The following is a 46,516-nucleotide window of genomic DNA, read 5'->3' as shown; positions in this document are numbered from 1 at the left end:
TTTTATCGATGGGAGCCATGTACGAGCGCATCAACATTCAGCTGGTATTAAGAATCAAAGTATTTCCAAAAGTATTGGTGGTAATAGTTCAAAAATACATTTAGCAATCGATTCAAATGGTAATCCTATTGAATTTATTATTTCAGATGGAACTTCACATGATATTAAGGTTGCACCTGATCTTGTATCAAAATTAGATTTAACAGAGTCAGAAATGCTATGTGCAGATAAAGGCTATGATTCAGAAAGTTTCAGAAAGAAAATTAGAGAAAGTAATACGAAAGCAAACATTCCTCGAAGATCAAATGCCAAATCTAGCAATGATGATATGGACTGGTATATGTATAAAATCAGACATTTAGTTGAAAATGCATTTTGTAGATTAAAACAATTTAGAGGAATTGCCACAAGATACGATAAGCTAAAACGTAACTATCAAAGCGCTGTTGCTTTAGCTTGTATATTTATATGGTTGCCTCTTTAGCTCAATTTATCGGCTGTAAATGTCAACACACCCTAGTTGATGAGTCTATTGAATTTAAATTAAGGCTAGATTGTTTGAATGACACTTATACTAATGATTTTTTATCAGCAAAAATCAATGATTTGGATTTTAAATTTAAGATGAGATTTCAGAATATTTACGGATTAGAAACTGAAAATATTTATTCATATAGAATATTAAGACATGAAACAGGTGAGGTTCAAGTATTAAAGCCATCACTGAGAGATTCGTTAGTAGCAAGTAAAGTTGTATAAATTATGCTTCAAAGATACATATTTATTGAAAAAAAAGCTCACTGGCGTAAGCTTTTTTTCAAACTGATTTTTAAGAAATAATATCAACGCCCATTACGACCGCGGCCACGTGGAGCTTTGGTATTCGGACGAGTTGTACCATTGGTACGGCGTTTAGGTTTTTCGCTCTCATCCATTTGCCAGATACGTTTTGTACCAGACTTTTTCACTGAGCCATCTTTATTCTTACGAACCATTGGCTTACCACCTGTACCGCCTGGTTTTTTCACATAAGAGCGTGAACGGTAAGGTTCTTCAGCAGGTACATTTTGAAAGTCAGGGTAAAGTAAAGGTTCAATTTCTTTGGTTTCACCTGGCTCTAAAGCCAATTGAACTAAATCAATTGCACCAATACGTGTACGAATTAAACGTAAAGTTGGGAAACCCACTGCTGAAGTCATACGACGAACTTGGCGGTTACGGCCTTCACAAATTTGGATTTCAACCCAAGAGGTTGGAATGTTTGCACGGAAACGTACAGGAGGATCACGTTCCCATAACCATTCTGGTTGTTGTACTTTGAGGGCTTTGGCTGGCAAAGTCATACCATCTTTCAGCTCAACGCCTTTACGTAATTGCTCAAGTGCTTCTTCTGTGATGTCACCATCGACTTGCACTAAGTAGGTTTTGAACTTTTTATTTTCAGGGTTGGTAATGTACTGATTTAAACCACCATGATCAGTTAAAAATACCAAACCTTCAGAGTCCATATCTAAACGACCTGCAATACGTAGACTAGGATCGTCCACGAAGTCAGATATGGTCATATGCGCTTCGTCTTTACGGAATTGGGAGAGCACGTCATATGGCTTGTTTAAGATGACGATTTTCATAGGAAATAACTTCTATTAAATACAATAATTCAAATTGGTTAAGATTTATTCAACAGGGAAATGCAGCTATTTCCCATCTAAATCTCAAAAAAGGTAGATTTGCTTTAGAGTATTATGCGTGAAGCGCAATTAAAAGTCTTATCAAACAGCAATTATTTTTTCACTCGCTTCTCAGGGAGGATCATAAAAATGGGTTATCAGAAGATCGTCGTTCCAGTGGATGGGACAAAAATTACAGTAAATTCAGACTTATCATTCAATGTTCCCAATAATCCAATTATTCCGTTTATTGAAGGCGATGGTATAGGTGTTGATATCACGCCCGTGATGAAAACCGTGGTGAATGCCGCAGTACAAAAAGCTTATGGTGGAAAACGTGCCATAGAATGGATGGAAGTCTATTGTGGTGAAAAAGCCAATAAAATTTATGGCACCTATATGCCCGAAGAAACCTTTGAGGCTTTACGCGAATTTGTGGTTTCAATTAAAGGGCCGTTAACGACGCCTGTCGGTGGTGGCATTCGTTCGCTAAATGTTGCACTACGTCAAGAATTAGATCTCTACGTCTGTGTGCGCCCAGTACGTTGGTTTAAGGGCGTTCCTTCACCTGTTCAGCATCCTGAACGTACAGACATGGTGATCTTCCGAGAGAACTCAGAAGATATTTACGCAGGGATCGAATGGAAAGCAGATTCGCCTGAAGCCAAGAAAATGATCAAATTTCTTAAAGAGGAAATGGGCGTCACTAAGATTCGCTTTGAGGAAAATTGCGGTATCGGGATTAAGCCTGTATCTAAAGAAGGTTCTCAGCGTTTGGTACGTAAAGCTATTCAATTCGCCATTGATAATGATAAGCCGAATGTCACCTTGGTGCATAAAGGTAATATCATGAAATATACCGAAGGAGCGTTTAAAGAGTGGGGCTATGAAGTCGCACTTGAGCGCTTTGGTGGTGAATTGCTAGATGGTGGTCCTTGGGTCAAAATAAAAAATCCGAAAACTGGCAAAGAGATCGTGATTAAAGATGCGATTGCAGACGCTTTTTTACAGCAGATTCTCATGCGTCCGACCGATTATTCAGTTATTGCTACCCTGAATTTAAACGGTGACTATATTTCGGATGCTTTGGCGGCCGAAGTTGGCGGTATTGGTATTGCACCGGGTGCCAATATTGGTGGCGCTGTGCAAGTATATGAAGCGACACATGGCACAGCGCCTAAATATGCGGGTCAAGATAAAGTAAACCCTGGGTCTATTATTCTGTCTGCAGAAATGATGCTGCGAAATATGGGCTGGACAGAAGCGGCAGATCTAATTATTAAAGGTATTGCAGGGGCGATTGAAGCCAAAACAGTGACCTATGATTTTGAACGACTCATGCAAGGTGCAAAACTCTTGCGTTGTTCGGAGTTTGGACAAGCCATCATTGAGCATATGGACTAACTTTATTTGCTAATCTAGGTGTAAAAAAGCTAGATGCATAAAAGGCTAGGTAAAAAGGATTGAATCATTCAGTCCTTTTTTAGGACTAAACATTAAAAACACAGAATCATAGCTTCTCAATACCATTCAAAAAACAGCAATCAAAAGATGACTTCATGCAATCAATCAGATGGTCTGGCATGCTTGTCATGTTACTAAAAGTTTAAAACCGCACTATTCGAGTGAACTTAAGTAATGCAGAAAATAGAGGGGGATTGATTTCAAATTAATTATTCTCCAGAAATTTTACAATGACGTAATTCGAAACATTTATCGGCTTGGATCCTTGAAAATTAGCGGTACATTGGTTGTTGTCCTTTAGTAGAAGTACATCTAGTAGTACATTGCGACACTTGTGATGAAAAGGAGAAATGAAATGTCTCGTAAACAGCATCAACAAAACCAACAATCTGATCAACAACAGCAGCAAAATGATCAGCAACAGCAACAGCAACAGCAACAGCAACAGCAACAGCAACAAGACCAAAAGAAACAGAAACAACAGCCACATCAACGAAATCAGCGTCAACAACATCATTAATAGGCTAAAGACTTTGTGAGTCAAAGTTCATTTGGTCAAACAATTTACTCATTGAACTAAATTTAAGATTTATACGTAGACGAGAAGGAGATGAATTTGTCTAAGAAAACCAAATCACTTAAAAAGGAAATTAAAGCGAGGTTGAACAAAATTTCAAAGCATAATTCTGCTCTGAAAAAATTAAAGAAAAAGCTGAAAAAAGCTTAGCCCATTCACGATTTATCAAAATGAAAAGACCTATTTATATAGGTCTTTTCTTTGTATGCATGATTTTTGTATGCATGACTTTTGTATGTGTGATTGATGATGCAGTTGAATGTCATATGATTTGCCTAGACGGTATTTTTGCTCAATTTTGCTGTGCGAGTGAACCAAAAGAGTTGCATTGTTCCAATGCCGAGTACGCATGCGGCCAAAATAAATTGCTGTGAATAATCAATACCAATTCGCTGTAAAAAACTAAAGCTTAAACCACCGATCAATTGAATTGATGCAAAGCACAGGGTTGCAATACTCCAGAGCTTTTTATAGGCGCTACCATAGATTTGCAAAATGGTATAAGAGGTGAGAAAAACCACTGCCGGATTGAGCAAGCCTGTCGCAAAAGAAGACAAAAAAGTAAAAAGTGGATGGATATTAATAATCGCTATAAAAATCGCCAAGACATAGTTGCTATATAAAATTTTAAGAGCGCTAATATTTCCCAGTTTTTGTGCTAAGCAGTAAGCGGCAAAGGCCCCTAAAGCACTTCCCAGACCATATAAAATCCAATTGAAATTTATCCCGATCGGGCTCAGGTGTAGTGTATGAGTCAAATAGTCAATCCAAAATAAGGAATGGGGCACGTAAGCAAAAGCACTGGTGCTATACACAATTAAGAGACAATAGAAAATTCCATCGACTTTATGTTCTACTGTTGGAGTCGCGGTGAGTGTTGTGAGCTGTGATTTAAAATCCTTTAAAAGCACGCTGAGTAAAATACAAATCAGGGCTGAAAAAGAAAACAAAATCAACCAAGCCCACATTGTCGAAATTTGTTGGATGTAAGGCAAAAACAGCGTTGCCATTAACACCCCTAAGCCAATACCACTAAAGCCAATAAAGTTGATTTTAAAGCGGTCTTGAAGCTGTGAACATTGGGCCACGACACTTGGGGAGAGGATCATCAGTAAGCCGCCACTGATCCCTGAAATCACGCGCCAAGAGCTGTACCAAAGTTCTGAAAAACCTGAAAATGCACAACTGAGTAAACTGAGTGTCCCTGCAATAGCTGCAAGTTGGATGTAGCTCACCATACTTTTATTTTGGGGTAATTTCATGGCCCAAAATGCACCGATTAAGTAGCCGAGCAAATTGGCACTGCCTAAGATGCTGGCAAAACTTGGGCTCCAACCAAATGCTTCACGGGTTGAAGGGAGTAGTGCGGTATAGGAAAAACGTAAGATCCCGATGCCTAGGCACATGCTTAGACAGAGAAATAGGCTCAGTTTAATTTTGTTTGAGAACATCCTGTACTCATGTATTTTTATGATTGGTTAAAAAATAACATGAATATGCTGTAGAAAAATCAACAGATCTTAAAGTTTTGACTAAGGTCTAAGCTCAAAATAAATTATTAAAAACTTAACGATTCAAAAAGATAGCTGTGGTGTGAGTACAGTAAGAAATTAAATTTAAGGATACAGTAATAAAAAAACCGTACAGCACGTACGGTTTTTTTATTTTTAAATCAATTATGAATTAACGCATTTTCGCCAAGAAACGACCTAAACGAGTGAGTGCTTCACGTAGTTCATTTTCAGCAGGTAAGAACACCACACGGAAATGATCAGGTGTTGGCCAGTTAAAGCCCGTACCTTGAACCAAAAGTACTTTTTCAGCACGAAGGAAATCCAACATGAATTTCTCATCGTCTTGAATTGGGTAAATTTCAGGGTCCAGTTTAGGGAAGCAGTACATAGCACCCTCTGGTTTCACACAAGACACACCCGGAATATCATTCAACATTTCCCAAGCAATGTTACGTTGTTCATATAAACGACCGCCCGGACGGATGAGATCATTAATTGATTGATAACCGCCTAAAGCTGTTTGAATCGCATATTGCGCTTGGTGGTTGGCACACAGACGCATCGACGCCAACATATCTAAACCTTCAATGTAGTCTAGCGCACGTGATTTATCGCCTGTAATTGCCATCCAGCCTGAACGGTAACCGGCAATTCGATATGCTTTAGATAAGCCATTGAAAGAAATACACAGCTGATCACCTGCCAATGAAGCAACAGAAACATGTTCAATACCGTCATAAACGATCTTGTCGTAAATTTCATCAGCAAATAAAATTAAGTCGTATTTCTTCGCAAGAGCTACAATTTGCTCAAGCACATGACGTGGGTAAACCGCACCTGTTGGGTTGTTCGGGTTAATCACCACGATACCGCGGGTATTCGGGGTGATTTTACTTTCCATGTCGGAAATATCTGGATACCAGAAATTTTCTTCATCACATTTATAGTGAATAGCTGTACCGCCAGAAAGGTTAACTGCTGCTGTCCAAAGCGGATAATCTGGCATAGGCACTAGCATTTCGTCGCCATCGTCGAGCAAGCCTTGCATTGCCATCACGATCAGTTCAGATACGCCATTTCCGACATACACGTCATTGACGTGCATGTTTAAGATGCCTTTTTGTTGATAATACTGACAAATGGCTTTACGCGCAGGGAAGATGCCTTTTGAGTCGGTATAACCAATTGCATTTGGCAGGTTGAGTGCCACGTCGTTAATAATTTCTTGAGGCGCTTCAAAACCAAAAGGAGCAGGGTTACCAATATTTAATTTAATAATTTTATGGCCTGCCTCTTCCATCTCATTGGCCGCTCGTAACACTGGTCCGCGAATGTCGTAGCAAACATGCTCGAGCTTAGACGATTTCTTAATTTCGCGTGGGGTGTTAAACGTATTCGGCATTTTTATATTCTCGGAAAGAGTGGAGGTCACTTTTGCATAACGGTATAAATAGCTTTTAAATGTCTCGGTCGTTACTAAATCGAGATGATGTTCATCTCTGAGTAAAGCAACTATTTTTTCATGCGTAAACCCTGCCTGTTGATATTGTTTGATCACGGGCAGCAGATTTTTAAAAATTACGCTCTTTTTCTGCGACATTTTTTTATCCTGAGCAAGAGTAGGGCTAAGATTATCACTAAAGTTGCTCACAAAAAAGCATTTAATTTAGCATTTTGCTCACCATGATTTTATATTTGCTTACCTTTTGCTTTTTTGGTCATTATATAGATTTTGTAAATTGTTGAATAAAGACTAGAAATTTAAGAATGAATGACGTAAATATAGGATTATCCTATTTTAAATACCACGATATAAAGGGACGTCATCATGGGAAAACTCAATAAAACAGAAAGAGAATGGCAAAGAGAATTGTCACCAGAAGAGTTTCGCATAACGCGTCAGAAAGGCACGGAGCAAGCTTTCACTGGAAAATATTGGAATACGAAACAAGCTGGCACGTATGTATGTCGTTGTTGCGGGGAACCGCTTTTTTCTTCTGAAACAAAATACGATAGCGGTTGTGGTTGGCCGAGCTTTTATAAGCCAATTGAACCTGCTGCGGTGGAAGAAAATGTAGATACGACACACGGTATGGTCAGAACAGAAATTGTTTGTCATCATTGTGACGCTCACTTAGGGCATGTTTTTGCTGATGGCCCACAGCCGACTGGATTACGTTATTGTATTAATTCGGCATCCTTAGAATTAGAAACAAAAGAAAAAAATGATGAGGAAACTTATCCATGACCACCATTCACCAGTTTGAAGCAGAATTACTGGACGGAAGTAATAAATCCTTTGCAGATTATGAAGGCAAGGTTTTATTAATTGTAAATACAGCCAGCAAATGTGGGTTTACTCCGCAATTTGCAGGTTTGGAGAAAATTTACGAACAATATAAAGATCAAGGTTTGGAAGTTTTAGGCTTTCCATGCAACCAATTTGGCGGACAAGATCCGGGTTCGAATGATCAAATTGGCGCGTTTTGTCAAAAAAACTATGGCGTATCTTTCCCGATGTTTGCCAAAGTGAATGTAAAAGGCCCTGAAGCGCATGTGATTTTCCGTTACTTAACCAATAACTCGAAAGGTGTATTGGGAAATGGCATTAAGTGGAATTTTACGAAGTTTTTAATTGGGAAAAATGGTCAGGTCTTGAACCGCTATGCACCCACGACCAAGCCTGAAACCTTGAATGAAGATATTGAAAAAGCTTTGGCTCAGTCAAAATGATGTGAATCATTGGCTAAACTAAGGTTGATATAAAGGCGCGAAAGCGTCTTTATTTTTTTTGGATGTTTTATACTGACGGCTCTTTATTTGAAGGTCATCACATTGTTTAAGCAGATGGTTAAACGTCGAATTTGTGTTTTAACGGTTTTTTTACCCGTATGTGTGGGTACAGCTTGGGCAGATAGCAATTTGAATGCTTCTGAATCTGCAGAAACTTCTGTTGATGCTATCAATCTAGACCGCACGACAGATGCTCAGGTCAATGCATTATTGCAATTATTAAAAACACCTGTAGAAGAATACCAACCTACGCGTGTTGCCGATGTAATTGATCCACATGTCAAACCGAAAATGTATGAAGTCTCTTGGGTGAATGCACCACAATATGTGCTATCTGCGTCTGAAATGAAAACATATAAGCATCCCGTCAAACTACAGCTCACCGTGATTGCTGCAACAGGCTATATTGTTAGCTCAAAACTCATTGCAAGTTCGGGCTCTAAAAGCTTTGATCAAAAAGTACAAAAATCCCTATTGGTTGCGCGACTTGAACCCATTCCGATGGTCGATAAAAATCTCAGTTATACCGTTGAACATGAATTTGCTATTCATCCACCTCAATAAGCCTATAGCAGAAGGCATATGTTAATCATTGTCTTAAGCTCCGAGAATGATTTGTCATTGTTTGGGTTTTCATCTGATAGATGAAGCTTGAAAATTGGTTTCATGAGTGGAAATTAAATGACTTAATCCTTGTGTATTTGATGAATGAAATCGCTCTTCGGCAAGCAGGTGGGTGTAATTCATTAAGTTGGGCTTAATAAAAAATTACAATTAAAAAATAAAAAGTAATAAATAAAAAGCATCGTAAAAGATGAAATGAAAGAATAAATGCTAATAATTATCATTTATTATGTGGGCGTATTTTCTAGGATCATTCTCCCAATGTTAAAAATGAAGCAGCTCTGTGTGATGATGGCGTGTGCTACACAAGGGTTCACATATGTTTATGCGAATGAAATCGCTGAAAAGGAACATCCCGCTGCCAATATCGATACTACTGAAGTTCAAACGCTAGAAGCCATTAATGTGGTCGTCAGTGCGGATGCTTCTGCAAATGGTTTAATGAAGCCTTATGCAGGGGGGCAAGTCGCCACAGGTGGTAAAGTGGGTATTTTTGGTAATCAGAAAAATTTAGAAACACCATTTAATATCACCAGTTATACCCAGCAATATATTCAAGACCGCCAAGCGAAAAGCGTCGGGGATGTGCTACAAGCAGATGCGGGTGTGCGTACGGCCAAAGGTTATGGGAACTTTCAAGAAGCTTATTTTATTCGTGGTTTTACATTGGCATCTGATGATACTGCATATAACGGCCTGTATGGCATATTGCCACGCCAATATATTCCAACAGAACTGTTTGAGCGGGTAGAAGTCTTTAAAGGCGCTTCGGCATTTTTAAATGGTGCAATCCCAGGTGGAACAGGAATTGGTGGTTCAATTAACTTACTTCCGAAACGTGCCAGTAATGATCCATTAACACGTGTGACGGTGGGTACAAACTTCAATGGTGCCTATGTGGCGTCGGATGTATCACGTCGCTTTGGGACAGATGATCAATTTGGGGTGCGGGTCAATACCGCTTACCATGATGGCGGAACCGAGATTGATCAAGAAAAGAAAACACTTGGATTGGCTTTGATTGCTGCGGACTACAAAGGAGAGCGTCTCCGCCTATCTGGTGATTTGGGATATAACAATAACCGCCTTTCAGAAAATCGACCAAGTTTACGTTTAACCAATGCGGTTACACAGCTTCCGAGTGCTGCTCAGTATGCTAATTATCATGGTCAAGCATGGACTTATTCAAACGAAGAAGATTTATTCGGAAGTGTACGCGCTGAATATGACTTAACCGATGCAACGACAGCCTATGCAGCATATGGTTTTCGCAAATCAGAAGAAGCCGGTGTTTACTCAAGTCAACAATTAAGTGATACTGCAGCAGGAACGGCAAAACTTTCTGCATCGATGATTCCACGTAAAGATCGTAATCACTCAGTAGAACTGGGTGTGAAAACTCAATTTGAAACAGGTGCTTTAAAACATCAAGTGGTCGCTTCTGGTTCTTTATATCGTGCAGATAAACGCTATAGCTATGGTTATGCCACCAGTTTGAATGATAATTTTTATGATCCGATTTACACCGAAGATTCAAACATTGATAAATGGTTGGGGGTAGAAGGGACTTATCCGAAAGCGGGTGTCAGTACCTTGAAAAGTTTTGCCTTGGGCGACAATATTTCGATGTTAGATGATCGTTTGACCCTCATGCTTGGTGCGCGTTATCAGGAAGTTGATCAAGACGTATATTCTTACGGAACCTATAAATACAATATTAATAAAAATCAGCTTACTCCGGCATTGGGCGTGAGTTATAAATTAACGCCTGAATGGTCTATGTATGCCAATTACATCGAAGCTTTGGTTCAAGGCGAAGCGATTTTGGATAGTGAAGGTAATAACTTTATTGCCGATCCATTTGTCTCGAAACAAAAAGAACTGGGCGTGAAATATGAAAATGGCTTGATTGGCGGAACATTGAATTATTTCTATACAGATCGCCAAAAAGCCTCAGTGAATAGCTCAGGGACAGCACAAATCAGTCAAGCGACGAATATTCACCAAGGGCTTGAATTTAATGCCTATGGTCAATTAACAGATTCAATCAAAATATTGGGCGGCGTAACTTGGATTGATACCGAGCAAAAAGACACATACCAAGGTTTATTTGATGGACATCGTGTGATCGGTGTGCCGGAGTTCCAAGCCAATGTCGAAGCGGATTGGAAACTACCGATTGAACAAGATGTTAGTGTAAATGGGCGCGTTGTATATACGGGTTCAACTTATGCAAACAATGCCAACACATTGAAACTTAAAGATTGGACACGTGTAGATTTGGGTGCAAACTATAAAACGCAAATCAAGAATGTACCCACCAGTTTGAATTTTAGTGTGACTAATGTTTTAGATAAAGACTATTGGGCTTCAGCATCGGTGAACGACTATACATATTTGTCACTAAGCGAACCTCGAACATTTAAATTGAGTGCTACATTTGATTTCTAATATTTTTCAATGATTTCTTAATAATTGTTTCTAAGTGAATACCCTTAAATGATTTTCTCTGAATGATGGTTAAGAAATGACTCAAATAAAAATGCCCCAAATCTGGGGCATTTTTTGTTTTAAGCAAAACGCTTTAAATCAATTAAAGTACTGCTTTTAAGCGACGAATCACTTCTTCACATTGGGCAATATCGGCAACAAGGGCTAAACGCACATGATTTTCGCCCGGATTACCTTGTGCTGTATCACGCGATAAATAACGGCCTGGAAGCACTTTAACGTGTGCTTTTTCCATGAGCATTTTGGCAAAGCTTTCATCATTATCCACTTTTAACCAGTAGTAGAACCCTGCATCAGGTTTTTGTAATGGTAGTAGGTGACCCAGTTCGCGTTGGAATAATTCAAATTTTGCACGGTACTGGACGCGGTTTTCTTCGACGTGTGCTTCGTCATCCCAAGCTGCAATTGAAGCCAACTGGTGTTGAACAGGCATCGCAGCGCCATGATAAGTACGGTATTGTAAATAAGGTTTTAAAAGCGCTGCATCACCTGCAACAAAGCCAGAGCGCATACCCGGTAAGTTAGAGCGCTTAGACAATGAGTGGAATACCACGCAGTTTTTATAGTCATCACGACCCATTTCAGCACAGACTTCAAGCAGACCAATAGGTGCTTCATCAAACCAAAGTTCTGAGTAGCATTCATCAGATGCAATCACAAAATTATATTGGTCAGATAGTGCTATCAGTTTTTTAAACTGTTCTTTAGAGAGTACGGCACCTGTAGGATTACCCGGTGTGCAGACAAACAGTAAAGCGGTTTTTTCCCAAACTTCAGCTGGTACAGCGTCAAAGTCGCCAAGGTAGTTATTTTCTTCTGTACAGTTGATGAAGTAAGGCTCTGCACCCGCAAGTAAAGTTGCGCCTTCATAGATTTGGTAAAACGGATTTGGCATCACCACATAAGGGGCATCTTCACGTTTAACCAAAGCTTGTACAAACGAGAAGATCGCTTCACGTGTACCTGATACAGGCAGGACGTTGGTGTCTGCACTGATGCTATTGAGTTTAAAGCGACGGGTTAACCAATTTGCAATACTTGTGCGAAGCTCAGGTAAACCCTTGCTATTTGGGTAAGTTGATAAGTGTTGAAAATTATCAATAATAGCCTGTTTCACAAACTCCGGTGCAGGATGCTTTGGCTCACCAATCGATAGGGGAATCAAAGGCAACTCTGCGGGTTTCACATCCTGAAATAGCTTATTTAGCTTTTCAAATGGATAAGGGTGCAATAATGACAAACTGGAGTTCATGGAATGGATACCGATCAATTTAAGTTAATGATGACTACAAACCTGATTCGAAGCTTCATCAAGTGCTGACTTTAATTGTGCAGCAAACGTTTCTGCTTCTGAATCGCTCATAGGTGAGCCATCTTTTTTAGTGACATAGAAAATATCTTCAGCACGTTCACCGAGCGTCGCAATTTTCGCAGAGTGAATATCTAGGCCTTGCATCATAAATAAACCACCGACTTTAGCAAGTAAGCCCGGATGGTCAAGTGTCGCAATTTCAACCATATTTTGTTGAAGCGCTTCATTAAAAGAAATACTCACGGTATTTTCAATATCAAAATGACGCAGTTGACGTGGAATGCGACGTTGCATCAGGCCTGGGTACTTGTCAGATTGGCTCAAGGCTTTTTTGAGCGCTTCAATAACAGTTTGTTCACGTTCAGGATCTGTTAATAAGGTGCCAAAACGGTCAAGTACAACATAGGTGTCCAAACTAAATGCAGTGGATGCTGTGATAATCCGAGCATCTTGAACGTCTAGATTCATTCTGTCCATAATTGCCACTGTGGTTGCAAACAAGTTAGGCTGATCTTGAGTGTAAATAAAGATCTGTACCGCATCTTGTGCAAATTTACGATGTGCTCGCATCATCACCAATGGTTCTGCATTATTGCCATGTTTTAAAATGGCGCGTGTATGCCATGCGATTTCATCGGCAGATTCTTTTAGGAAATATTCATCACCGAGTTCTTGCCAAACAGTTTCTACATCGTAGAGCGCAAAATCATTGACTAACAGTTCGCTGGCCGCAAATTTAGTGTCTTCGATCAGCATTGGATAGTCTACAGGACGACCCAAACCTGAACGAATCACATCACGCGCTTGTGTATACAGTTGACGCATGAGTGATGCACGCCATGTATTCCAAAGTGTCGGATTGGTTGCGTTGATATCAGCAACTGTTAAGGTGTAGAGATAGTCGAGATGTTCCATATCACCCATTTTCTCAGCAAATTCTTTCACCACATCTGGATCGGAAATGTCTTTTTTCTGAGAAGTAACGGACATCAATAGATGGTTTTGAATCAACCATGCGACAAGGTTACATTCACGTTCAGTAAACCCATGGGTACGGCAGAAATCAATTGCATCCGCAGCACCAAGTTCACTATGGTCACCACCACGACCTTTGGCGATATCATGGAAAATTGCCGCTAAATATACGATGTCACGGCGCGCCAGTCGTTGGAATACAGAGCTAACGACAGGGAAGTCCTTGGCAAATTCAGGTTCTTTAAAACGGTTTAAATTACGCAGTAATAATAGGGTATGGGCATCGACAGTATAAATATGGAACAAGTCGTATTGCATGAGTCCCATGATTTGCCCAAAGGCAGGAATATAGTTGCCGAGCACACCATACCGTTTCATCGCCACCATGGTGTCATATAAACGGTAGGGTGAGCGAATGATTGCCATAAATAAGGCTTGATGTGCAGGATTGTCACGGAAGTTTTGATCAATACGTTTTGCCGCAAGAGACAATAGACGTAAAGTTCGGGCACGAATCCCTTCAATTTCTGGACGATTCGCCAAGAGGTAGAAAATTTCTAAAATAGCACTTGGATTTTCAGAAAAAATTTTATGATGCTGCACCGCCAATTTGCCATCGACTAATTTGAAATTGGTATTGATCTCTTCAATTTTACGTTCATAGTCAGGCAAGCGCGGTGTGATGACCGATTCATTGAAATAAGCCAAGAGCATTTCATTTAACGTCGTCACTTGCTGAGCGCTACGGTAGTAACGTTTCATGAACTGTTCGATTGGATAATTTGGTGATTTACCTTCTTCACGTTGATAGCCAAATTTAGCGGCAATGTCACGTTGATAATCAAACAATAATCGGTTTTCGTCGCGCTTGGTTAAGCGATGTAAATGATGACGGATTTCCCAAAGAAAGCTTTCTGTTTCTTCAAGAACGCCAAGTTCAAACTCTGAAATAAAACCTAGATGTACAAGGTCATAGATGCGATTGACACGGAAATGACGCTTTGCAATCCATCCGATTTGGTTGATATCACGGATACCACCGGGCGCATTTTTAATATCGGGTTCTAAGTTGCTTTCGGTATTGTTATGTTGAGCATAGCGTTTTGCTTGCTCTTGCATTTTTGCATCATAGAAGGTTTTATCCGTCCATGTCTGTGACACGATACGGCGTGGCCATTTGGCTAGGTGTTCATTGCCCACAATCAAACGTGCTTCGATCAGCGCTGTTGCCACGGTTAAATCATTGGTGGCTTGAGCAACACAATCGTTAATAGTACGTACACTGATGCCCGGTTTGAAATTACCAACATCCCAAAGTGTTGAAATAAAGCTGGAGATGAGTTTTTCTTGTTCTGGGCTGATTTCATCCTCAGACAAAATCATGATATCGACGTCGGAGTATGGCAGCATTTCACGGCGACCATAGCCACCTACAGCAAACAAACCGAGATCGGTTTGGTCGAGTTCAGCATGTGTCCATAAGAACTTTAAAGCTTCATCGATTAGATTCGATCGCGCCAAAATCACATCACGAATCGACTGTCCATTTTCAAAGCATTCCTGTAGCTGATTTTCAACATCTGAGCGCCATTGGTTAATCGCCTGAATGTCGTGGTTACTTTTAATGTAATTCAGCAGAGGAAGCGTATTGATCATGAACAGTGGTCCGTTAAGGTGTTACAAACTTAGTTTTGTTGAACACTGACTTGTTGTGCAGCATGTTGAGCAAGTTCACGCGCATGATCTGTGGTTTCAGCACGTGCTGTTGCTACGCCCATACGGCGACGTTTAAAGCCTTCTGGTTTACCAAAGAGGCGTAAATCGGTGTCTGGATTAGCCAAAGCAAGATTTAAGCCAGTAAATGATAAATTGGTATCATCCACGCCTGCATAGATGACTGCGCTCGCAGCAGTACTGTGTCGAGCAGTATTCACAGGCAGACCAAGAATGGCACGTGCATGCAGTTCGAATTCGCTTTGGAATTGCGATGCAAGAGTGACAAGGCCTGTATCGTGTGGACGAGGTGATACCTCACTAAACCATACTTTATCGCCTTTGACAAACAGTTCCACCCCAAAAATGCCACATCCACCTAATGCAATGGTTACTTTATTGGCAATACGCTTGGCTTCCTCTAATGCAAGAGCAGTCATAAGTTGTGGCTGCCAACTTTCAACATAGTCACCAGAGTCTTGGCGGTGGCCAATTGGGTCGCAAAATGATGTTTCAATTTCACCTGTTTCTGCATTTTTAGCTCGAACAGTCAGCAGGGTGATTTCAAAGTCAAAGTCAATTTGTGATTCCACAATCACTGTACCTTGATTTACACGTCCACCTGTTTGTGCATATTCCCAAGCAGCATCGACTTCATCAAAGCTTTTTACACGTGACTGTCCTTTACCCGAAGACGACATGACAGGTTTAACAAAGTTTGGATAGCCAATGTCATCGCATGCTGCACGGAACGCTTCAAGGGTATTGGAAAATCGGTAGGCTGAAGTCGGGAGTCCAAGCTCTTCGGCAGCTAGACGGCGAATCCCTTCACGATTCATCGTCAGGTTGACAGCTTTTGCAGAAGGAATGACAGTGGCAATCTTTTGTTCTTCAATCTCGACCAAAACTTGAGTCGCAATGGCTTCAATTTCAGGGACAATCAAATGAGGCTTAACTTGAGAAATTAAGGCTTTAAGTGCCTCGGGATCTGCCATATTTAAAGTATGAGAAAAATGTGCAACTTGCATGGCCGGAGCATGGTCATAACGATCGGCAGCATGAACTTCTACACCCAAACGTTGCAATGAAATCACAACTTCTTTACCGAGTTCACCAGAACCTAACAGTAAGACTTTATACGCTGAAGACTGAAGTGGAGTACCAATAGTGACGCTCATGTAATCATCCATGCTTGATTTTATGGGAATTTAAGCATAGCAGAACTTGTTCGAGAGATAAGCGAGTGTTCACATAAATAAATGATATTGTCCAACAATTTTTTTTATATCTTTATGGGTATGCGTTCGTGTAATTATTTACCTGTGAAAATCTTTAAAAAGTGGTAATTAGTTGTTTTTATTTAAATTCACTTTAAATATACCTGCATTTTTTACAGATGCAGGGAATGGCTCAATATCCAAATTTGCACATTGAAGCGCACAAAGCTGTATAGATGTTTGGCGGAAATTGGGCTAGTACAGCAATCCGAGCAGTGGTGCGACACATATGCATAAAATCAATATTAAGCCAATTAAAATGGCAGTGAAATAGAGTGCGTCTGCAACTACCGATAGAATGTGAAATGATGAATTGAGCCATGAACTGAGGCTAAAAATGCACAATAGAAAAATCAATAAAAACCCCGCCAGCTGCAGAAAATTGCTGAACAGGCGGGGCATCGATATGTGTGAAAACATCAGGCGGCGTGGATGTAAGTGCAGAATCTGCTGTGTGTAGTTATATAAGCCCACAATCGTCTTTTGCTGATTTTTCTCTATATAAATGGCGCGGATCTGATCTGCAGGTTGGTAATGTACAGCGCAGAAATTACCACTGAACAGCTGGCTTTGAATGAAGCATTGAAAATATGTACTTTCGATGGGTTTTTGCAGTCCCCAACTCAATTCAGATGGTTGTCTAGAATGAATATAAATTTTGCCTTGAATACAATGGTACTTTGCCATCTATGGGGTTTCGCTAGATTTTTATGTTATGCGTTGACTATCTCATAAATATTGCTAATTAAAAGGCACAGGCTGAAGAAACTTGTGCTTGAGGTTTTTATTTGGATTGTCGCTGACTCAGCTTTAGAGATGAAAAGGTATATAGGTATAGACTAAGCCGTAAGTCAGTGCCGCAGTCAGCGTAGCAGGGACAATTTTTTTAAACTTGAAATACAAGCCTGCAAGCACAGCAAATCCAACTAACATGGCAAAGCTTTTATTTGGAGTTTCAAGCAGCGGCGGTAAGGTTGCAACCACCAACATTGAACTAATTGCGGCAATACCAATCGAGCCCAAAGCGATTTTGAGCCATAAAGAACCACGCTGCTGTGAACCTTGCTGAAATTTCTGAATTACAAAGAATGGCCCAAACCGTGATGCAAAATTCGCAATCCCGACCAAGATCCCGACCAGGATAATTTCTAGATTCATGATGCTTCACCCATATGTTCAGGATCAGGTTTTTTTAAGACATAATGTTTGAATAAACCGGCAAAAATACCAGAAGAAATACCGATAAAAATCGCAGCAGACAAGTCGATAAAGTAGCAGGCAATCGCAGAAACAATAATTGTAACCGTGACCACAAATGTATGTTTTTTCTCAAATGCGGCAAGTAAAAAGCTTAAAAACAATGCAGGCAGCAGGAAGTCGAGTGCGGCTTGTAAAAATTGTGGAAGGTTGCTGACTTGATCGGCAAATAAACCGCCTAAAAATGAGCCTGTTGCCCATGACAGCCAACTAAATAAGCTGAGTCCTAACATCCAAGATTCTGACCATTCTTGACGACGTTGCGACAGTTTAATCATACCTGATGCAAAAACTTCGTCGGTTAAACCCCAAGCCCAAACTGCCGTTTTCTTTAAATTGAGTCGGTCTTGAATCAGGTTTTGTAAAGCAGGACCGTAGAGCAAATGGCGTATATCGAGAGCAATCACAGTGAGTGCAGTCATCCAAATGGATGTTCCACTTCCCAGTAACGCAACGACGAGAAACTGACTGGCACCGGCATACATAGAGCATGATAAAAATAAGGCTTCCCACGCAGTGAAACCAAATTGAGTCGCGGACACCCCAAATGCAAAAGAAACAGGAAGATAGGTAAAGATAATGGCTTGACTATCTTTAGCACCTTGCCAAAAACCCGCAGGCTGAACTGTAGGAAGTTTGTGCTCAGACACGACACACCTTTGAAAGAGTTGAACAACAGGTCAAATGATGATTGAGTATTGTACGCGAATTCACTAGCATATTGCCGAATATGTTTGCTGAAATGAGCCGGATATGCAGAGGTTAAAGATGCGTGGGATACTGATTGTTTCATTATTGAGCAGTACGGTGTTGTTGCAGGCCTGTGGTAATGATGGAGCTGAACAAGCTCAAGTCGAAATTAAAGCAGCACCTAAATTAACCAATGATGCAACGGAGTATGCTGCCAAAGCTTGGGCGTTTATCAATGAAGTCGATCCGATTGTTTATGCAAAACAAGTCGATCAGATGGAAGAGAAAGTTCGTATTCCAGCGCGTAAATTGAGTACGGAATGGCGTATCAATGTCAAAATGACCGATTCTGTTACGGAAGGCAAATACGCGCTGTGTCGTAAGGCTTTGACAAGTCTGGAAATTTGGGCACGTGAAAGTATTGATCAGAGTTCGACTGTTGCACAAAAGCAAGCAGATTATGAGCGTGATAAAAATCAATGCAAAGGTGCGATTGAAAACCCTGAACTCGGAAATACCGATCCGAAAAAAGTAGGCGTTTAAATTGATCAAAGCAGTGAAGTTTCACTGCTTTTTTTTGGGAAAATATCAAAAAACAAGAATAAATCTATAATAGATGATTGATAATTTCTCCTAAAAGTATCGCTATTTCATATAAAAAATAAATCAGACTGCTGTCTTTGCGTTGAGCTTAGTTTTAAATTTGCATGTTTATTTTTTGAATTTAAATAGATAAAGCATTGATAATGAATTGTAAAAATATCTTTTGAGAAGAATTTATTGTTAAAAACTCCCCATTTTAGAACGCCAGTCGTCTGTCCTTCTCTTTAATTAATATCTTTAAAATATTAATAATACGAAGTATAGATAATGTGATAAAAAATTAAAATTATCATTATTTGATAAATTGTGTAAAAATAACTGCGTAAAAGATGAGGTATGTAAATTAAATTAAAGACGTTTAATAGGTGATTAAGATGAAAAAAACATTAATGATGTTATCGGTTTTGGCTGTTTTGACTACAGTAGTCAATGTACAAGCAGCGACTGAAGATAAATCAGAAGCATCAACTCAAGAAGTTGCAGCATGTACAAATGGTTTTGACAGTGTAAATGTTTGCCAATTATTGTCTTGATCAAAACTCGATAAAGCGAAGTGCCACAAATAAAAGCAAAATAACTATAAAGAATCATTCTGGTGCAATTAAATGCACTTATTTAAATCACAAATGTCAGACATCATGCACAGGAAGTGCATGAGTAATCTGATGTAACTGCGCAAAATCTAAAATTTCAATTTGTTTAAACGCAACACGAAGCACCTGCATTTTTTCCAAGTGCTGAAGCTCCTGATTGACTGATTGTCGTGAGCAATTCATCAGTTGCGCAAGTTGTTCCTGCGAGATGTATATGGTGTGTTGCTCAATTTCCAAATGATTTCCATATCCATTTAAAATAAACAGCAGACGCTGTGCGAGACGTTGACTTAAACTTTGCGTTTGTAACGCTATGAGTTCCATAAAGGCATAGCGAAGCTTTTGACTGGTGAGCTGGGCAATATGAAACCAAAACTCAGGGTGTTGTTGTAATAATTGCTGAATTGCTTGAGCCGGTAAGTGTAATAAGGTGGACTTTTTGGTACAGATGGCATCGTGAGAACGTGGTAATTGGTCAACCAAGGATATTTCGCCAAACCACATAATCGGCTCAGCAATGGCGGCAATCGCTTCTTTGCCATGAATATCAATATAGCCTAAGCGAACTGCGCCTTCTAAGACCGCATACATACCATTAAAACGCTGTCCTGATAAAAAAACACGTGCGTCTTTTTCGAAAGCTAAGGTTAAGGCATGGCGGCAGATAAAGTCTTGGAAGGAAAGATTTAAGCCTGAATACCATACATTTTTATTGAGTTGATGCACATATTGAGCGTCCAGCACAGCATATCCTTATTTTTTGGTCCAACTTGTCTATTAGCTGACAACTTTATTGATGCATTTTTTATATAGTGAAATGAGTGAATGAACAAGGAGTAAGTTAATGAGCAAACTTGAAAGACTGTTAAGCCAATATGCAGCATATCATTTAGATCGAAAAAATGTGCTAACGCATTTTGTGGGTATTCCGCTTATTGTATTTTCGATTATGTGTCTAACCGCACGGGCAGGGCTGGTGATTTCAGGTGTTGAACTGACCCTTGCATTGTTGTTGATTATTGCTAGTGTAATTTATTACCTGAGTTTAGATAAAATTTTCGGTTTGATCATGCTATTGGTATTTGCCGTCACGTATCCTTTAGCCTTAATGATCGCAAAAATGAGCCTTATGTCATGGTTGATCTGGAGTGTGGGGATCTTTGTTGTGGGTTGGATCATCCAATTTATCGGTCATTATTATGAAAAGAAAAAGCCTGCGTTTATGGATGATGTTATTGGCTTGGCAATAGGGCCTTTATTTGTCCTAGCAGAGTTTGTGTTTCTACTCGGCTTTCGTAAAGAGCTTGAACAACGCATGCTGACAGAAGCAAGAAGACAGCGTGCAGAGATGGATGCAAAAGCATTACATACTGCTCACCCATAAATGATTTGAATAAAAAAGCCGGATAATTCCGGCTTTTTTTGCGCGATGTATTGATTCTCAACTGTTTAGGATTTCACAGCTGCTTTATGTTGTTCCGCTGCGACCTTTTGTGCAGCGATTTTTGCTTTTGCGTCAGTATTTGCTGCTTTGGCAGCATGGGCTGAAGTTTTAGCTTCTGATTTTGCTTGTGTTGCAAGATGCTCTGCTTGAGCTGCATCATGTTTTGCTAATTTTTGATTATGTTTCACTTTACTCTGAGCCAATTGGCTGGCTTGTTTTGCATCGTGTCGAGCGATTTTTGCATCATGCTGCGCAACTTGTGCTGCATGTGTAGCAGTACGTTCCTGATGTTTTGCATCTTTAGCAATGGAAACACAAGTACCACCTTTATGGTTTGCACCTGTACCACCTGTAAGTGTGGTGCCTTGTGGACATGCAAACGCAGTTGCACTAAGCATTGTAAAGATACCTGCTGTTAGAATTGTGCTGATTTTTTTCATTGCTATTGTTCTATGAAAATAGGCATTAGTGCCTATGAGTAAATTTATAGCAGAACGGTAGAGATTTAAGTCGTTGCACTGTGGTGACTCGGCAACCAAATCATGTATTCGTGTCGATATAATTTTGTTTTTAAGCAGGTTTTAAGTTTTTAAATATGCATATTTTTTTGGCTTCATCATTTGCCTAAAATTAAAAAAGCCAGCAAATTGCTGGCTTTTTATGGGTGCTATCTTATACGTTAAAACGGAAGTGTAAAACATCGCCATCTTGAACGATGTATGTTTTACCTTCTAAACGCCATTTACCTGCTTCTTTAGCGCCGGCTTCACCGTTGTATTGAACGAAGTCGTTGTAGGCAACACATTCAGCACGAATAAAGCCTTTTTCGAAGTCAGTGTGAATCACACCTGCAGCTTGAGGTGCAGTTGCACCAATTTTTACTGTCCAAGCACGAACTTCTTGTACACCAGCTGTGAAGTATGTTTGAAGACCAAGTAAGCCATAACCTGCACGAATAACTACGTTTAGACCAGGTTCTTCCATGCCTAAAGCTTCAAGGAATTCAGCACGATCTTCATCTTCAAGTAATGAAATTTCTGCTTCGATTTGGTTGCAAAGGGGAACCACAATTGCATTTTCTTCAGCAGCTAATTTTTGCACTGCTTCTAAGTGAGGGTTATTTTCGAAACCATCTTCTGCAACGTTGGCAATATACATGGTTGGTTTAAGGGTTAAGAAGCCATAACCACGCACCAATTTACGTTCATCTTCATCAAGGTCAGCTGCACGCGCAGGTTTACCTTCATCCAGTAAAGGTAAGATTTTGTCTAAAACAGCTTTGGTCGCAATCGCTTCTTTATCGCCACCTTTTGCAGATTTTGCTAGACGTGTAATTGCTTTAGAAACAGCTTCTAAGTCAGCAAGTGCAAGTTCAGTGTTGATTGTTGCGATATCGTCAAGTGGATCAATTTTGCCATTTACGTGAATGACATTCTCGTCTTCAAAACAACGTACAACATGTGCAATAGCATCCGTTTCACGAATGTTAGCTAAGAATTGGTTACCAAGCCCTTCACCTTTAGATGCACCAGCAACAAGACCTGCGATATCCACAAATTCCATCGTGGTTGGGACAACACGTTGTGGGTTTACAATTTCAGCAAGTTTATCCATACGTGGGTCAGGTACAGGTACGATCCCAGTATTTGGCTCAATTGTACAGAATGGGAAGTTTTCAGCAGCAATCGCAGCTTTGGTTAATGCGTTGAAAAGCGTTGATTTACCAACGTTCGGCAGGCCGACAATACCACAGTTAAAACCCATGAAATAACTCACAAAGTATTATAAAAAAATTGTGGATGATTTTACATGAAAGCCATAATAAAGTCAGGTGATATGGGCAGGAGAATGTATATCTTATTGAATCGCGCAGAGATAGAGATGAATTCACGTCTGAATAATGCTTGAGTTGCACTACAGATGCAGAATAGGTGTAAAAATGACATTGTGTTTCAATAACACAGTGACTAAAGTATCCCTATAAAATTACTGGGTTTTATAAACTACAGTTACAACAAAAACTTGGAGCATTTATGCGAACTCTCTACCAGTTTCCACTCTCACATTTTTGTGAAAAGGCGCGCTGGTTACTCGATCATAAAGAGTTGGATTATGTGGCTCATAATTTAATGCCGGGTGTACATCGTGCATTTGCACAGCTTAAAACAGGGCAAAACAAATTACCGATTTTACGTGATCAAGATCATTGGGTTGCAGATTCAACTCAAATCGCCTTTTACTTGGATGCGACCTACCCCGAACATAGTCTGATCCGTCCAGATGTCAAACTGCGTGAAGACGCTTTAGAAATTAATGAACTCTCCATTGAGTTAGGGCAACATGTGCGCCGTTGGGGGTTGGCACATGTATTAAATGAAAGTGAAGAATCACTTGATATTTTAATTGGTGAAAAAGGCTATTTACGTCAGTTTGAAAAATATTCAAAACCGATTATAAAGGCACTGGTTTCTAAGGGTTATCAATTAGATACAGATAAGGTTGCGGCTTCACGTGAGCGACTGGATGAAATTGTGGTTGATTTAAATCAACGTCTGATTGAACAAGGTGGGCGTTATTTTGTGGGCGACCGATTAGGTTTAGCCGATATTGCGGTGTGTTCAATGTTAGCGCCGTTATTAGAGGTTGTCGGAACGCCGTGGGAAAAAGAGCATGGCGAAACCTTGTCAGAAGAGTTCAAAGCTTATAAAGCCTATTTGAGCGATTTGCCTTTAGGTCAATATGTACAACGCATATACCAAACAGAACGGAATGCACGGGTAGATTGGCGTGGTGTATAAGCCCTTTATATGAAACTTTGCGTCATACTGCTTAAAAAAAGCGCGCCTAATGGCGCGCTTTTTTTAAGCCACTTAATACTTACTTGGTAATATAAAAAATCAAACCGTGATGAAAAAACATTCATTTAAACACGATATATATGAAAATTATTATGTTCATAATGCATATGAGCTTTATTATTTTTAATAAATCATGCTATACATGAGAAAACTTGCACATAAATGCTGATTTTAAAACTTAAAATAACATTGAAAATGACAACAGGTGTTTGATGAATTGGGATCATCAGCACTGTTTTCAAAAATGGCTGGAGTAGACTGATGGAACTAGACCGTTTTGATAAACAAATTTTAGAAATTTTGACCCATGAAGATGTCAATTTAAATGAACTGTCAGAGCGAGTGAATTTATCGGTCAGTTCAGTTCATCGGCGGATCAAACAATTGATTGATCACAATATTATCAGTGGTCTAAAACGTGAAATTAATTATCAAAAATTGGGCTTTAGTTTGCATGTGCTGCTACAGGTGTCCTTAAGCAAACATGATACAGATACTTTTGCTAAATTTTTAGAAGAACTTGAAAGTATTCCGGAAGTCATCAATGCATTTTTAGTGACAGGGCAGTCTGCCGATTTTATTGTGGAAGTCGTTGCACGAGATATGGAAAACTATAGTGAAATTTTACTCAAACGCATTGGTAAAATTGAACATGTGGTCGCATTACATTCGAGCTTTGTAATTAAACAATATAATGTTTTTAACTGTAATGGCTTATTAAATAAGGTTTAAATGCAGCCCTCATATATAAACTCAAACAGTTGAAAGCTAGGCAATAAAAAACGCACCGAAGGGTGCGTTTTATACTTCACTCGATTGAATTATAGAGCTTCTAATTCAGCCATCACTTCATCTGTAAATTCAACGTTGGTATACACGTTTTGAACGTCGTCTAGATCTTCAAACATATCAATCATTTTGATGATTTTTTTCGCTTGTTCGATATCTGAAATTAACGCTTTAGTTGAAGGGTTCATGACCACTTCGGCGTTATCAGATTTTAAACCTGCTGCTGCAAGTGCATCCTGAACCTCACCGAAAGTTTCAGGTGTGGTGATAACTAAAATTTCTTCTTCGTCCACTTCGATGTCTTCAGCACCCGCTTCTAAAGCGATGTCCATGATTTGATCTTCTAAAGAAACATCTTCAAAAGTAATCTCACCACGTTTGGTAAACATATAAGCCACTGAACCTGCAGTACCTAAATTACCATCAGTTTTAGAGAAACAGTGACGAACGTCAGGAACAGTACGGTTCAAGTTGTCAGTCATTGTTTCAATGATGACAGCAACACCACCAACGCCATAACCTTCGTAAGTGACTTCTTTTAGATCAGCATTTTCTTCACCGCCTACACCACGTTGGATTGCACGGTTAATGGTGTCACGTGTCATGTTTGCAACTAATGCTTTTTCAACAACAGCACGTAAACGTGGGTTAGACGCTACATCACCGCCGCCTAAACGTGCAGCTGTCACGATTTCACGGATAAATTTTGTGAATACTTTAGCGCGGCTCGCATCTTGTTTTGCTTTACGATGCTTAGTATTAGCCCACTTGGAATGACCCGCCATGCGAAATATGCTCCTTGTAGATTGGCCTTATGCCTATCAAATTGAGCAAATTCTACCATAATGGCTTTTTTGTGTGAAAGTACTGGATTTCAGGAATTGAGTAGTTGAAAAAAAAATATCCAAATTTGAGAAAATAATGCGAAATGTCTAAACGCCCGTACTGTAATTTTTCTTATGCTGAGAATCGGGCTAAAAGGGTGAGCTCTATCTTGATATAACAGGAAGATATAAATGTACAATGCATGGAGCACGTGACATTTATATCTTTAAATACGTAGTTCGTTAAAACGTGAATGGCGCTTAGTCTTTATTTTTAGGTTCTGGGATCACGATATCTAAACCTACTTTATCTTTATAGAGTTGCTTAATTAAAGCTAAATCGTGATCGAGCTCAGTCGGGTAAATCTTACCGAAAATACCACCTTGTTTGGTTTTTGAGTTGGCATACATTAATACAATCGGCACACCTGCTGCTTTAGCAATATACCAAAAGCCTGTACGAATTGGTTTTCGTGTTTCACCACGTACTGCACGGGTCGCTTCTGGAGCAATGACTAAATTAAATTTTTCGCTAGCTTCAAAATGCTCAACCATTTGAGTCACGATGTCTTTATTGGCTTTACGGTCTACAGGAATACCGCCAATCGCTTCAAGAACAGGTTTAAATGGACCTTTAAAGAGTTCTTTTTTAATCAGCGTGTGAATTTTAATGTCGTAAATTTGGCAAAGGGCCAGTGAAAGAACAGCATCCATCATTGAGGTGTGTTCAAAGCCGACGATCACTTGTTTATTTTCTAAAACATCAGGCTCTACGTGGTATTTCCAGCCTGCCAATTTAAATGCAGATTCGCCAATAAACTTTTTCAACATAGTCGGTGGTACGGTGATTTTAAAAAGGTGTAATTTCTGCTTGTTTGGATCATCAGTCAAGAGGATTTAAGTGAGCTTTGATCTGAATTATGCATATATTTCAAATCGGAATAAGAAGGGGGGATTGAAGAATTATACTTTTTAGCAATAAATCGGTTAAATTTTATATAGCAAAGCTATCATCATAGATAAAAATACTCTTAAAAATTTGCTAAATATGGCTAGGCACCGTCAGAAATTCTTATTAGACTTTTGTCGTAGGTTAAAATTTTTAACCTGTTGGTCTTAACTCGTTTTCTAACGGAGAACTCAAGCATGATTTATTTAACTGCTGTGTTATTCGCTGTTGCTATGTTTGCTTTGATTGTTATTTGGTCAATTGTTGAGTTTTATTTGGACTTAAGAAAGCCTGAACAGGTTGAGTCTTAATATTTGTGCTTTTAAAGTGTGAAATATATAGTATTTCTAAATGTCATGAATCAAAAAACATTTGCTTATAATGAATAAAATAATACCTTTTAAGTATAACAAATCGTGACTTTATTTAAGGGTAGCTAGAACTTAAGCTTTTAAATTTTTCTTGAATGTATTTCTTTATAACCTACTTCTCGTATTAACCAATCGTAGCTTACTCAAGTTGACTTGAAGTTTTGTACGTATCTATATGTTATCTGCCATATCTTTTAAAGGCTTAGACAAACTTTACTTAGCTTTTAACATTAAAAAACCCCTCACGATTAATGCACGTAAGGGGTTGTTTTATATGGTGGGCCCACACAGACTTGAACTGTGGACCAACGGATTATGAGTCCGCTGCTCTAACCAACTGAGCTATAGGCCCTATATTCTGAATGTGTTATTTATCAACAAGTTCAGACGCAAAGCATACTAGCGAAGATTTTTTTAAAAGACAAGCCTTTTTCTTCACGGCTGCACACTAACACAACAAATTGGCTGTAGTTGCAGCAGTTAAGCTTTGATTCGACCAAAATGCACAAAGTGTCAAATCCTATCGTGATGTAAATCACGACAAAAGTTATCAAACAGTCAAAATAACCTTATAATAATGCCCATTCTTGTCAGTACCGTGCCCAACAGCGCTTAGATTGGTACTGGCCTCACATTTTTAAGTCAATGTCCTACAGTTATTCGGCTTATGTTTTCATTTTTATGTGTTGCACTGACACATAAGAATATTTAGGTGCCCACATGGAAATTAAGGTTAATTATCTCGATAACCTTCGACAAGAAGCCAAATTTGATGACTTCACGGTAATTGCCGACCAACCTATTCGCTATAAAGGCGATGGCTCTGCTCCCGGACCATTCGACTACTTTTTAGCGTCATCAGCATTATGTGCAGCGTATTTTGTAAAAGTGTATTGTGCGGCGCGAGACATTCCGACAGATAATATTCGCTTATCACAAAATAATATTGTTGATCCTGAAAACCGCTATAAGCAAATTTTCAAAATTCAAGTTGAACTACCTGCGGATATTTCTGAAAAGGACCGTCAAGGCATTTTGCGTTCAATTGACCGCTGTACGGTTAAAAAAGTGATTCAGACTGGTCCTGAATTTGTCATAGAAGAAGTAGAAAGCATTGATGCAGATGCACAAGCTTTACTTATGCCAAATTTAGCGTCAGAAAGTACCACGTTTATTCCGGGTAAAGATCTGCCATTAGAAGAAACCATTGCCAATATGTCAGGTATTTTGGCAGGTTTAGGCATGAAGATCGAAATTGCATCATGGCGTAATATCGTACCGAATGTTTGGTCACTACATATTCGTGATGCACAATCGCCAATGTGTTTTACCAATGGTAAAGGCTCAACCAAAGAAAGTGCCTTAGCCTCGGCTTTGGGTGAATTTATTGAACGTCTCAATTGCAACTTCTTCTATAACGACCAGTTCTGGGGTGAAGAGATTGCCAATGCTGACTTTGTGCATTACCCAGATGAAAAATGGTTCCAACCCGGCCCAGAAGGCGAGTTACCTACTGAAATCTTAGATGACTATACGCGTGAAATTTATAACCCAGAAAATGAGTTATTAGGCACACATCTATATGACACCAATTCAGGAAATACAGCACGCGGTATTTGTTCTCTGCCATTTGTACGTCAGTCTGATGGTGAAACAGTGTATTTCCCATCAAACTTGATTGAAAATTTATACTTATCAAACGGCATGAGTGCAGGGAATACCTTGGCAGAAGCGCAGGTTCAATGCTTATCTGAAATCTTTGAGCGTGCAGTAAAACGTGAGATTTTAGAAGGTGAATTGGCTCTACCAGATGTACCAGAAGAGGTTTTAGCCAAATATCCAAGTATTGTTGCGGGTATTCAAGGCTTAGAAGAACAAGGTTTTCCTGTATTGGTAAAAGATGCTTCACTTGGTGGTCAGTACCCTGTGATGTGCGTAACCTTAATGAACCCACGTACTGGTGGGGTTTTTGCATCTTTTGGTGCGCACCCTAAACTCGAAGTAGCTTTAGAGCGTAGCTTAACCGAGCTTCTACAAGGCCGAAGCTTTGAAGGTCTAAACGATCTACCAAAACCAACGTTTAGCTCGAATGCAGTCACTGAGCCAAATAACTTTGTAGAACACTTTATTGACTCAAGTGGTTTGGTATCTTGGAAATTCTTTAGCGCACAATCAGACTATGATTTTGTAGAGTGGGATTTCACATCTGAAGGTGAAAATGCCAATGCGGAAGAAGCTGCAGCGATGTTTGCGATTCTAGAAGACATGGGCAAAGAAGTGTATATGGCGGTCTACCAGCATCTAGGTGCTACGGCATGTCGTATTTTGGTTCCGGGTTATTCTGAAGTGTATTTGGTTGAAGACTTGGTTTGGGATAACACCAACAAAGCTTTGGACTTCCGTGAAGATATTTTAAACATTCATCGCCTAGATGAAGACGAGTTAGTGTCACTGGTTGAGCGCTTAGAAGAGCTTGAGGTGGATGATTACACGGATATTGTGACGCTCATCGGGATTGAGTTTGATGACAATACCGTATGGGGCCAATTAACGGTTCTTGAGCTCAAACTACTGATCTATATTGCCTTACAAGAATTTGAAGAAGCAAAAGAGTTGGTCGAAACCTTCCTTCAGTACAACACTAATACAGTTGAACGTGGTTTGTTCTATCAATGCATGAATGTGGTTTTAGAAGTTGAATTGGACGATGACTTAGATCTCAATGACTATGAACATAATTTCCGTCGTATGTTTGGTGACGAACGTATGGATGCAGTGATTGGTTCAATGGATGGCAGTCTTCGCTTCTACGGTTTAACTGAAACCAATATGCAATTGGAAGGTTTGGATCGTCATTTACGTCTGATTGATAGCTATAAAAAATTGCATGCTGCACGTGCGAAGTTTGCCAGTCAGAACGTATAAATCTGGGGCTGGCTAATAACGTTACTCGTGTGATCATCTATTTGAAAAAACTCTCCTAAGGGGGAGTTTTTTTTGTGCGAAATTTGCTGAAAATTAATCTATATCTGTGATGCTGATATTAATAAAAATCCTTAGAACTCAGGTGAATATAAGGAAGGCTTAAAAATAACCGATTATCCGAAATTGTGTCATTTTAAAGTAAAGATATTTGACTCATTGGAAAAATATGATAATAAATTAGCTATGGCGTGTTTAGGCATGATCATAATATTTCAGGACGAAATATTCAGAAGCACATTAATAAATAAATGGGAGTTTTAACAACATGCTTCAATTATTCAGAAAACTATTTTGCATGCATATTTACGAATACGAGCAAATGGAAGAAATCGGTTCGCACAAGGAATGTCGTAAGTGCGGTGTGACAAAGTAATGCAGAGTCTAAGCCGAAAAAAAAGTGAGCGAAAGCTCACTTTTTTAATGCCGGTCAATATTGAAATCATTAAAATAGAAATACATTCACAGTTTTTATGCAGATATGAGTAAAGATTTTCAAGCCGAGCGTTATACCGTCGATGCCAATATGGCAGATACCATTGCATGGTTATTACAACATCAAGATTGCTTTGAATCTTTTCATTATGATGCGATTCAGCAGCAATTGGTGGTTCAACATGCTAATGGTCAAGACGTCATCCGTGAAGGGGATTATTTAAATGCAGGCTATGGCATTTTAATAACAGCACATAACTTCGCTAAGTAAACGATATATTTTCCCTACTCATGGTGATTTAGCCATTTCATTAATTCGCACCGTCTCTTGCATTGCACATTGAAACCTATCACTGATCATTCAATTGAACTAAGCCCCGAACTTCGGGGCTTATTTTAAGCCATTTGCATGGCATCAGTTGAAAGCTGTGCAGCATTTGGTTTGGGCTGTTCAGCCACTAAACCGAGTTTGCTAAATAAAAGCTGATCTTTGCCTTCGCCTGCATTTGGCGTGGTCAGTAGTTTTTCACCAGAAAAGAGTGAATTTGCACCTGCCATAAATGCCAAAGCTTGTTCTGAATCACTCAGGGATTCACGACCTGCAGAGAGTCGAATATAGCTTTTTGGCATAATGATCCGTGCGACTGCAATGGTGCGAATCCATTCGATCACATCAAGTTTCTCAACCTCTGCAAGTGGGGTACCTTGAATAGGGACAAGGAGATTAATCGGCACGGATTCAGGATGAATCGGCAGCGTTGCCAACTCCATCAAAAAGGCGATACGGTCATCACGGCTTTCACCTAAGCCCACAATTCCGCCGCTACAGATTTTCATTCCAGATTGGCGGACATAGTCCAGCGTCGTTAAACGGTCATCATAGCTACGTGTGCTAATGACATTGGGATAATACTCACGAGAGGTATCGAGGTTATGGTTGTAATAATCTAAGCCTGCCTCATGTAGGCGCTCTGCTTGAGACTGATTCAGCATGCCAAGGGTCATACAGGTTTCAAGTCCCAGCGCTTTGACTTCACGCACCATTTCTAGCACATAGGGCATGTCCCGTTCATGTGGATTGCGCCATGCAGCGCCCATACAAAAACGCGAAGAACCTGAGGCAAGCGCAGCTTTCGCTTCATTGATGACTTTTTCCACAGCCAGACGTTTTTCAGCTTCTAATCCAGAGTCATAATGTGCAGACTGAGAGCAATATTTACAGTCTTCAGGGCACTTACCGGTTTTAATCGAAAGTAAGGTGCTGACTTGAATATGATTGGCTTGGAAATATTCACGGTGAATGGTCTGTGCTTGGAATAATAAATCCATCAATGGTTGTTGATACAACTCTTGTATTTCTGGATGTGTCCAGTCATTTCGGTAGCTCATAAATGATCCATATTTTCTGCCTAATGCAGATCATCATACGTAAAATTTGCAGACTTCCAAGACTATTTTGTAACATTGAAAGTTGTCTAAAATGCATTGAAATGACTTTTTTAAAGAACTTTTGATATTTAAGATGCTTACAAAGTTGTGTTAAATGACAGCACAATCGCTGCAATGTTTATTTTAAGCTGAAAAATTAATTTCTTTGATTGCGTCACTAAGTTTTAGCTTAAATGAAAACTTTGTAAGAATCTGGAAAATATAGAATGAAAACCCTTAAAGCATTTTTGAGTTTTGTTCTGTAATTGCCCAATCAATATGAACTTGCACAATCGCGTCATGTTTTTCGCGAGAATTTTTTAATGATTGAACAATATTTGAACTGTATGGTGCATTGCCTAAGCCAATGGCGATATTTCGCATAAAGCTTTGATAGCCTGTTCGTCGGATAGGACTTCCTTCAGTACAGCTTAAAAAGGTGGCTTCATCCCATTGCCAAAGATCTAATAAACTCACTTGATCGAGACCATGACGTGGATAAAAGTCCTCAATTTGAGTTTTATGCGCAAAACTATTCCATGGACAGATGAGCTGACAGTCATCACAACCAAACACACGGTTACCGATGCCACGACGTAATTCTTCAGGAATGATGCCTTTGTATTCGATGGTTAAGTAGGCAATGCATTTACGTGCATCTAACATATAGGGCTCAACGATGGCCTGAGTTGGACAGATATCAATACAGGCTGTGCATGAACCACAATGTTTGGTTGCCGGCGAATCAAAAGGTAATTCGAGTGATGTAAACAGCTCACCTAATACAAAAAATGAGCCTGATTTTTTATGGATCAGTAAGGTGTGTTTGCCTGTCCAGCCCATGCCTGCATTTTCAGCTAAGGATTTTTCAAACACTGGTGCAGAGTCGGCAAAGGGTCTAGATTCAAAATCTCCGATTTTTTCACGGATGATATTCGACAAAGTTTTTAAACGACCACGCATGACTTTGTGGTAGTCACGACCACGTGCATAGCGTGCAATGATGGCTGCATTCGGCTCATCAGGCACATAACGTGGTTTTGGGGTTTCGACCAAATAATCCATGCGGACACAAATGATACTGCGGGTGCCGGGGACTAAAAGTGCAGGATTGGCACGTTTTTCAAGGTTTTCCTCTAGGAATTTCATATCGCCATGATAACCACGTTCTAAATATTCTTTAAAACGAGGGAGTTCCTCTTGAGCATCTGGCTTTGCGATGACACAATCAGAAAAACCTAAATTTAAGGCTTGTGCTTTAATCCATGCTTTTAGGGTTTCTGGATCATATTGATCGACAGGAATTTTTTGTGCAGGAGTTGAAGCGGCCATAATCATAACAAGGAAAAACAATGCGTCTGCAAGTTTACCATAGCCCTGTTTATCTTAGCCAAAGTATTCAAGCTTGGGAGCAGCGTTGGTTTGCTCAGCACAATAGCAGTTATGGCCTGATGCAGCAGGTTGCATGGTCGATTGCTCAGCAACTCATTCCAATGTTAAAGCAGCAAAATTTAAAAAATATTGCAGTGTGTTGTGGGCAGGGCAACAACGCAGGTGATGGCTATCTTACAGCGCAATACCTACAGCAAGCAGGCTTTCAAGTCGATATCTATGCCGCTGAAATTGGAGCATCGAAGGACTTACATTGTGCAGTACAGGAAGCATTAGATCACAAGCTCAAGATCTATACACATTTTGATTTTCAGCGTGATTATGACGTCTACATCGACGCATTATTTGGTATTGGACTCAATCGTGAACTTTCTAATGAATGGCAAGCCATTATTCAACGATTGAATGCATGCATGGGACTCAAAGTTGCGATTGATATTCCAAGCGGATTACATGCCAATACAGGGCAGCCTTTACCCATCGCATTTCAAGCCGATTATACATTTACGGCATTGGGTCTAAAAGCAGGGTTATTTACAGGCCAAGCGAAGGAATATGCAGGTGAAGTTGTGGTGATGGCATGTATACCGACTGATGCAGAACTAGAGCCACTTGCGTATTTGTCGCCGCAGAAAATAGCCTTACCTGCACGTCAAGCTTTTGGTCATAAAGGCAGTTATGGACATGTTTTAGTTGTTGGTGGACATGCTGAAATGGGTGGGGCGGTGATTATGGCTGCTGAGGCTGCATTCCATGCAGGTGCAGGTAAGGTCACGGTTGTTTGTGATGCACGACATCACACCGCTATTTTGGCGCGCGCACCGAATATTATGCTACGCGATATCAATGCTTTAAATACAGAAGCGATTCAGCAACTGATCGATCATGTCGATGCGATTAGCTTTGGCATGGGGCTTGGTCGTGACGATTGGGCACAACAGCAGTTTCAGTCATGGTTTCCATTGATTCAGCAGTCAACCTTGGAAATTGTTTTGGATGCCGATGCCTTGTGGTTTCTAGCAGAAACACCTGAAAAATTGAATGCACGCACCTATGCAACGCCACATCCGGGTGAAGCTGCAAAATTATTGGGTCTATCTATTGCTGAAGTTGAAGCAGATCGTGTACAAGCAATTCAACAATTGAAAGAAAAATTTCAAGGTCAATGGGTGCTTAAAGGGGCAGGCAGCTTAATACTTGAAGATCAGCTTTGGATTTGCACCGCAGGTAATGCGGGAATGGGTACAGGCGGTATGGGAGATGTGCTTGCGGGGATGATTGCAAGTTTAAAAGCACAATTTCAGCAGCAAATTCATCTGCACGAAATCGTAAGCCTGCATGCTTTAGCAGGTGATGTATTGGCGAAGTCGGGGATGCGTGGTTTGCAAGCACAGGATATGGCCCAAGCGGTTTATCATGTGGTCAATCATTCAGGTGTTGAAGACTAAAATGCATGCAGTTAAATTGAGAATTCAAGGTAAAGTGCAGGGTGTTGGCTACCGTCGTTGGTTTGAGCAGCAAGCGCTTGCACTCGGTTTAAATGGCTATGTGAAAAATCTAGCGACGGGCGAAGTTGAAGCGCTGATTATAGGAACTGAAGACGCCATTCATAAAATACTGAAACACAGTCTGGTAGGGCCGTTACGAGCAGACGTGACTAAAATCGATCAGCAAGAAATTCCAATGCATGAATTAGACTATAGCGGTTTTAAAATGATTCGCTAAATTTGATCACTAGATTGAGTGGGCTTTTGAAAACAGAATGAATTACTGCGCTATATGATTTGATGATTATTTATCGACGTCGAGTGCTTACACGGCTTCGGCCACGAGCCATACCACCTAAGGCATTCAGTACAGCCATTTTACTCATACTACCAGACGCATGCGCATGACAAATTGCGGCAGCCAAAGCATCGGCTGCATCCTGCTGAGGTTTGATACTTAGGTTCAGAATGCGCATAACCATCATTTGGACTTGTTCTTTATCAGCAGCACCATAGCCGACTACTGATTGTTTAATTTGACGTGCAGTATATTCAGCGACTTGTAAATCTAAATTGGTTAAAGCGGCAATGGCAGCACCACGTGCTTGACCTAATTTTAAGGCCGAGTCAGGGTTTTGAGCCATAAAGACTTGTTCAACCGCAGCTTCAGTAGGCCCGTGAAACTTTACGATACGATCAATACCAGCAAAGATACGTTTTAAGCGTTCAGGCATTTCTGTCGTTTCGGTACGAATGGTGCCAGCATCGACAAAACGTAGTTTAGAACCATCCTTCTCGATGATGCCGTAACCAGTTAAGCGCGACCCAGGGTCAATACCGATAATTAATGACATGTTTGCCCTATTTGCCCTTTAAAAATAAAAATATGCCCATATTGTTACATAAGCGTGTCAAAAAAGCTTGATAGTGATTGAGCAGTTGAACGCAACACCTTAAATTAATTTACTGAGATTTGTTTAATTTTCATGAAATTATTTCTTCTGATTTTAGCAGGCTTGATCCTGGAAGTGTTTGTCTGGATCGGTGTGGGCGACCTCGTCGGCAGCATGTGGTATGTCTTTTTCTGGTTCGTGGCGGCCTTCTTTATAGGGATGAATATTATCCGTAAATATTCATCAGGTCTGATGCCTCAAATGCAGCAAATGCAAGCAGGTCAAATGAGTAATGATCCAGCTTTAACTGGAAATTTACCAAAAATTTTGGCTGGTTTCTTATTGCTGTTACCCGGTCTAATCTCAGATATTATGGCATTACTTATTTTGATTCCACCTGTACAAAATGCCATGAAAGCAGTCATGATGAAAACAATGATGAAGCGTCAGCAAGCCATGATGGAAAAAATGATGGGTGGCATGATGGGCGATATGGGAGGCATGGGCGGTGCTCAAGGTCAGAACCCATTTGCAGATATGATGCGTCAAATGCAAGATATGCAAAATCAGCAATCAGGTCGTGATTCATCCGTTATTGATGGTGAAGCTCGTGAAGTGACGCCAGATGCGAAACAAATTGAACTGAAAGATGTCAATAAAAAATAATTAACTCAGTATGAAAGGCCGAATGTGTATTCGGCTTTTTTTTTGCGTAAATTTTGATACGGCCTAAAAATAAACCTTGTGTTGCCAACAAAAAAATTGAACAGGCGATATAATCTTCACGTTTTAATTCAAATGAATCAGCTTGCATGTCACTGTTATTCACCATCTGTGCGCTTCATTTTGTTGCGCAGTTGAGTCCCGGTCCAGATGTATTATTAATTGCTAAAAGTGCAGCATCAACAACGCGTGCAAATACCTTAAAAATTATTGCGGGGATCTCTGTCGGGATTGTGGTGTGGGTCGTTTTAACCTTATTGGGCTTTACGGTTCTGGTTGAGCAATTTCCATGGATACAACAAGTTTTAATGGCTGTTGGTGGATTTTTCTTAGCGAAAATGGGTTGGGCAATGTTTAGTGGCGGGCTTAAAAGTTTAAATCAAACAGCCAATTTAGAAGATGGGCAGGCCTTAAGTCAGCAGAAAACTGAAAATTATTTCTTATTAGGTTTATTTACAAATTTAGCCAATCCGAAAACATTGATTTATTTTAGTAGTGTGTTCTCACTGGCGTTGAGTTCATCAGCCAGTAGTAACCTAAAAGCACAGCTTGCTGTCATCATTCCGATTCAAACCTTTATTGTGTTTAGTTTGTTTATGATGATTATGTCTTTGCCTAAAATTAAAGCACTCTACCAACGTTCGGGTAGTTATATTGATGTGGTTTCAGGGGCGTTATTTTTAATTTTTGCGATTTGGCTGTGGTTCGACGCAATTAGAATGTTCAATCTTCAATAGCTGCAAACATATTGCTGTCAGCAAAGCGAAAGCCAAGTATTAAAACTTGGCTTTTTTTATGTCCAAGTTCTATTGCTCTGGATTGGTTTGATCTTGGTCTTTAGACGGTGCTGTATTTGATGGATCTTGTGCAGTATCGGTGGTTTCAGCATGATCACGATAACGGTTTGGCTTGAGGGTAGTTTCGGTATTTTCAGAGCCTTTGTATGATCGGCTACGATTGGCGCGTTCACGTAAACCGCCTTTTTTGATTAACTGCACCATCATCTAGAACCTCATTGCTATCGCCATAGTTTAAAGAATTTTCCTCGTGAAGATAAGTAAGCAGGGCGATGCAAGCGCATAAAAAAGCCTGAAATCATTCAGGCTTTCATCATTTTAATTTCTCGCTTTGAATGACTTTAAAGCAACTGGATAATAGCGCTTAAATACGGATTGTATGATATTTAGGCATTGCCAGCCTGTTCATAGGGCTATATTTGGCTGTTGTAAAAAAGCTTAATTTTTACCATCCTGCTTGAGTACTTCAAAGATGTTGAGTTGGGTTGTCGCTTCAGTATCGTGCTGTTGCAAATACACTTGAACACTCTTAAATAGAATGGCAACAGCCAAACAACTGAGTATGCAAAATATCCAAAAGCCATATGGGCTACGGATATTATGCGAGCCACATTCGGAACATTCTTTATCGCTTGAAGCCAATACTTTATTGCAACAAGCACAGTGATATTGATAGTGCATTGCGTTTCTCCATTTAGTCGAATTTGACCAACATTCTTGTTGTTATTGTCAACCATCAATCCGTGATGATTGTTTTATCTTAATGTGCAAATAAGCTGCTGTACAAGTTTTAAACGGTTTGTTTTGCTCATTATTGTGTAAGTGAAAAGCGTCAGAGAGTTAAATATTTGTTTTATTAATAATTTATAAATGAAACAAGACATGAATTTTCAGTCATAAAAAAAGCCAGTTCGAAAACTGGCTTTTGCTGTTCTGTTTAAACTGAATTATTGACCCGAACGGATGATGTAATCAAAAGCAGACAATGAAGCTTTCGCGCCTTCACCTGTTGCAATGATGATTTGTTTGTACGGTACTGTTGTACAGTCACCTGCAGCAAATACACCTTTCACATTGGTTTCGTTACGCTCGTTAATTACGATCTCACCACGGTTTGAAAGTTCAACCGCTGTTTCTTTTAAGAAATCAGTATTTGGTAACAAACCGATTTGTACAAAGATACCTGCCAATTCAATCGTTTTGATTTCATCTGTTGCACGGTCTTTGTAGTTCAGTGCAGTCACTTGTGAACCATCACCGACCACTTCTGTAGACAATGCATTCATGATCACAGTCGTATTCGGCAAGCTGTTTAACTTGTCTTGAAGCACTTGGTCAGCACGAAGCTTGGTATCAAACTCAACAAGCGTTACATGTTCAACAATACCTGCAAGGTCGATCGCTGCTTCAACGCCAGAGTTACCACCACCGATCACTGCAACACGTTTGCCTTTGAACAATGGACCGTCACAGTGTGGGCAGTATGCAACACCACGAGTACGGTATTCTTGTTCGCCCGGAACGTTCATTTCTCTCCAACGTGCACCTGTTGAAAGAATCACTGTTTTAGATTCAAGTTTTGCACCATTCTCTAAAGTCACTTCAACCAAGCCATTGGCTGTTTGGTCAGCACCTTTGATGTCAGATACACGTTGCAAGTTCATGATGTCCACACCGTATTCACGTACATGTGCTTCCATTTCAGCAGCAAACTTAGGACCTTGAGTCTTTTGAATCGACGTGAAGTTTTCAATGTCCATGGTATCCATCACCTGACCGCCCATGCGTTCAGCCACGATACCGGTTTTAATACCCTTACGTGCAGCATAGATTGCAGAAGTATTCCCTGCAGGACCACCACCAATCACAAGAACATCAAAGGCATCTTTGGCATTTAACTTTTCAGCATCTTTCGCTGCAGAGTTAGTATCCAATTTGGCAATGATTTCTTCCAAGGTCATACGACCTTGACCGATGTGGTTGCCGTCTTGGAATACCATTGGTACAGCCATGATTTTGCGTTCTTCCACTTCGTCTTGGAAGAATGCACCATCAATCATGGTTGCAGTTGTACCCGGGTTGTAAATTGCGATCAAGTTAAGTGCTTGAACCACGTCAGGACAGTTATGGCAGCTTAAAGATACAAACACATCAAAGTCAGTTTTAAGACCTAGACCTTTGATGGTATTCAGTACTTCGTCAGATACTTTTGGTGCATAACCAGAGGTTTGTAACAATGCCAAGATCAAAGAAGTGAATTCGTGGCCCATCGGCAAACCTGCGAAGAATACGCGTGGAGTTTCACCTGCTTTTGCAATACCAAAGCTTGGCGCGCGGCTGTTGTTACCGTCAAAACGTGCAGTCACTAAATCAGATAAAGCAGCAACTTCAGTTACCAATTCTTTAATTTTGTCTGATTTGTCCGTGCCGTTTAAAGTCGCGACGATTTCAATCGGGCCTTCAAGGCGTTCAAGTAAGGTTTTTAATTGAGCAGAAGTATTTTGATCTAACATTGCTAACGTCTCCAGAGGAGTAAATTTATTTGATGAGAGAATGATAGAACAAACCATTAAATAGGTGAAACGGTTTGTTTTTATAAAATTAATCGGTTTTACAAATCAAATGATTAAATTTCTTTCTAAATCATAAGAATATACCGATGTGAATGCAGTCAATATTGGGCCACTATCGAGAAATACAAGTTAAATAGTGGAAAAATAAACGAATTCATCGCGCTTTAAGCAAGACAATGCTAGAGTCAACGCTATTGTATTGAGAACTTTTTAGGGAAATGGCATGCAGGTTAAACAGGGAATTTATCAGCATTATAAAGGTCAGTTGTATCAAATCTTTCATGTTGCAACACATAGTGAAACGCGTGAAAAAGTTGTGGTCTATCAGTGCTTGTATGACGACTATTCAATGTGGGTCAGACCCTTAGAGATGTTTATGGAAACCGTTGAAATTGATGGTGAAGTAATTCCACGTTTTAAACTGATCCAAGAAACCCACTGAGCAGACATTTAGTACTTTAATCTTTAAATATGAAAGAAATAACAAAAGGACAGAATCATGAGCATGGATGCAAATTTTAAAAACTATATGCAACAACTCTATGCAGACTTTAGTGCTCACGATGCTGCGCAAAATCACCGACTTGCGCGTTACCGAAATATTGAGCCTGAGTCTGCACTATTTTTAGCTATGCAAATTCGCTTAAAACAAGCCAAACAGATCTTGGAAATTGGAACATCTACAGGCTATTCCACGCTGTGGTTAGCAGATGCTGCGCAGTCTACACAAGGGCGGGTCGAAACCATTGAAATTGATGCAGCGCGCATTGAGAAAGCTAAACAGCATGCGGAAAATTTAGCTTTATCCGAATACATCGAATTTCATCATGGCGATGCACTGCATTTTTTACAGCATTCAAATCGTCGTTATGACTTCATTTTATTAGATGCAGAACGTGATTCGTATATCGCGTATTGGCCATATTTAGCTGAATTAATACAAGCTCAAAGTGGCGTGTTAATCGTGGACAATGTGCTGTCACATGCCAGTGAGGTCGCTGAATTTATCCAATGTGTTGAAGCGGATGATCGTTTTATCAGTACAACATTAAATGTGGGTGCAGGGCTTTTTATGGTGACTTGGCGCAACTAAAAATCAGGGCATTCAGCCCTGATTTCATCGAAAATATTTTTTAATTAATAAAAATACTGTTGCTATAGCGCTGAGCTTGTAGCGGTTTAACCCTGTAAGCTTACGCGTGAAAAATGTAGATCATATTCTAAATATTTGTGGACAAATGCCGTTTTATCACTACATCGAAGTAAATTATCATAAATAAAAGGTGAAACTGGATAAAAGAGATCCCCAGAGCCATTCGCATAAAATATTTTTAAGTAACGTGAAGAAGAACTGTATTTCCAAGAAGTTACCACAGTTGTTGTCATAAGCCACCCCCTTATTGCGTTGTTATAGTCATACTGCAGTTAAAGGTTTATCTCTTTTGAAATTAAGACAAATTCAGGGCATGGAGTATTGCAGAATTGTTAAAAAATAATGTTTTATCTCACATTTTTTTCATTTCTTTATCAACTAATTTGATAAAAATAATGCCAGTTCAGAGAAATGCCATAAGCGTCATTCTCACTTGTTGGTGTCGGGGGAGTTAAAAACTACGGCATTGTTCAGATTTATTGCCTTTGACTTGGTTGTTACTGCCATTAATTGAAAAAGCATTTTCAAGACAAATCAAATTACCTGCGATTTCATTATTATTTAGCAAAATATTGCCGTTATTTTTCTTTAATTTCAGGTCGCCTGAAATTTGGTTATTGAGGAGTTGGATGTTTTTCCCAGTCGTAAAATCGACATTGCCATTGATATTGTTATGATTGGCAATGATCTTGGTAAAATTTTTATTCGATTCAATATTGCCTTTGATGTGGTTGTCATGCAGTTCAACACTGGCGCCATTTTCTAAAATCACATTGCCATGAAGAATTAAACCTTTAAGCTGACAATTTTTTTTGACTTTAATATCCTCACGAATACTTTGGTTTTTAATTTCACCTTCGCAGTTCACGGCAGCAAAAGTCGTAAACGAACATAAAATTAAACTGATCGAGACGAAATATTTTTTCATGGGCTTACATCTTCCTGAAATAAGCAATTGACCTAAAATTCATGTTAAAAATACTGAAATACCGGCAAAGATGTAAGCCTAGACAATCAAGTTTGCGGCGCATTTTTATTATATTTGTGTAAGTTCTAACTTGATGAATATCTACAGATATGTGGATAGTGCTAGTACGTTAAAGTTGTATGAATAAAGTGTGAACTGCGTAGGGTATATAGAGGTACATACTCTCCAATAATAGGCACAAAAAAACCACGCTAAAAGCGTGGTTTTTGAATCAGTTCAATCTAATACAGATTAGATTTTACCAACTAGGTCGATTGAAGGAGCAAGAGTTGCATCGCCTTCTTTCCATTTAGCTGGGCAAACTTCGCCTGGGTGAGCGTGTACGTATTGAGCTGCTTTAACTTTACGAAGAAGTTCTTGAGCATCACGACCGATACCACCAGCGTTGATTTCAACGATTTGGATTTTACCTTCTGGATCGATAACGAAAGTACCACGATCAGCAAGACCGTCAGCTTCGATTAATACGTCAAAGTTTTTAGCAAGAGTCCAGTTCGCATCACCAACCATTACGTATTGGATTTTTTTGATTTCTTCTGAAGAATCGTGCCAAGCTTTGTGAGTGAAATGAGTGTCAGTAGAAACTGAGTAGATTTCAACACCTAGTTTTTGGAATTCTGCATAGTTGTCAGCAAGGTCACCAAGTTCAGTTGGGCAAACGAAAGTGAAGTCAGCTGGGTAGAAGAATACAACAGACCATTTACCTTTAAGATCAGCTTCAGTTACTTCGATGAATTGACCATTTTGGAATGCTTGTGCTTTAAACGGTTTAACTTCAGTATTAATTAAGCTCATCATTGTCTCCATGATTGAGGTTTGTTTTTGATTTCCAATAGGGTACAGAAATTTTTCTTATTGCTGAAATAGTATTTTTACATAACTAATATCGGAAAATCCGAATTAGTACACTCCAGAACTATTTCAGCAATAACGATTATTTATCATTATTTCATTCGATATAAGTCATATCAATGCCATATAAAGTTGAAAGTAAAATGACAAAATCATCTTTTCAAAGTCTGTAACCAACATGATGCTTGTGGCATAAGATTTCAAGGGTGATCTCTAAAAAAGTTATAAAAAATATTTCAAATTATAGAATTTGTTCATATAAGATGGCATGAACATAAAATGACTCCAGATTTGATCAGGTGCTTAGTCAATTTTTTCGTATCATTGCCATTCTCAGTCTTGCACTTGCATCACTATGTATTCTTAAAGTTGAAGACACAGGTACAAATTTATGTATCTATAAATACTTGCAACCTCAAAAAGCGACCTATTTTAATGAACTATTAGGAACTTCATCAGATGATCCTACGCTATTGAGTACCATGGGAATCGTTGGAATCTTCTTTTTTTCCCACTGTTGCTATCATTTAGACGTGCTTGGTATGTGGTTATATTATGGCTATATGCGATTTTTCAATTCATCATCATTTTAATGATAGAAACTGCTTCAATTTCAAAAATTATCTATGACAGTATTGTTTATTGTCATAATGGTTGGATGTTCGCATGGGTGATCGGGCAGAGCATATTTATTGTTTTTAGTTTCGTTTACATTTTCTATGGCACTGAAACTAATGTATAAAGCTTTCAAATGGATTGGCTTGAGTTGCCTATTCTAGTCAGCATGTGGCTTTATTATTCTGTACTAGATGAATCAAGAATGTGCTTTCATTTCAAGGTGCTAGCCCGAATCAAATTAATTATTATGCTGAAATGAATGGTTCTTCATCGGATGAACCTCTTTTATTTATTTTTATTGCGTTGATTTGCATTTTATTTTCAATTTTTTTGTGCTTAGCAAAATCTGTTCATCATTTCTTGATCATCACTTTCACTTTATTGATGTTTTTAATTGTGCCATTGAGTATGTTTTATACAGTGTCATTTTATCAGCCATTACATGGCAGTATTGAAGCATGTGGCAATTATTGGTTATTGGCCGCAATTTTAGTTTTTTATCATTTTATTCTGTTCGGCTTTACCTATTGGTTTCAGGCACGCAAAAAATAGATTCATCTTTCACTATTTTTACATACAGCGTAAAATATTCGGTTCTATTTTTAATTATTAGGATAATGCATCTGTGCCAAGTCAGTTAAATGTCGATCAATTGGTCATGGTTCGTGATCGCCATCGCTTAAGTCGGCTGAAAAAAGGCAAAGAAGCCAATCCTGAAAAATTTCAAGATTTGTTTGAAAAGTCGAATGCGAAAGTGCGCGAACGGATTGCCCGCATTCCCAATATTAAATTAAATCAAGACTTACCTGTTACGCAGTATGCGGACAAACTAATTGACGCGATTCAAAAGCATCAAGTGATTATTGTGGCAGGTGAAACCGGTTCGGGTAAAACCACGCAGTTACCGCAAATTGCCATGCTTGCAGGTCGTGGTTTAACGGGTTTGATTGGTCATACTCAACCCCGTCGACTAGCAGCGCGTAGTGTTTCGCAACGTATTGCAGAAGAAGTGGGCGAAAAGCTGGGGGAGTCGATCTCCTTTAAAGTTCGTTTCAATGAACAAGGTTCACAAGATTCCATCGTTCGGTTAATGACCGATGGTATTTTATTGGCTGAACTGGCTAATGACCGATTCTTAAATAAATATGACACGATTATTATCGATGAAGCGCATGAACGTTCGCTGAATATCGACTTCATCATGGGCTATCTCAAACAGCTCTTGCCTCGTCGTAAAGATCTCAAAGTCATTATTACTTCAGCAACTTTAGACGTAAATCGATTCTCGAATTACTTTAATGGGGCACCTATTTTTGAAGTCGAAGGTCGAAGCTTTCCGGTAGAACTCCGTTATCGTCCGATTTCAGAGCTGAGTATTGTTGGCAGTGATGACGATGAGTTTGATGATTTTGAAGAAAATCTACCGCGTGCCGTTGTTTCGGCAGTAGAAGAATGTTTTCAAGATGCACAGGAAAAAGGTCATCCTGAACATGCCGACATTTTGATTTTTGCCAGCACTGAACAGGAAATTCGTGAGTTACAGGAAACACTGCAAAAGTTTGGGCCACGACATACCGAAGTTTTGCCTCTCTATGCTCGATTAGCTTTGTCAGAACAGCAAAAGATCTTTAATCCATCAGGCGGTGGGCGACGGATTATTATTGCCACCAACGTGGCAGAAACTGCCTTAACTGTGCCAAATATTCGCTATGTAATTGATAGTGGCTTTGCACGGATATCCCGTTATAACTATCGCTCACGTGTACAGCGTCTACCAATTGAGGCTGTATCACAGGCGGCAGCAAATCAGCGTAAAGGTCGTTGTGGTCGTATTGCACCGGGTGTGTGTATTCGACTGTATTCAGAAGAAGACTTTATGAGTCGTCCTGAATTTACCGAACCGGAGATTAAACGAACCAACTTGGCCTCGGTTATTTTGCAAATGCAAAGTTTGGGCTTTGGTGAATTAGAAGATTTCGATTTTATTGAGCCGCCAGATCATCGTTTGGTGAATGATGGTCGTAAGCTTTTGATTGAGCTTGGGGCGATGGTTGAGAAAGGGAAAGCCCCTCTTTCGCAAAGAGGGGTTGGGGGAGATTCTATTGAAAGTAATCCCCCTAAATCCCCCTTTACAAAAGGGGGACTTCCTCCGGCGAAGGGTGGTGGTTTAACCAAAATTGGTCAGCAAATGGCGAAAATGCCGATCGACCCACGTCTTGCACGGATGATTTTGGGTGGAGCGCATTTTGGCGTATTAAATGAAGTCTTGATTATTGTCGCTGCTTTAGCGGTACAAGATCCACGTGAACGTCCTGCGGATAAACAAATGCAGGCCGATCAGAAACATGCTTTGTTCCGTGAAGCTGACTCGGATTTCTTGTTCTATATCAAATTATGGGAAGCTTTGGTTGCTAACCGTGACATGAGTGAAAATAAGCGTCGAACCTTTGCGCGCAATCATTTCCTCAGTTGGTTACGTCTTCGTGAGTGGAAAAAAACCCATGAGCAATTGGTGGATTTAGCTCAGGGCTTGAAACTCTCTTTTAATGAAAAGAAGGCCAATTACGAAAATTTGCACCGTGCGCTTTTAACAGGGTTGCTTTCATTTATTGCCAACAAAACCGATGAACGTAATGTGTTCATGGCAGTGCGTCAGCAAAAGGCACGTATTTTCCCTGCATCAACCTTGCATAAAACTAATACACCTTGGGTCATGGCTTTTGAGATGGTGGAAACCTCTCAGGTATATCTTCGTACATTGGCGAAAATTGAACCTGAATGGATTTTATTGGCTGCAGGCGATTTATTGAAGCATCATTATTTTGAGCCGCATTGGTCGAAAAAAGCTGGTGTGGTGAATGCTTATGATCAAATTTCTTTATTTGGTTTGATTATTGAGCCACGTCGTCAGATTAATTATGAAAAAGTGGATCATCCGGCGGCGCATGAAATTTTCCTACGCGATGCGTTGACGACGGGACATTTGGGTATTACGCCGCCGTTCTTAAAACACAATTTATTAAAACTCGAAGAAGTTGAGCGTGTTGAAGATAAACTGCGTCGTCGTGATTTGGTGGTGGATGAAGAAACCATCTACCAATTTTATGCTGCAAAAGTGCCTGAAGAGGTGGCAAGTCGTCGTAGTTTTGAAGACTGGCGTGCAACTGTAGAACCGAAAAATCCACGGCATTTATTTATCGATGATGATGCGCTTTGGATGAATGACCGTCCAACGACCCAGCAATTTCCAGACTACCTACGAAATGGTGAACTGCGTTTGGCTGCAAGTTATCGTTTTGACCCAAGTCATGATGAAGATGGTGCAACGGTCAAAATTCCAGTTCAAGCTTTGCCGCAAGTGGATGAAAATATTTGGTCATGGGGCAT

44 protein-coding genes and 1 tRNA gene (1 of these 45 running past the window's edge) are annotated in these 46,516 nt (G+C 39.7%); 22 read left to right on the top strand and 23 right to left on the bottom strand.

Annotated features, from left to right (window positions below; genetic code table 11):
- Together FTU37_RS05855 and FTU37_RS05850 are read left to right on the top strand one after the other, a co-directional pair.
- Positions 1 to 484 (top strand): IS5 family transposase (locus tag FTU37_RS05855; RefSeq protein ID WP_180123973.1); only part of this gene is annotated, 484 nt, incomplete at its 5' end.
- Positions 469 to 759: a hypothetical protein gene (locus FTU37_RS05850; protein ID WP_180123972.1), complete on the top strand. Its 291-nt coding sequence runs from the start codon at positions 469 to 471 to the stop codon at positions 757 to 759. The genes FTU37_RS05855 and FTU37_RS05850, both read left to right, overlap by 16 nt.
- 83 nt (positions 760 to 842) lie before the next feature.
- On the opposite strand, the gene FTU37_RS05845 is transcribed toward FTU37_RS05850, so the two are convergent.
- On the bottom strand, positions 843 to 1,631 hold the full coding sequence (locus tag FTU37_RS05845; RefSeq protein WP_180123971.1) for an rRNA large subunit pseudouridine synthase E: 789 nt from the start codon (positions 1,629 to 1,631) through the stop codon (positions 843 to 845).
- A 189-nt stretch (positions 1,632 to 1,820) separates the two neighbouring features.
- On the opposite strand from FTU37_RS05845, the gene icd reads away from it, so the two are divergent.
- Together icd and FTU37_RS05835 are read left to right on the top strand one after the other, a co-directional pair.
- Positions 1,821 to 3,074 carry an NADP-dependent isocitrate dehydrogenase gene (gene icd, locus FTU37_RS05840; protein ID WP_180004095.1) on the top strand — a complete coding sequence of 418 codons (1,254 nt, stop codon included), beginning with the start codon at positions 1,821 to 1,823 and terminating at the stop codon, positions 3,072 to 3,074.
- Positions 3,075 to 3,489: 415 nt separating this feature from the next.
- The gene (locus FTU37_RS05835; RefSeq protein WP_180116576.1) at positions 3,490 to 3,654 is read left to right on the top strand and encodes a hypothetical protein; all 165 of its coding nucleotides are present in this window, start codon (positions 3,490 to 3,492) and stop codon (positions 3,652 to 3,654) included.
- Positions 3,655 to 3,986: 332 nt separating this feature from the next.
- Here the strand turns inward: FTU37_RS05835 and FTU37_RS05830 are convergent, their stop codons facing one another.
- Both FTU37_RS05830 and FTU37_RS05825 read right to left on the bottom strand, forming a co-directional pair.
- The gene (locus tag FTU37_RS05830) at positions 3,987 to 5,162 is read right to left on the bottom strand and encodes a YbfB/YjiJ family MFS transporter (RefSeq protein WP_180123970.1); all 1,176 of its coding nucleotides are present in this window, start codon (positions 5,160 to 5,162) and stop codon (positions 3,987 to 3,989) included.
- A gap of 232 nt (positions 5,163 to 5,394) precedes the next feature.
- On the bottom strand, positions 5,395 to 6,825 hold the full coding sequence (locus FTU37_RS05825; protein WP_180123969.1) for a pyridoxal phosphate-dependent aminotransferase: 1,431 nt from the start codon (positions 6,823 to 6,825) through the stop codon (positions 5,395 to 5,397).
- A gap of 228 nt (positions 6,826 to 7,053) precedes the next feature.
- Here FTU37_RS05825 and msrB point away from each other — a divergent pair, with 228 nt between their 5' ends.
- From msrB to FTU37_RS05805, 4 genes are all read left to right on the top strand, one after another.
- A complete protein-coding gene (gene msrB / locus FTU37_RS05820) occupies positions 7,054 to 7,473 on the top strand; it encodes a peptide-methionine (R)-S-oxide reductase MsrB (protein WP_078189058.1) in 420 nt (139 codons plus the stop codon).
- Positions 7,470 to 7,958 carry a glutathione peroxidase gene (locus tag FTU37_RS05815; RefSeq protein ID WP_078189057.1) on the top strand — a complete coding sequence of 163 codons (489 nt, stop codon included), beginning with the start codon at positions 7,470 to 7,472 and terminating at the stop codon, positions 7,956 to 7,958. The genes msrB and FTU37_RS05815 overlap by 4 nt, the downstream gene beginning before the upstream one ends.
- Before the next feature lie 102 nt (positions 7,959 to 8,060).
- Positions 8,061 to 8,582 (top strand): TonB C-terminal domain-containing protein, encoded by a 522-nt coding sequence (locus FTU37_RS05810; protein WP_180123968.1) that lies wholly within the window; start codon positions 8,061 to 8,063, stop codon positions 8,580 to 8,582.
- Between the two features lie 321 nt (positions 8,583 to 8,903).
- The gene (locus FTU37_RS05805) at positions 8,904 to 11,093 is read left to right on the top strand and encodes a TonB-dependent siderophore receptor (RefSeq protein ID WP_180123967.1); all 2,190 of its coding nucleotides are present in this window, start codon (positions 8,904 to 8,906) and stop codon (positions 11,091 to 11,093) included.
- Positions 11,094 to 11,235: 142 nt separating this feature from the next.
- Here the strand turns inward: FTU37_RS05805 and dapC are convergent, their stop codons facing one another.
- The 5 genes from dapC to FTU37_RS05780 all read right to left on the bottom strand — a co-directional run bounded on the left by dapC (position 11,236) and on the right by FTU37_RS05780 (position 18,337).
- The gene (dapC, locus tag FTU37_RS05800) at positions 11,236 to 12,405 is read right to left on the bottom strand and encodes a succinyldiaminopimelate transaminase (RefSeq protein WP_180123966.1); all 1,170 of its coding nucleotides are present in this window, start codon (positions 12,403 to 12,405) and stop codon (positions 11,236 to 11,238) included.
- A 24-nt stretch (positions 12,406 to 12,429) separates the two neighbouring features.
- Positions 12,430 to 15,096 (bottom strand): [protein-PII] uridylyltransferase, encoded by a 2,667-nt coding sequence (glnD, locus tag FTU37_RS05795; RefSeq protein ID WP_180123965.1) that lies wholly within the window; start codon positions 15,094 to 15,096, stop codon positions 12,430 to 12,432.
- Positions 15,097 to 15,125: 29 nt separating this feature from the next.
- Positions 15,126 to 16,331 carry a formate-dependent phosphoribosylglycinamide formyltransferase gene (gene purT / locus FTU37_RS05790; protein ID WP_180123964.1) on the bottom strand — a complete coding sequence of 402 codons (1,206 nt, stop codon included), beginning with the start codon at positions 16,329 to 16,331 and terminating at the stop codon, positions 15,126 to 15,128.
- 909 nt (positions 16,332 to 17,240) lie between these two features.
- Positions 17,241 to 17,588: an L-valine transporter subunit YgaH gene (gene ygaH, locus FTU37_RS05785; RefSeq protein WP_078189050.1), complete on the bottom strand. Its 348-nt coding sequence runs from the start codon at positions 17,586 to 17,588 to the stop codon at positions 17,241 to 17,243.
- A complete protein-coding gene (locus FTU37_RS05780) occupies positions 17,585 to 18,337 on the bottom strand; it encodes an AzlC family ABC transporter permease (protein WP_078194362.1) in 753 nt (250 codons plus the stop codon). Before FTU37_RS05780 ends, ygaH begins: the two co-directional genes overlap by 4 nt.
- Positions 18,338 to 18,440: 103 nt before the next feature.
- Here FTU37_RS05780 and FTU37_RS05775 point away from each other — a divergent pair, with 103 nt between their 5' ends.
- Complete coding sequence (locus FTU37_RS05775; protein ID WP_180004110.1) at positions 18,441 to 18,920, top strand: hypothetical protein; 480 nt, start codon at positions 18,441 to 18,443, stop codon at positions 18,918 to 18,920.
- Positions 18,921 to 19,354: 434 nt separating this feature from the next.
- Positions 19,355 to 19,513 (top strand): hypothetical protein, encoded by a 159-nt coding sequence (locus tag FTU37_RS05770; protein ID WP_180123963.1) that lies wholly within the window; start codon positions 19,355 to 19,357, stop codon positions 19,511 to 19,513.
- Positions 19,514 to 19,609: 96 nt separating this feature from the next.
- On the opposite strand, the gene FTU37_RS05765 is transcribed toward FTU37_RS05770, so the two are convergent.
- Positions 19,610 to 20,317, bottom strand: a complete 708-nt coding sequence (locus tag FTU37_RS05765) for a Crp/Fnr family transcriptional regulator (RefSeq protein ID WP_180123962.1) — start codon at positions 20,315 to 20,317, stop codon at positions 19,610 to 19,612.
- A 100-nt stretch (positions 20,318 to 20,417) separates the two neighbouring features.
- Here FTU37_RS05765 and FTU37_RS05760 point away from each other — a divergent pair, with 100 nt between their 5' ends.
- Positions 20,418 to 20,957, top strand: a complete 540-nt coding sequence (locus tag FTU37_RS05760) for a DUF962 domain-containing protein (RefSeq protein WP_180123961.1) — start codon at positions 20,418 to 20,420, stop codon at positions 20,955 to 20,957.
- A gap of 65 nt (positions 20,958 to 21,022) precedes the next feature.
- Here the strand turns inward: FTU37_RS05760 and FTU37_RS05755 are convergent, their stop codons facing one another.
- Complete coding sequence (locus FTU37_RS05755; protein ID WP_257225229.1) at positions 21,023 to 21,415, bottom strand: hypothetical protein; 393 nt, start codon at positions 21,413 to 21,415, stop codon at positions 21,023 to 21,025.
- 274 nt (positions 21,416 to 21,689) lie between these two features.
- Positions 21,690 to 22,781 (bottom strand): redox-regulated ATPase YchF, encoded by a 1,092-nt coding sequence (ychF, locus tag FTU37_RS05750; protein ID WP_078189045.1) that lies wholly within the window; start codon positions 22,779 to 22,781, stop codon positions 21,690 to 21,692.
- 269 nt (positions 22,782 to 23,050) lie between these two features.
- Here ychF and FTU37_RS05745 point away from each other — a divergent pair, with 269 nt between their 5' ends.
- Both FTU37_RS05745 and FTU37_RS05740 read left to right on the top strand, forming a co-directional pair.
- Complete coding sequence (locus FTU37_RS05745; protein ID WP_168379640.1) at positions 23,051 to 23,815, top strand: glutathione S-transferase family protein; 765 nt, start codon at positions 23,051 to 23,053, stop codon at positions 23,813 to 23,815.
- Between the two features lie 321 nt (positions 23,816 to 24,136).
- Entirely contained in the window at positions 24,137 to 24,607 is a 471-nt protein-coding gene (locus FTU37_RS05740; RefSeq protein WP_067763303.1) for an Lrp/AsnC family transcriptional regulator, read from the top strand.
- Positions 24,608 to 24,696: 89 nt separating this feature from the next.
- Here FTU37_RS05740 and FTU37_RS05735 read toward each other — a convergent pair whose 3' ends face one another.
- From FTU37_RS05735 to FTU37_RS05725, 3 genes are all read right to left on the bottom strand, one after another.
- On the bottom strand, positions 24,697 to 25,449 hold the full coding sequence (locus tag FTU37_RS05735) for a YebC/PmpR family DNA-binding transcriptional regulator (protein ID WP_078189042.1): 753 nt from the start codon (positions 25,447 to 25,449) through the stop codon (positions 24,697 to 24,699).
- Between the two features lie 300 nt (positions 25,450 to 25,749).
- Positions 25,750 to 26,319, bottom strand: coding sequence for a 1-acyl-sn-glycerol-3-phosphate acyltransferase (locus tag FTU37_RS05730; RefSeq protein WP_078194352.1), 570 nt, complete (start codon positions 26,317 to 26,319; stop codon positions 25,750 to 25,752).
- A gap of 764 nt (positions 26,320 to 27,083) precedes the next feature.
- Positions 27,084 to 27,160 (bottom strand) — tRNA-Ile (locus FTU37_RS05725).
- 368 nt (positions 27,161 to 27,528) lie between these two features.
- On the opposite strand from FTU37_RS05725, the gene FTU37_RS05720 reads away from it, so the two are divergent.
- The gene (locus FTU37_RS05720; RefSeq protein ID WP_168379637.1) at positions 27,529 to 29,733 is read left to right on the top strand and encodes an OsmC domain/YcaO domain-containing protein; all 2,205 of its coding nucleotides are present in this window, start codon (positions 27,529 to 27,531) and stop codon (positions 29,731 to 29,733) included.
- A gap of 538 nt (positions 29,734 to 30,271) precedes the next feature.
- Complete coding sequence (locus tag FTU37_RS05715; RefSeq protein WP_168379636.1) at positions 30,272 to 30,496, top strand: hypothetical protein; 225 nt, start codon at positions 30,272 to 30,274, stop codon at positions 30,494 to 30,496.
- Positions 30,497 to 30,621: 125 nt separating this feature from the next.
- Here FTU37_RS05715 and bioB read toward each other — a convergent pair whose 3' ends face one another.
- Positions 30,622 to 31,614 (bottom strand): biotin synthase BioB, encoded by a 993-nt coding sequence (gene bioB, locus FTU37_RS05710; RefSeq protein WP_168379635.1) that lies wholly within the window; start codon positions 31,612 to 31,614, stop codon positions 30,622 to 30,624.
- 276 nt (positions 31,615 to 31,890) lie between these two features.
- Positions 31,891 to 32,985 carry a tRNA epoxyqueuosine(34) reductase QueG gene (queG, locus tag FTU37_RS05705; RefSeq protein ID WP_180123960.1) on the bottom strand — a complete coding sequence of 365 codons (1,095 nt, stop codon included), beginning with the start codon at positions 32,983 to 32,985 and terminating at the stop codon, positions 31,891 to 31,893.
- 20 nt (positions 32,986 to 33,005) lie between these two features.
- Here queG and FTU37_RS05700 point away from each other — a divergent pair, with 20 nt between their 5' ends.
- Both FTU37_RS05700 and FTU37_RS05695 read left to right on the top strand, forming a co-directional pair.
- Positions 33,006 to 34,493, top strand: a complete 1,488-nt coding sequence (locus FTU37_RS05700) for an NAD(P)H-hydrate dehydratase (protein WP_180123959.1) — start codon at positions 33,006 to 33,008, stop codon at positions 34,491 to 34,493.
- A gap of 1 nt (position 34,494) precedes the next feature.
- Positions 34,495 to 34,770, top strand: a complete 276-nt coding sequence (locus FTU37_RS05695; RefSeq protein WP_168379658.1) for an acylphosphatase — start codon at positions 34,495 to 34,497, stop codon at positions 34,768 to 34,770.
- A 70-nt stretch (positions 34,771 to 34,840) separates the two neighbouring features.
- Here the strand turns inward: FTU37_RS05695 and ruvC are convergent, their stop codons facing one another.
- Positions 34,841 to 35,386, bottom strand: coding sequence for a crossover junction endodeoxyribonuclease RuvC (ruvC, locus tag FTU37_RS05690; protein ID WP_078189034.1), 546 nt, complete (start codon positions 35,384 to 35,386; stop codon positions 34,841 to 34,843).
- A gap of 132 nt (positions 35,387 to 35,518) precedes the next feature.
- On the opposite strand from ruvC, the gene FTU37_RS05685 reads away from it, so the two are divergent.
- Together FTU37_RS05685 and FTU37_RS05680 are read left to right on the top strand one after the other, a co-directional pair.
- Positions 35,519 to 36,091 carry an FxsA family protein gene (locus FTU37_RS05685; RefSeq protein ID WP_078192890.1) on the top strand — a complete coding sequence of 191 codons (573 nt, stop codon included), beginning with the start codon at positions 35,519 to 35,521 and terminating at the stop codon, positions 36,089 to 36,091.
- Positions 36,092 to 36,237: 146 nt separating this feature from the next.
- On the top strand, positions 36,238 to 36,885 hold the full coding sequence (locus FTU37_RS05680) for a LysE family transporter (RefSeq protein ID WP_180007363.1): 648 nt from the start codon (positions 36,238 to 36,240) through the stop codon (positions 36,883 to 36,885).
- 69 nt (positions 36,886 to 36,954) lie between these two features.
- Here FTU37_RS05680 and FTU37_RS05675 read toward each other — a convergent pair whose 3' ends face one another.
- The 3 genes from FTU37_RS05675 to ahpF form a co-directional block, all read right to left on the bottom strand.
- Entirely contained in the window at positions 36,955 to 37,149 is a 195-nt protein-coding gene (locus FTU37_RS05675) for a hypothetical protein (protein WP_180123975.1), read from the bottom strand.
- Between the two features lie 234 nt (positions 37,150 to 37,383).
- Complete coding sequence (locus FTU37_RS05670) at positions 37,384 to 37,626, bottom strand: hypothetical protein (RefSeq protein ID WP_078192893.1); 243 nt, start codon at positions 37,624 to 37,626, stop codon at positions 37,384 to 37,386.
- 266 nt (positions 37,627 to 37,892) lie between these two features.
- On the bottom strand, positions 37,893 to 39,458 hold the full coding sequence (gene ahpF, locus FTU37_RS05665) for an alkyl hydroperoxide reductase subunit F (RefSeq protein WP_180123958.1): 1,566 nt from the start codon (positions 39,456 to 39,458) through the stop codon (positions 37,893 to 37,895).
- Between the two features lie 283 nt (positions 39,459 to 39,741).
- Here ahpF and FTU37_RS05660 point away from each other — a divergent pair, with 283 nt between their 5' ends.
- Entirely contained in the window at positions 39,742 to 39,960 is a 219-nt protein-coding gene (locus FTU37_RS05660) for a DUF1653 domain-containing protein (RefSeq protein ID WP_180007360.1), read from the top strand.
- A 57-nt stretch (positions 39,961 to 40,017) separates the two neighbouring features.
- Positions 40,018 to 40,611, top strand: a complete 594-nt coding sequence (locus tag FTU37_RS05655) for an O-methyltransferase (RefSeq protein WP_180123957.1) — start codon at positions 40,018 to 40,020, stop codon at positions 40,609 to 40,611.
- A gap of 86 nt (positions 40,612 to 40,697) precedes the next feature.
- On the opposite strand, the gene FTU37_RS05650 is transcribed toward FTU37_RS05655, so the two are convergent.
- The 3 genes from FTU37_RS05650 to ahpC all read right to left on the bottom strand — a co-directional run bounded on the left by FTU37_RS05650 (position 40,698) and on the right by ahpC (position 42,454).
- Positions 40,698 to 40,904: a KTSC domain-containing protein gene (locus tag FTU37_RS05650; protein WP_078189026.1), complete on the bottom strand. Its 207-nt coding sequence runs from the start codon at positions 40,902 to 40,904 to the stop codon at positions 40,698 to 40,700.
- Positions 40,905 to 41,122: 218 nt separating this feature from the next.
- Positions 41,123 to 41,599 carry a hypothetical protein gene (locus FTU37_RS05645; RefSeq protein WP_180123956.1) on the bottom strand — a complete coding sequence of 159 codons (477 nt, stop codon included), beginning with the start codon at positions 41,597 to 41,599 and terminating at the stop codon, positions 41,123 to 41,125.
- A gap of 291 nt (positions 41,600 to 41,890) precedes the next feature.
- Complete coding sequence (gene ahpC / locus FTU37_RS05640; protein ID WP_078193727.1) at positions 41,891 to 42,454, bottom strand: alkyl hydroperoxide reductase subunit C; 564 nt, start codon at positions 42,452 to 42,454, stop codon at positions 41,891 to 41,893.
- A 1,333-nt stretch (positions 42,455 to 43,787) separates the two neighbouring features.
- On the opposite strand from ahpC, the gene FTU37_RS05635 reads away from it, so the two are divergent.
- Positions 43,788 to 46,516 carry the 5' portion of a DUF3418 domain-containing protein gene (locus tag FTU37_RS05635; protein WP_218954641.1) on the top strand. Its footprint extends 1,189 nt past the window's final position, so only the first 2,729 of its 3,918 coding nucleotides appear in the window; its start codon is at positions 43,788 to 43,790; its stop codon lies off the right edge, out of view.

Origin of the sequence: Acinetobacter sp. YH12097 (assembly GCF_013419225.1) — a bacterium.
GTDB classification, from domain to species: Bacteria; Pseudomonadota; Gammaproteobacteria; order Pseudomonadales; family Moraxellaceae; genus Acinetobacter; species Acinetobacter amyesii.
Note: the sequence above shows the minus strand (reverse complement) of the source record. Positions and strands in the feature narration are given on the sequence as shown.

Coding starts and splice junctions, on each gene's coding strand:
- FTU37_RS05850 (WP_180123972.1), top strand. CDS start 469: ATGGTTGCCTCTTTAGCTCAATTTATCGGCTGTAAATGTCAACACACC.
- FTU37_RS05845 (WP_180123971.1), bottom strand. CDS start 1,631: ATGAAAATCGTCATCTTAAACAAGCCATATGACGTGCTCTCCCAATTC.
- icd (WP_180004095.1), top strand. CDS start 1,821: ATGGGTTATCAGAAGATCGTCGTTCCAGTGGATGGGACAAAAATTACA.
- FTU37_RS05835 (WP_180116576.1), top strand. CDS start 3,490: ATGTCTCGTAAACAGCATCAACAAAACCAACAATCTGATCAACAACAG.
- FTU37_RS05830 (WP_180123970.1), bottom strand. CDS start 5,162: ATGTTCTCAAACAAAATTAAACTGAGCCTATTTCTCTGTCTAAGCATG.
- FTU37_RS05825 (WP_180123969.1), bottom strand. CDS start 6,825: ATGTCGCAGAAAAAGAGCGTAATTTTTAAAAATCTGCTGCCCGTGATC.
- msrB (WP_078189058.1), top strand. CDS start 7,054: ATGGGAAAACTCAATAAAACAGAAAGAGAATGGCAAAGAGAATTGTCA.
- FTU37_RS05815 (WP_078189057.1), top strand. CDS start 7,470: ATGACCACCATTCACCAGTTTGAAGCAGAATTACTGGACGGAAGTAAT.
- FTU37_RS05805 (WP_180123967.1), top strand. CDS start 8,904: ATGTTAAAAATGAAGCAGCTCTGTGTGATGATGGCGTGTGCTACACAA.
- dapC (WP_180123966.1), bottom strand. CDS start 12,405: ATGAACTCCAGTTTGTCATTATTGCACCCTTATCCATTTGAAAAGCTA.
- glnD (WP_180123965.1), bottom strand. CDS start 15,096: ATGATCAATACGCTTCCTCTGCTGAATTACATTAAAAGTAACCACGAC.
- purT (WP_180123964.1), bottom strand. CDS start 16,331: ATGAGCGTCACTATTGGTACTCCACTTCAGTCTTCAGCGTATAAAGTC.
- ygaH (WP_078189050.1), bottom strand. CDS start 17,588: ATGAATCTAGAAATTATCCTGGTCGGGATCTTGGTCGGGATTGCGAAT.
- FTU37_RS05775 (WP_180004110.1), top strand. CDS start 18,441: ATGCAGAGGTTAAAGATGCGTGGGATACTGATTGTTTCATTATTGAGC.
- FTU37_RS05770 (WP_180123963.1), top strand. CDS start 19,355: ATGAAAAAAACATTAATGATGTTATCGGTTTTGGCTGTTTTGACTACA.
- FTU37_RS05760 (WP_180123961.1), top strand. CDS start 20,418: ATGAGCAAACTTGAAAGACTGTTAAGCCAATATGCAGCATATCATTTA.
- FTU37_RS05755 (WP_257225229.1), bottom strand. CDS start 21,415: ATGCTTAGTGCAACTGCGTTTGCATGTCCACAAGGCACCACACTTACA.
- ychF (WP_078189045.1), bottom strand. CDS start 22,781: ATGGGTTTTAACTGTGGTATTGTCGGCCTGCCGAACGTTGGTAAATCA.
- FTU37_RS05745 (WP_168379640.1), top strand. CDS start 23,051: ATGCGAACTCTCTACCAGTTTCCACTCTCACATTTTTGTGAAAAGGCG.
- FTU37_RS05740 (WP_067763303.1), top strand. CDS start 24,137: ATGGAACTAGACCGTTTTGATAAACAAATTTTAGAAATTTTGACCCAT.
- FTU37_RS05735 (WP_078189042.1), bottom strand. CDS start 25,449: ATGGCGGGTCATTCCAAGTGGGCTAATACTAAGCATCGTAAAGCAAAA.
- FTU37_RS05730 (WP_078194352.1), bottom strand. CDS start 26,319: ATGTTGAAAAAGTTTATTGGCGAATCTGCATTTAAATTGGCAGGCTGG.
- FTU37_RS05720 (WP_168379637.1), top strand. CDS start 27,529: ATGGAAATTAAGGTTAATTATCTCGATAACCTTCGACAAGAAGCCAAA.
- FTU37_RS05715 (WP_168379636.1), top strand. CDS start 30,272: ATGAGTAAAGATTTTCAAGCCGAGCGTTATACCGTCGATGCCAATATG.
- bioB (WP_168379635.1), bottom strand. CDS start 31,614: ATGAGCTACCGAAATGACTGGACACATCCAGAAATACAAGAGTTGTAT.
- queG (WP_180123960.1), bottom strand. CDS start 32,985: ATGGCCGCTTCAACTCCTGCACAAAAAATTCCTGTCGATCAATATGAT.
- FTU37_RS05700 (WP_180123959.1), top strand. CDS start 33,006: ATGCGTCTGCAAGTTTACCATAGCCCTGTTTATCTTAGCCAAAGTATT.
- FTU37_RS05695 (WP_168379658.1), top strand. CDS start 34,495: ATGCATGCAGTTAAATTGAGAATTCAAGGTAAAGTGCAGGGTGTTGGC.
- ruvC (WP_078189034.1), bottom strand. CDS start 35,386: ATGTCATTAATTATCGGTATTGACCCTGGGTCGCGCTTAACTGGTTAC.
- FTU37_RS05685 (WP_078192890.1), top strand. CDS start 35,519: ATGAAATTATTTCTTCTGATTTTAGCAGGCTTGATCCTGGAAGTGTTT.
- FTU37_RS05680 (WP_180007363.1), top strand. CDS start 36,238: ATGTCACTGTTATTCACCATCTGTGCGCTTCATTTTGTTGCGCAGTTG.
- FTU37_RS05675 (WP_180123975.1), bottom strand. CDS start 37,149: ATGGTGCAGTTAATCAAAAAAGGCGGTTTACGTGAACGCGCCAATCGT.
- FTU37_RS05670 (WP_078192893.1), bottom strand. CDS start 37,626: ATGCACTATCAATATCACTGTGCTTGTTGCAATAAAGTATTGGCTTCA.
- ahpF (WP_180123958.1), bottom strand. CDS start 39,458: ATGTTAGATCAAAATACTTCTGCTCAATTAAAAACCTTACTTGAACGC.
- FTU37_RS05660 (WP_180007360.1), top strand. CDS start 39,742: ATGCAGGTTAAACAGGGAATTTATCAGCATTATAAAGGTCAGTTGTAT.
- FTU37_RS05655 (WP_180123957.1), top strand. CDS start 40,018: ATGAGCATGGATGCAAATTTTAAAAACTATATGCAACAACTCTATGCA.
- FTU37_RS05650 (WP_078189026.1), bottom strand. CDS start 40,904: ATGACAACAACTGTGGTAACTTCTTGGAAATACAGTTCTTCTTCACGT.
- FTU37_RS05645 (WP_180123956.1), bottom strand. CDS start 41,599: ATGAAAAAATATTTCGTCTCGATCAGTTTAATTTTATGTTCGTTTACG.
- ahpC (WP_078193727.1), bottom strand. CDS start 42,454: ATGAGCTTAATTAATACTGAAGTTAAACCGTTTAAAGCACAAGCATTC.